The organism is Stenotrophomonas veracruzanensis (assembly GCF_032911525.1).
Taxonomy (GTDB): Bacteria; Pseudomonadota; Gammaproteobacteria; order Xanthomonadales; family Xanthomonadaceae; genus Stenotrophomonas; species Stenotrophomonas africana.
On record NZ_JAWJTI010000028.1, the window covers coordinates 1 to 51755 of the forward strand.

A 51755-nucleotide genomic window follows, 5' to 3' on the forward strand; every position below is an offset into this window, starting at 1 on the left:
GCGCTACGTTCGGGACGTAGAGGTCGCAGGTTCGAATCCTGTCTCCCCGACCACTTCGGTGGTCACCAAGAAGCCTGGAAGACGACAGTCCTCCGGGTTTTTTTGTATCCGGCGCCCGGCACGCCCGCATGACGGGACCTTGCCGGACCGCACACGTACAATGGGCCGCGCTGCCGGCCTGCACGCAGCCCCTCCCCCACCTGCCGCTTCGGCGTAGACCGATGCCGGCGCTGCATGCCATTGCTCCGGCATGCGACACCTGCAAGGACCACCGATGAGTTCCTCCACTTCTGATTCGCCGTCGCTGCTGCACGGACGCGTGCTGGCGTTCGCCGCCATCCTGCTTGCGGCGATCAACCTGCGTACCGCAGTCACCTCGATCACCCCGCTACTCGACGTACTGGGCCAGCAGTTCGGCTTCGGCACCACCATGACCGGCGTGCTGGGCATGCTGCCGACCGCCTCGTTCGCACTGTTCGGCGTGGCCACGCCGGCGCTGGCGCGGCGCCTTGGCCTGGAACGCACCACCCTGCTGGCGATGGTGATGGCGATGGCCGGCCTGCTGCTGCGCTCCAGCGCCGGCAACGTCGGCACGCTGCTGCTCGGTTCGGTGGTGGCACTTGCCGGCATGGGCATCGGCAACGTGGTGGTGCCGCCGCTGGTGAAGCGCTACTTCGCCAACAAGGTCGGCACCATGAGCACGCTGTACATCAGCGTGCTGCAGCTGGGCACGATGCTGCCGGCGCTGCTGGCGGTGCCAATGGCAAACGCCGCTGGCTGGCGCGTGTCGCTGGGTATGTGGGCGCTGCTCGCGCTGGCCGCGGCACTTCCGTGGCTGGTGCTGGCCAGGCGCGCACCGAAGCCGCAGGCCGACGCCACCGACCCGACCGCGCAGCCGCATGGGAAAGTCTGGCGCACGTCGCTGGGCTGGAGCATGACGCTGATGTTCGGCATGACCTCGCTGATGACCTATTCGATGTTCACCTGGCTGCCACGCATCGTGGTCGAGGCCGGTGGCACGCCGGCCTTCGGTGGCGTGATGGTGGCGGTGTTCTCGGCATTGGGGCTGCTGCCTTCACTGGTCATCCCGTCGATGGCGGTTCGCATGCAGAACCCGTTCCCGCTGGTGCTGATCGGCTTCTTCTCGTTCGTGATCGCCTTCACCGGCCTGCTGCTCGCCCCCATGAAGGCGCCGCTGTTGTGGGCCTGCCTGCTCGGCGTCGGTCCGTCCACCTTCCCGCTGGCGCTGACCCTGATCAACCTGCGCACCCGCACCCCCACCGGCTCGGCGGCGCTGTCCGGGTTCATGCAGGGCGTGGGCTACAGCTTCAGCTGCCTGGGCCCGTTCCTGGTCGGCTGGCTGCACACGGTCAGCGACGGCTGGACCCTCCCGTTCAGCTTCCTGTTCGGCTGCGCCACCCTGATGCTGTGCGCCTCGTGGGTGGCCTGCAAGCCGCGGAAACTGGAAGATCTCTGGTAACCGGCCGGGGCCACCAGGCCGCCCCGCCTACCGCTCGTCAGCCACCCTGGGAATTTTGACGCCGGACTGACAATTCCGGGCGGATAGTGCCGGTGAATGCCCATCCTTGCCGCGTGACGGCATCGGGCATGGGGGCGGCATCGCCGCCCAGGCCACCACTCGGTGTGCGGGGGACTCTCGTTTCAGACAAGACATTGCAGGTCGCTGTCCGGGTTGTATCCGTCCTGATGGGACGGGCATGCACGAAGGGAGTGACGCGGGCCACGGCCACGCCAAAAGCTGGCATGTGATGTGCGTCACATTTTTAAGGTTGTCTGGTTTGGAAGCCAAGGGGGTCCCCAATGGTTGTCCACCGTCGGCTGGCGCTCTGCGTCGGCCTTGCCTGTACCGCGCTGGCCTGGGCCAGCAGCGCTGCCCCGCCCGACCGCGAGGCGGCCCTGGCCGAGATCGGTCACTACCGCGACCAGGCGCGTTGGCTGGATGCCCTGGGCGCGATCGAGCGCGCCAGCCAGCAACAACCGGATGACGACCTGCTGTTCAAGCTGCGCGTGCTGACCCTGGGCGACATCGGCAACGCCTGGCGCGCGTGGGAGCTTTACCAGCAGCGCCCGCAGCTGTTCGACGCCGCGCAGAAGCAGCGCTTGGAAGGAGACTATCTGGCCAAGCTGGTGGTCTGGAGCCTGGCCTACAGCAGCAGCGAGGACAGCCGTCTCGAAGAGGCCGAATCGACCCTGGCACGCATGCAGCGCTACCTTGGCGGCGAAGGCACCCCATCCTCGCAGGCACCACTGCGTATCCGCATGGACCGGCTGATCCTGCTCAACCGCCTGGGCCACCATGCGCAGGTGCGCGAGGAAGCCCGCGCACTTCAGGCCGAAGGCCATGCCCTGCCCGACTATGTGCTGCCTGCGGTCGGCGATTCGCTGATGGGCACCCTGCATCCGGAAGAGGCCATTCCGGTGCTGCAGGCGGCAGTGGCCGGCGACCCGACACGCGATGCCTCGCATTCGGAACTGGCCTATGCCTACCTGGAGAGCGAGCAGCAGGAAAAGGCGATCGACCTGCTGCAGGGCTGGCGTGACAAGGCGCCGGCGTGGCGCTGGAGCAACGGCAAATCACCGTACGCGAACTGGTCACGTTACGAGGCCGACCTGAATCTGGCGATGGTGCGCGCCTACAGCGGCGACCTGGGTACCGCGCAGCACGACCTGGAATCGATGGTGGACATCGCGCCGGGCAACGGCGGCCTGCAGAGTGCACTGGGCAGCGTCTACATGATGCGTGGCTGGCCACGCCGGGCGCTGCAGCGCCAGCAGATGGCCCACGCGCTGGACCCGCGTGACATCGAACCTCGGCTGGGAATGGAGGAGGCCTACGTCGCCCTGCAGCGCGACGACCTGGCGCGGCCGCTGCACGACGACCTGATCGCGCGCTACCCGACGCAACCGGCGGTCGAACGCATGGACCAGGCCTGGCGCGCGCATCGCGGTTGGCAGCTGAAGGCATGGACCGACATCGGACGCAGTTCCGGTGGCGGTGGCACCTCGCCGTTGGGAAACAACGATCGCCACTACGGCGTGGAAGTGGAGACACCGATCCTCGACGACCGCTGGCGGTTGTTCGCCCTCGCCGACCGGCGCTCAACCGATTTCCAGGACCAGCGTATCGATCCGCTGTGGCTGGGCGCAGGCGTACGCTACCGCTTCGGCCAACTGGATGCGGAAGCAGCGGTATTGCGCGCCAACGACCACATTGGCGATACCGGCCTGCGCGTCGGCGTTGGCTGGCAGTTCAACGACCACTGGCATGCCGGCGTGGTGGCCGCACGCAATGATCCGGAGGCATCGATGCAGGCACGCTCGGCCGGCATCACCGCCGACAGCGTAAGCGCACAGGTGGACTACCGGCGCAGCGAACGCACGCACTGGATGTTCGGCGCCAGCCGCTTCCGCTATGACGATGGCAACCATCGCGAACTGTTCGGCACCCGCCTCGAACAGCGCCTGCTGACCCGCCCCCGCTGGTTGGTCGATGGCCTGGCCAGTGCCTACACCAGTCGTGGCAGCCGCGACGATGCGCCCTACTTCAACCCGAAGCGCGACCGGATGGTCGAGATCGGCCTGCGCATCGACCAGCAGCTGTGGCGCCATTACGAGCGCCACTTCCGGCACCGGCTGACCGTCTCGCTGGGCGACTACTGGCAGGACGGCTTCGGCAGTGCGTTGGTGCCGTCGGTGTCCTACATGCACGAGTGGCAGCTGGGCCCCGGTCGCGTGTTCGAGTATGGCGTGCGCTGGTCACGGCCGGTGTACGACGGCCATCGCGAGCGCCATATCGGCTTCGAAGCTGCACTGCGCTGGGGAGACTGACATGACCCGCTTCCTGCGACTGATCGTGCTCCTGCTGCTGGCCTGCGTGCCACCGGCGTTCGCGCAGCAGGCCGTGCATCTTGATGCGATCGACAACGGTCTGCTGATCCTCAGCTACCACGACATCCGCGACCAGGTGGCCGCCAAGGGCGATGCCGATACCTATGCGGTGAGCACGCAGAACTTCGCCGCGCACCTGGACTGGCTGGGCGCGCATGGGTACCACCCGGTTTCGCTGTCGCAGCTGATCGAGGCCTCGCAGGGCCGTGCGACGCTGCCTCCGAAACCGGTGCTGCTGACCTTCGACGATGGCCTGCGCAGCGTCTACGACAAAGCCTTTCCGCTGCTGCGGGCCTACCACTACCCGGCCCTGGTAGCGGTGATCACCGACTATGTGGACATGGCTCCGGGCCGCACCATCGACTACGGCTACCGCCCATTCGGCCACGACGACTTCGTCACCTGGGCGCAGTTGAAGCAGATGCATGACAGCGGTCTGATCGAAGTGGCCAGCCATACCGACGACCTGCACCACGGCGTGCTTGCCAATCCACAGGGCAATTCGACGCCCGCCGTGGTCACCCGCATCTACACCCCAGCCACGCGAAGCTACGAGAGCGAGGCGCAATACGAGCAGCGACTTCGCGCCGATCTCTCGCGCAGCGTGCAGCGCATCGAGCAGCACCTGGGCGTGCGCCCGCGCGCCATTGTCTGGCCATACGCGGCCTACAACCGGTTGAGCAACGAGATCGCCGAACAGCTGGGCATGCCGGTCTCATTCGACCTGGAAGGGCGCAGCACCCCGGTGGCCAGTGACCTGCACGGGTTGGCGCGGTTGCTGGTGAGCGACAACCCGACCGTGGAAGGGCTGGCCTACGAACTGCGCCGTGATGTCGCGCTCGACGGCATCCGCGCTCTGCAGATCGACCTCGATGATGTGTACGACCCGGATCCGGCGCAGCAGGCACGCAATCTGGATGCGCTGATCGAGCGGGTCAAGCGCATCGCACCGACGCACGTCTACCTGCAGGCGTTCGCCGATCCGGACGGCAACAACACCGCCGATGCACTGTACTTCCCCAACCGCCACATGCCGATGCGCGCGGACCTGTTCAGCCGCGTCGCCTGGCAGCTGAAATCCCGCGCGGGCGTGAAGGTCTACGCGTGGCTGCCGGTGCTCGGCTTCGAGCTGCCCGACCCGGTGCAGCGAAAGGCGCTGGCGATCCGCAACGGTGATGCCGACGGCATGTACCGCCTGGATTTCACCAACTCGAAGGCCAGGCAGATCATGCTCGACATCTACGAGGATCTGGCGGTCAATTCCTACTTTGAAGGTCTGCTGTTCCATGACGACGGCTACCTGCGCGACACCGAGCTGCCCACTCTGGCGGCCGGTGAAGATGGCAGCGCACGTACCCAGGCACTGATCGCCTTCACCCTGGCCCTGCGCGACAGTGCGCAGCGTTGGCGGCCGAAGCTGGCCACGGTACGCAACCTGTATGCCGAGCCGGTACTCCGCCCGCAGAGTGAGGCCTGGTTCGCGCAGCGCCTGGACCTGTTCAACAAGGCCTACGACCAGACCGCACTGATGGCGATGCCATGGATGGAAGGCAGCAAGCACCCCGAACGCTGGCTCGACCAGTTGCTGGCGGCAGTGCGCGCGCACGATCCCCAACTGCAACACACGCTGTTCGAACTGCAGACCGTCGATTGGCGCAATGGAAAGCCGATTCCCGCCGAGCGCCTGCGTGCGCAGATCCGCCAGCTGCAGGCGCAGGGCGTGCACCACTTCGCCTGGTACCCGGACGACTTCATCGCCGACCAGCCCTCCACCCGCGATGCCCGAGCGGCGATGTCCGCCGGCAACTTCCCGTACCCGGAGAAGTGACATGGACATGCATCCGCTGCTGCAGGTCCTGTTCCAGTTCGCCTTCTACTACCCGATGGTGATGGCGTTCTTCTGGATGTCCGGCGGCCTGTACTACTACTTCCGGCGCGAGCGCCACTCGCGCCCGCGCAACGATCCGCCGTTGATGCTCGATCCCCCCTTCGCAACCGTGCTGGTGCCCTGCCACAACGAAGCGGAGAACCTGGACGATACGCTCACTGCGGTGCTGGCCCAGCGCTATCCCGCCGACTACGAAGTGATCGCCATCGATGATGGCAGCAGCGATGACACCGGCGCGCGACTGGACGCACTGGCAGCGCAGCATCCGCGGCTGCGCGTACTGCACCTGGACCGCAACCTGGGCAAGGCCAATGCACTGCGCATGGGTGCGCTGGCCGCGCGCTCGGAATACCTGGTGTGCATTGATGGCGATGCAATGCTGGAAGAGCATGCGCTGCACTGGATGGTCTGGCACCTGGTCAGCGGCAACCGGGTTGGTGCAGTGACCGGCAACCCGCGCATCCGCAACCGTTCCACCCTGCTCGGACGCCTTCAGGTGGCGGAGTTTTCCTCGATCATCGGCATGATCAAGCGCGCGCAGCGCGTGTACGGGCGCATCTTCACCATCTCCGGGGTGATCGCCGGCTTCCGACGCACCGCCCTGCATCAGGTCGGCTGGTGGTCGGACGACATGGTCACTGAGGACATCGACATCAGCTGGCGCCTGCAGCGCGCGCACTGGGACATCCGCTACGAACCCAATGCGCTGTGCTTCATCCTGATGCCGGAAACGCTGAAGGGCCTGTGGCGGCAGCGGCTGCGCTGGGCACAGGGCGGCGTGGAGGTGATGCTGCGCCACGCCGGCTCGCTGCTGCACTGGAAGGAGCGGCGCATGTGGGGCGTACTGCTGGAGTACGTGCTGAGCGTGATCTGGGCCTACACGATGTTGTTCATCGTGCTGCTGTGGGCACTGGGCAAGTTCATCGAACTGCCACCAGAGCTGCACATCGCCAGCCTGCTTCCGGAGTGGCATGGCGTGATCCTGGCCTTGGTCTGCCTGCTGCAGTTCGCCAGCAGCCTGATCATCGACCGGCGTTACGAAACACAGATTGGACGCAATTACTTCTGGGTCATCTGGTACCCGATGGCGTACTGGCTGATCAGCCTTTCCACCACCTTGGTGGCGCTTCCCAAGACCCTGCTGCGCCGTCGCAGCAAGCGCGCCACCTGGACCAGCCCCGACCGAGGGATCCGATGAACGCACGACACCCGTCCAACCGCTTCGACTCGCGGATGATCCGCAAGCCACACCATCAACCGCGCTTCCAGCGCACTGCCTGGGGATTCGTCACCCTGGCGTTCTGGGGCTTTTACTTCTACCTGTGGGCGCCACTGGTGACCCTGGTGTCGTGGCTGATCGGCGGACAGCTGGCCTGGCAGCAGCTGTACGAACGGCAAAGCCAGTTCGACCCCTATGTGCTGGTGGCGCTGCCACTGATGCTGCTGTGCGCCAGCGTGCTGCTGATCGGCTGGGCCGAGTACAACCGCGCGCGCTTCCGTGGCCACGACCGGCGCCTGCCGCGGCCATTGGCCAGCCTCAATGAAGTGGCCGCTGACCTCGGGGCCAGCACCGGGCTGGCCGAGCGCCTGCTGGGCTGCAAGGCCGCCACGCTGCACATGGACGATCACGCGCGACCGATCGGCATCCGTCGCGAAGTGGTGTGACCCAGCGACCCGGTGGGTGCCGACGTTGGTTGGCGCTTGGGCCTGGTGGGTGCCGACCTTGGTCGGCACCAGGGTCTACCGCGAAGAGCATCCACGCATGGCGTGGATCTACTTGCGCGTCTGCCCTTCACCGCGCACGACAAATCGTTCGACGGTGAGTGCCTCCAGGCCCATTGGGCCGTACGCATGCAGGCGCGTGGTGGAAATGCCGATCTCGCTGCCCAGGCCCAGCTGGCCACCATCGGAGAAACGCGATGAGGCATTGACCATCACTACCGCCGAGCGCAGCGCAGTGACGAAGCGCTCGGCGTGGCCGGCGTCTTCGGTGGCGATCACTTCGGTATGGTCGGAGGTATGGCGGCGGATGTGCGCGATGGCCGCCTCGAGGTCATCAACCACGCGCACGGCCAGCACCAGGTCGAGGAACTCGGCAGCGTAATCCTCATCGGTCGCCGCCGTGCTGCCCGGCAGCAGCGGTTGCGCCTGCGCATCGGCGCGCAGCTGCACGCCACGCTCGCCGAGCGCCTGGGCCACGCGTGGCAGGAACGCTTCGGCCACATCGCGGTGCACCAGCAGGGTCTCCAGCGAATTGCAGGCCGACGGACGACTGCACTTGCCGTCCACCAGCAGATCGATGGCTTTGCCGAGATCGGCGCTGGCATCCACGAACAGGTGGCAGACACCCTTGTAGTGCTTGATCACCGGCACCCGCGCATGCTCGGCAACGAAGCGGATCAGGCCTTCGCCGCCGCGCGGAATCGCCAGATCGATCAGCTCATGCAGCTGCAGCAGTTCCAGCATTGCTTCGCGACGCAGGTCGGTCAGCACGGTCACCGCTGCCGGCGGTACGCCATTGGCCTGCAAGGCACCCGCCAGCGCCTGGGCGATGGCGGTGTTGGAGTGGATCGCCTCGGAGCCACCGCGCAGGATCACGCCATTGCCGGCCTTCAGGCACAGCGCGGCCGCTTCGGCGGTCACGTTCGGGCGCGCCTCGTAGATCATTGCGATCACGCCCAGCGGCACGCGTACCTTCTGCACGCGGATGCCGTTTGGACGCACATCGTCGCGGGTGATCTGGCCGACCGGATCGGGCAGCGCAGCCACCTCACGCACGGCTTCGGCCATCGCGAACAGGCGCGGTGGGTCCAGTGCCAGGCGGTCGAGCATGGCACTGCCAACGCCCTTGTCGCGCGCGGCGGCGAGGTCACGCGCATTACCGGCCAGGATCAGCCCGGCATTCACTTCCAGTGCCTGGGCCATCGCCAGCAGCAACGTGCGGCGGGACGCGCTGTCGAGGCCGGCAACGGTCTGGGCCGCATCACGGCAGGCACGTGCCTGCACTTCGATTTCGCTCATCGGGGAGTCCTTCAAACCGGTCATGGCAGCACCAGATCGTCGCGATGGACGACACTGCCACCGTAGTTGTAGCCCAGCACGGCCTCGATGTCGCGCGAATGGCGGCCGGCGATCCGGCGCACATCATCGGCCGCGTACTGGCTGACGCCGCGCGCCACGCAGACGCGGCCCTGTGGCGCGTTCCAGCACACCTGCACCATGTCGCCACGGCGGAACATGCCCTCCGCGCCGGTGATGCCGCCGGGCAGCAGCGAGGCGCCCTTCTCGCGCATCGCCTGCGCCGCGCCGGCATCGATCACGATCGCACCCTCGACCAGCGGCGCGTGCCGCAGCCAGTGCTTGCGGGCCGCCTCACGGCTGCGCGCGGCGTGGATACGGGTACCGAACAGGCGGTCCTGGGCCAGCGCGCGTACCACGTCACCGCTGCGGCCATTGAACAGATAGGTTTCGATGCCGAGACGACCCGCCTTGGCCGCCGCTTCCAGCTTGGTGCGCATGCCGCCGGTACCGGCGCGCGAGCCGGCGCCGCCGGCCATCGCCAGCACCTCGTCACTCAGTTCCGGCACGTCGTGCAGCGGCCGCGCGTCGGCCACGGTGCGCGGGTCGGCGCTGTACAGGCCATCGATATCGGTGGCGATGAACAGCGCATCGGCATCGACCAGCGCCGCCACCGTCGCCGCCAGGTTGTCGTTGTCACCAAGCTTCAGCTCGTCCACCGACACGGTGTCGTTCTCGTTGACCACCGGCAATGCTCCCAGCCGCAGCAGTTCGTTGAGCGTGGCGCGGGCGTTGAGGTAGCGGCGGCGGTTGCGCAGGTCGTCATGGGTCAGCAGTACTTGCGCCACCGGGCGCTCGAAGAAGCGTTGCCAGAGCCCGATCAGCTGGGCCTGGCCGAGCGCGGCCAGCGCCTGGCGCGCCGCCATCGCCGCACCGGGCTCATCGGCCCGCGGCAGGATCGCGCGCCCCGCCGCAACCGCACCGGACGACACGATCACCACCTCGCGCCCGGCCAGTACATTGGCCGAGACGAACTGGGCCAGGCCCAGCGCGTGGCGCGGCGACAGGCCACCGCCATCAGCCGCCAGCAGGCTGCTGCCGACCTTCAGCACCGCACGCCGCCATGGCGGCAGCGCTTGTTCGGGGAACGGCGAGACGACGTGGGCAGCGTGCTGGATCATCGGTCAGGCTCTCAGCGGGTATTCCATTCGTGCACGGTCAGGTCGGAGGCCTGCATCGTCACCAGCGGATCGGTGGCGATGATGGCCTGCGCCTGCGCCAGGCTGTCCACGTTGCACAGCACATAGGCACCACCGCTGCCATCGGCGAAACCACCGGTCAACTGCAGCTTGCCCTGCGCCTGCAACGCGTCGAGGAATTCGCGGTGCGGCTGCACCGCTGCATCGTTGAAGTCCGGCCGGCGCATGGCCATCACCAGGTAGACGGTGCCCGCCATCAGGACAGCGCCTGCCAGCGCGCGTGCAGCTCGTCCAGGCGCAGATCGGCGGCCGAACCCGGCGACACACGCGCGGCCAGGCTGCCTTCCGGCGTGCGTCCTTGCCCTGCGCTGTCGGCACCGGCTGCAGCGGCTTTGTAGGCCTCACGGAACGGTACACCGGCCACGGCTGCTTCCACCGCGACGTCGGTGGCATACATGCCCGAGTCGATCGCTGCGCGCAGCCGGTCGTCACGCCATTCCAGATTGGCCAGCAGCGCTGGCAGCAGCTCCAGTGCGGCGAGGCCACGGCCGAAACCGTGGAAGATGGCGCCCTTGGACGACTGCAGGTCGCGGTGGTAGCCCGACGGCAACGACAGCAGCTGCTCGATCTCGGTGCGCGCAGCGGCCACGCTGGCGTGGGTGGCACGCATCAGCTCGATCACGTCCGGGTTGCGCTTGTTCGGCATGATCGAACTGCCGGTGGTGTACTGCGCCGGCAGCGCGACGAAACCGAACTCGGCGCTGGTGAACAGCGACAGGTCCCAGGCGATGCGGCGCAGGTCCAGGGTCGCGCCACCCAGTGCTTCCAGTGCGGCCAGCTCGAATTTGCCGCGCGACAGCTGTGCATAGATCGGCGAGATCTGCATGCGCGCGAAACCGAGCGCGGCCGTGGTGTGTTCGCGGTCCAGCGGCAGGTTCACGCCGTAGCCAGCGGCGGTGCCAAGCGGATTGGCGTCAACCAGTGCATGGGTGTCGCGCGCGCGGATGGCGTTGTCGATGAACGCCTCGGCCCAGCCGGCCCACCACATGCCGGCCGAGGACACCACGGCACGCTGGATGTGGGTGTAGCCGGGAACCGGCAGGTCCTTCTCGGCCTGTGCGCGGTCCAGCGCGACCTTGGCCGCCTCGGCGCTGAGCTGCGCCACGCGCTGCAGCTTCTCCTTCAACCACAGGCGGGTGGCGACCAGGATCTGGTCGTTGCGGCTGCGGCCGGTGTGGATCTTGCGGCCGGCATCGCCGAGGCGTTCGGTCAGGCGCGCTTCGATCGCCGAGTGGCCATCCTCATACTGGGTATCGAGCACGAAGCGGCCTTCGCGGAAGTCCTGCGCCAGCACCTCCAGTTCGCGCAGCAGGCCGTCCAGCTCGTCGGCACTGAGGATGCCGATGTGCTGCAGGCCCTGCGCATGCGCGGCGCTGGCGGCGATGTCATGCAGGAAGAACTCGCGGTCGAGGATCACGTCATCGCCAGCGAGGAAGGTCTGGATCTGGGCGTCGACAGCAACGCCGGGCTTCTGCCAAAGAAGGTCTGCCATGGGGGCTCCGGAATACGTGTTCAGTGCGGGATCGACGTCAGTTCGTCGATGCCCAGCGCGAGGTTGAGGTTCTGCATGGCCTGGGTGGCCGCGCCCTTGAGCAGGTTGTCCAGGGTCGCCACCACGACGACCCGCTTGCCGCCCGGGGCCAGGGTGAAGCCACCTACCTGGGCACCGTGGCGGCCGGCGATGCGGCTGACCCACGGCGCTTCATCCACCACTTCGATCAGGGGTTCGCCGGCGTAGGCCTGCTGGAAGCGCTCGACGATCTGTTCGCGGGTCTGCACGCGGTTCAGCCACAGGTTGGCGGTAAGCGTGATGCCACGGAAATGCGGAGCAACATGCGGCATGAATTCGACCGCCACGCCCAGCTGCACCGACACCTCGCGCTCATGCACGTGGTTGGTCAGCGCATACGGCATCAGGTTGTCGGCCAGCAGTTCGACGTTGTTCTTGTCCGACGGCGTGGTACCGGCGCCGGAGTAGCCGGAGACACCGAAGCACTGGGGCGGACCGGCCAGCAGGTCCAGCAGCGGATGCACCGCCAGCTGCATCGCCGTGGCATAGCAGCCCGGGTTGCTGATGTGTTTCTGTCCGTTGTAGCGGCCGCGGGTCAGCTCCGGCAAGCCGTAGTACCAGCTGTTGTCGAAACGGTAGTCGGCGGAGAGGTCGACGATGACGGCGTCCGGTTTCGCGGTTTCAAGCGCGGCCACGAACGGTGCGGCCAGGCCATTGGGCAGGGCCAGGATCACCGCGTCCACGCCCTTGCCCGCCACCGCGTCGGCGTCCAGGTTTTCGTACTGCAGCTCGCCCTGGAATTCCGGGTGGTGGTCGGACAGGCGCTGCCCGGCGCGCTCGCGCGAGGAGACGAAAGCCAGTTTCAGCCGTGGGTGGGCGGCCACCAGCTTGATCAGCTCGGCGCCGGTATGGCCGCGGGCACCGACGATGCCCAGGGTGAAAGTCGAATCGTTCATGCGTGACTGTCCAGGCGGTACTGCAGGTGGCGCTTCACGCCCTGCCATTCCGCATCGATGATGGAGAAGATGACGGTATCGCGCGGCGTGCCATCGGCATGCCGCTTGTGGTTGCGCAGCACGCCATCCTGCTTGGCGCCCAGGCGCGCGATGGCAGTGCGCGAGGTGGCGTTGAACCAGCTGGTTTCCAGCACCACGCTGATGCAGCCCAGCGTTTCGAAGGCGTGCTGCAGCAGCAACAGCTTGGCTTCGGTGTTGGCGCCGGTACGCTGCACGCGCGGCGCATACCAGGTGTAGCCGAGGCTGAGTTTCGGCACACCGGCATCCATGTCATAGAAACGGGTACTGCCGACGATTCCGCCAGCCGCATCACGGATCACGAACGGCAGCACCTTGCCTTCGCTCTGCGCCTGCAGCGCGGCCCGCACATAGGTCTCGGCCTGTTCCGGCGACGGCACCTGGGTGTACCAGAGCTGGTCCAGGCCGCTGCCTTCAAGCGCATCGCGCAGGCCGGGCACGTGTTCCATCTGCAGCGGCTGCAGGGTTACGTGCTGGCCGCGCAGGGTAGGAACCGTGTTCCAGGCATCGAGGTTGCTCATTGCTCAGCCCTGCAGGCTCGGGGTGCGCTGCGCGCAATGATCGACATAGGTCTTGATCCGGTCGATGCCATCGGCACCGAACCAGAATACCTTCCACTGATCCTGCTTGTAGCAGCCATCGGACTCGGCGTAGTAGAAGTGATTGATCGGGTTGCCATGGCGCGAGCGCCAGAACAGCTGCGGCGTTTCTTCCAGCATCACGTTCCAGACCGCACGGCCGAGGCCTTCGCCCTGTGCGTCGTCGAGCACGGCGAACTTGTCGAGGTACACGCCTTCAGCTTCGTCAGTGAGGATGACCGCGGTGCGGTAGTTCTCGCTGACGTAGGCGCGCAGCAGCCTGGTCTTCTGGAAATAGTCCGGCACCAGGGTGCGGCCGAAGCTGGATTCGATCAGGCCCTTCAGGCGCGGCAGGTCCAGTTCGTCCCAGGCGGTGGCGCGCAGCACTTTTTCGCCCTTGCGCACCAGCGTGCCCGAGCCCTTGTGGGTGAACAGTTCCTTGGCCAGGTCGGCCGGACGCGTGATCGACACCGACGATTCCAGCGGCAGGCGATCGAGCAGATCCTTGATCTGTTCGATCTTCACCTTCATGCCGCCGTGGATCCACGGCTGCGCGATCAGGTGGTCGTACTCGGTGGACAGGTTGATCGAATCGATCACGTTGCCCTGCTCGTCCAGCAGGCCGCCGGTACCGGTCAGGAAGATGATCTTGTATGGCTGCAGTTCCTGCACCAGTTCGTTGGCGGCGAAGTCGGCGTTGACGTTGAGGATCTGGCCGCCTGCGGTCTCACCCAGGCTGGTGATGACCGGGATCGAACCGGCGCGCAGGCTGGCTTCGATCGGCGCCAGGTTGACCTTCTTCACCTCACCGACCAGGCCGTAGGTGTCCACGTCCAGGTACTCGGCCTCGAACACACCACCGGTGATGGAGGTGGCACGCGCACCGTTCTGCTGCAGCGCCTCGACCAGGCGCAGGTTGGACTGCTGGAACACCCGGCGCACGATCGCCAGCGCTTCCGGCGAAGTCACGCGCAGGCCGTTGACGGTCTGCTTCTCGATACCGGCGGCCGACAGTTCGGCATCCAGCTGCGGGCCGGCGCCGTGCAGCACGATCGGGGTCAGCCCGACTTCCTGCAGGAACGACAGCGAAGAGGTCAGCGCGTCGAGGTCGTCGCGCAGCACCGCGCCGCCGACCTTGACCACGGCGAAGCGCTTGGCATCCAGCTGCGAAAAGCGCTTGAGGTACTGGCTGATCTCCTTCGCGCTGGCCATGCTGGAGAGCAGGCGCACGATGGTCTGGCGGGTCTGGCGGTGGGGCTGGAGGGCAGGAGACATTTCGGTTTCGTCACAGGCGGCGGTCGCCGCGTTGCAGTTCCACCCGGCAGGGCCGGGCGGCGTTGTGGGGTCGATCAGGCGCCGGCGGCGATGATGCGGTGCACGGCGTCGGTGTAGCGCTGCAGCTGGTCCAGCGTCACGAACTCATCGGCGGTGTGGGCCTGGGCGATGTCGCCCGGGCCGAACACCAGCGTGGTGTAGCCGCCCGCTGAGAACAGCGAGGCCTCGGTCCAGAAGTCCACGGCATTGCCGATCGGCAGTTCCAGCGCATCGGCCACGTCACGTGCCAGCAGGCGGCGGTTCTCGGCTTCGGCGATGTCGCCGGCCGGCAGGCTGGGGCCACGGAAAGTTTCGGTGAATACCGCCGCTTCCGGTTCGGCGAAACCGGCGAAGGTCGCCAGCAGGCCATCGATGTCCATCGATGGCAACGGGCGGAAGCCGAACCGTACTTCGGCAGCCGGTGCGATCATGTTGGCCTTGATCCCACCTTCGACGCGACCGATGTTGAAGCGCAGGCCGGTCAGCCCGCCGAAGCGCGCCGAAGCCAGCGATTCCACGTGGTCCAGCGCACGGTTGCCCCAGCGCATGGCCTGATGCAGCGCACTGGCGGCCGCATCCTGCTTGCCCGAAGCATGCCCGGCGCGGCCGGCGAACTGCATCAGTACCGAGCTGATGCCACGGTGCGCGAGCACCGCCTCGCTCATGGTCGGCTCGGCCACCAGCACCGCTTCGTATGGCAGGCCACGGGCCAGGAACGCGGCGATACAGCGCGGATCGTTGGCTTCTTCGTCGCTGGAGAACAGGAAGGCGGCATCGCCATCGCTGGCGTTGGCCGCCGCCACCAGCGCAGCGGCAGCGCCCTTGATGTCACACACGCCCAGACCGACCACACGGTCGTCCAGGCGGCGCATCACAAGAGGGTCGGCACTCCAGTGCGGCGAGTCCGGCACGGTATCCAGGTGCACGTTGAACAGGTACTTCGGCGTCCCGCGCACGGCGTACAGGCTGACTGCGCCGGCGCCATGGTCGATCACCTCGACGTTGAAGCCGGGCAGGTTCGCGCGCAGGTAATCGAAGATGCCACCGGTGGTGATCGCACGCGGCGGGTTGCGGGTGTCGAAGGACACCAGGGCCTGCAGGTGATCGAGCGTCTGTTCAAGCATGAAACAAAGATCCTGTGGAATTCCGCCGGGCATGGCCCGGCGCTACCGTGATGCGTCTGGTGGAGAGCCCCCTTCTTGTTGAAGGGGGCGCGCCAACGGCGCAGGGTTAAGGTGGAATGCGCGGGAGACGTGCGCGCAATTCAATCGCTCAGCGATTGACTTGCGCGTAAAGCGTCGAGCTCATGCCGAACAGCTTGATGAAGCCTTCGGCCTCCTCCACGCCCCAGTCGGCCGACTGCGCGTAGGTGGCGCCCTTGGTGTTGAGCAGATGCGGCGACTTCACCGCCACTGCATCGACGCGGCCACCACGGGTTTCCAGCACCACTTCGCCGTTGACCTTGGCCTGCGAGGACTTCAGGAAGGCTTCGATGTCGGTCTTCAGCGGGTCGTGGTAGAAGCCTTCGTACACCAGCTCCACCCACTTGCGTGCCACGTCCGGCTTGAAGCGGTTCTGCTGCTTGGTCAGGACCGCATCTTCCAGCGCGCGGTGCGCGGCCAGCAGCGAAACCAGGCCCGGAGCCTCGAAGACGATGCGGCCCTTCAGGCCGATCACGGTATCGCCGGTGTAGACGCCGCGGCCAACGCCGTACGGGGCGAACAGCTTGTTGAGCTGGGCCAGGATCTGGTCACCCGGCAGCACCTTGCCGTTCAGTTCGACGGCTTCGCCTTCGACGAACTTCAGGGTGACGGTCAGCGCCTGTTCCGGCCACTCGCTGCGCGGCGCGCACCAGCCACGGGCACCCTCGCCCGGAGCTTCCCAACGGTCGATCTCGCCGCCGGACATGGTCAGGCCCAGCAGGTTCTCGTTGATGGTGTAGGCCTGCTGCTTGGCGCGCACGCCGAAACCACGCTCTTCCAGGTACTTCTGCTCGTAGGCGCGGGTCTGGGTGTGTTCCTTCTGGATCTCGCGGATCGGCGCGATGATCTGGTAGTCACCCAGCGCCTTCACGGCCAGGTCGAAGCGGACCTGGTCGTTGCCCATGCCGGTGCAGCCGTGGGCGATGATGTTGGTGCCCAGCTCGGCAGCACGCTTCAGCGCGGCATCGACGATCAGGTAGCGGTCCGAGACCAGCAGCGGGTACTGGCCCTGGTAGCCTTCGCCGGCCCATACGAACGGCTTGACGAAACCTTCCCAGATGGCCGGGCCACCGTTGACGGTGACGTGGCTGGTCACGCCCAGCTCGGCGGCACGCTTTTCGATGAAATCGCGCTCTTCATCATCCACGCCGCCGGTATCGGCGAACACGGTGTGCACGTTGTAGCCACGCTCCTGCAGATACGGCACGCAGAAGCTGGTATCCAGGCCGCCGGAGAAGGCGAGAACGACGTCTTTGTTGCTCATGGGGATCAGGTCCACTTGGGGGATGAGAATTCGGTAGAGCCGACCGTTGGTCGGCTGGAATGTTGGATGCGCCGCTGCGGGAGCAGCCGACCACCGGTCGGCTCTACCCCCTTGTTCGATCTAGCGCCCGGCAACCGCCGCCATGATCGCCTTCTGCACATGCAGGCGGTTCTCGGCTTCGTTGATGGCGATGCACTGCGGCGAATCCATCACCGCGTCGGTGGCCTTCACATTGCGGCGCAGCGGCAGGCAGTGGCTGAACACACCGTTGTTGGTCAGCGCCATCTTCCGTTCGTCCACGATGAAGTGCTTGAACTGGTCGCGGATCGGCTTTTCCGGCTCCCAGTTGCCGAAGAACGGCAGCGCGCCCCAGCTCTTGGCGTAGACCACGTCGGCACCGGCATAGGCGCTGTCGATGTCATGGCTGATCTTCAGCGAACCGCCGCTCTCGGCCACGTTCTGCTCGGCCCAGCCCATGTAGCGGTCGTCGAGGATGTAGTCGGCGGTCGGACACAACAGGGTCACGTCCATGCCCATGCGGGTGGCGATGGTCAGCGCCGAGTTGGCCACGGCAGTGTTCAGCGGCTTGGGGTGATAGGTCCAGGTCAGCACATACTTCTTGCCACGCAGGTCCTGGGTGCCGAAGTGCTCCTGCAGGGCCATGATGTGGGCCAGCTCCTGGCACGGGTGGGTGATGGTCTCCATGTTGATGACCGGCACCGGCGAGTACTTGGCGAAGCTGTTGAGGACGATGTCCTGGCGGTCGTAGGCCCAGTCGATGAACTTGGGGAACGCGCGCACGGCGATGATGTCGCAGTAACGGCCCAGCACCTTGGCCACTTCAGCGATGTGCTCTTCGGTGTCGCCGTCCATCACCGTGCCGAGGTTGAACTCGATCGGCCACGCATCCTTGCCCGGCTGCAGCACCACCGCGTGGGCGCCGAGCTGGAACGCGCCCAGTTCGAAGCTGGTGCGGGTGCGCATGGACGGGTTGAAGAACACCAGCGCGATCGACTTGCCCTTGAGCTGGTCGCCGAGCTTGTTGCGCTTGAACAGCGCGGCCTGGGTCAACAGCGCGTCGAGATCGCTGCGGCTCCAGTCCTGGGTGTTCAGGAAGTGCTTGGGGGACATCATCTTTCCTTGCGTGGCGGCGCCGGGTTCGACGCGGTGGAAGGGAAAACAGGAAGCAAAGGTGGAACGAAAAGGTTGCAGTTGCAGCTTTCAGAACGCAGAAACGAAAAAACCCAGCCGGGCGGCTGGGTTTTTTTCGGACGAACAGCAAAAAGCTCCGGTTACCCAGCGAGGATGTGGGGTTCCGGTCGACGCGCACGCGAGGTCATGCCCGACGCCTGTCGGGCTGCGCTGCTGTCGTGCTGGAAGTCGGTGAGCTTCATGGTCAATTATCTTTGCATGCGGCTGGGGCCGGCGCAAGGGGCCGGGGTCGCAGAATCAGGGGTTGCTGGCTGTGCCCTGCTCGGGGCCGACCCAGGGGGTGATCGACACCCGGATCTTCAGCCGGTTGCCGGGGTCTTCCGGCAGCCGCGAGCGGTACTTGGTGCCCTTGTAGACGTAATCCACGTCGTAGGCGATGGGCCTGCGGAATTCACGCCCCACCGGCACGATGCGGCAGTCGCGGGTCAGCATCGGGCCGTTGTTGGCCGGTGCCGGCGCCGGGGCCGGTGACTCGGCGGCGGTGTCCTCGGAGACCTCTTCATCGCTGCGCTTGAACATCGAGCGCACCGAGTCCCAGAAGCGGCTGATCCGGCCCTTGTCCTCGACCGGCTCCTCGCCGGTGACATTGACCGGCGCCAGAGTCCGGGTCGAGACCGGCTCGCAGTGCTCTTCGGTACGGGTCGCGCGGAGGGTCTGGAACACGGGCTCGACGTTCAGCACCTGCGCGTAGTCGAACTTCACGTTCTCCACGATCACCACCCGGTTGCGGGGCTCGGCCTCCTGCGCCTGGGCCACGGCGGCCAGCGCCGACAGGCAGGCCAGGGTCAGCAACGCGGTGGATTTCATTGGCGAAGGGGGCAAGGACACGGCAATAGTGTAGGCAGTGGCGAGCGCAAGGGGCTGAACATTACCCGTCCACGCTGCTCCTGCCCACCCCACCTTGGGCGGACCCGGCGTCCACCGGTGGCAGGCGGTGCCCCCAAAGGGGGCCGACACGTTCTAAAATCACAGGCTTGTCCCCCAGCCACAGCCCCATGACCCTGCGCCTGCACAACAACCTGACTCGCCAGCTCGAACCGTTCACTCCGCTCGACCCGGCCTGTCCGACCCTGTATGTGTGCGGCCCGACGGTCTACAACTACGTGCACATCGGCAACGCCCGTGGCCCGGTGGTGTTCGGGGTGCTGGCCGACCTGCTGCGGCGCCGTTTCGGTGGCCTGCGCTACGCGCGCAACATCACCGACGTGGACGACAAGATCAACACCGCTGCACGTGAGCAGGGGGTGCCGATCAGCACCATCACCGACAGGTTCGCCGCCGCCTACCGTGAAGACATGGCCGCGCTGGGCGTGGTGCCGCCGGACATCGAGCCGGAAGTGACCGCGCACATGCCGCAGATCATCACCATGATCGAACAGCTGATCGCCAATGGTCATGCCTACGCCGCCGAAGGCCATGTGCTGTTCGCGGTGGCCAGCTTCGAGAGCTACGGCAAGCTCTCGCGCCGCGACCCGGATGAAATGCTGGCGGGCGCCCGCGTCGACGTGGCCCCGTACAAGCGCGACCCGGGCGACTTCGTGCTGTGGAAGCCGTCCAGCGACGACCTGCCCGGCTGGGAATCGCCGTGGGGCCGTGGCCGCCCGGGCTGGCATATCGAATGCTCGGCGATGGCCGCCGCCCATCTGGGCGAGACCATCGACATCCACGCCGGCGGCGTCGACCTGCAGTTCCCGCACCACGAAAACGAGATCGCGCAGAGCGAATGCGCCCACGGCGGCAAGATCTTCGCCCGCTTCTGGCTGCACAACGGCATGCTCAACTTCGGCGGCGCCAAGATGAGCAAGTCGCTGGGCAACATCGAGCGCGTGCACGATCTGGTGCGCCAGCATCCGCCGGAAGCGCTGCGCCTGGCCCTGCTGTCGGCCCATTACCGGCAGCCGCTGGACTGGTCCGACGGCCTGATCGAACAATCGGTGCGCACCCTGGACCGCCTGTACGGCACCCTGCGCGAACTGGCATCGGTCGACGCGGTCGTGGCGATCCCGTCCACGGTCGAGGCGACCCTGGACGACGACCTGAACACCCCACAGGCGCTGGCCGAAGTGGCCCGCATCGCCGCCGATGCACGCCGGGCCACCGACCCGGCCGAACAGGCACGCCTGAAGGGCGAGCTTCTTGGTGCGGGCCTGGCGCTGGGCCTGCTGCAGGCCGACCCGGCACAGTGGTTCGGCACTGCGGCCAGCGACGGCGGCGACGATGCCCGCATCCAGGGCCTGATCGACGAGCGTGCCGCCGCCAAGAAGGCCCGCGACTTTGCCCGTTCCGATGCCATCCGCGACCAGTTGGCCGCCGAAGGCATCGTGCTGGAAGACACCCCGCAGGGCGTGCGCTGGTCGCGCAAGCGCGGCTGACCTGCCCTGCCCCGTGGCCGGTCCGCCGGCCACGCCCCACCGTAGAGACCGTTGTGACCGACTCCCCGTTCCCGCTTGAACCCACCGCCGCCGAGGCACAGACCGCCATCGCCGAGGAATTCGGCTTCTTCGGCGACTGGTCCGAGCGCTACCAGTACCTGATCGACCTCGGCCGCAAGCTGCCGGCTTTCCCGGAAGAATGGAAGACCGAAGAGCATCGCCTGCTCGGCTGCCAGTCGATGGTCTGGATCGTGCCGGAAGGCAACGCGCAGTCGCTGCGCTTCCATGCCATCAGTGATTCGGCCATCGTTTCCGGCCTGATCTTCCTGGCCCTGCGTGTGTACTCCGGGCGCTCGGCGCAGGAGATCCTCGCCACCGAACCGAGCTACATCCAGGACATCGGCCTGGCCCGCCACCTCTCCCCCACCCGCAGCAACGGTGTGGCGGCGATGCTGGCCTTCATCAGCGAGACCGCGCAGGCGCAGCTGCAGCGCGATCCGTCGTGAGCGAGCCTGCCACAGCCGAAGACACCGCGCTGGGCCTGCTGTCCCGGCCCGGCTTCGCCAAGCTGCTGGCCTACCGCATCTTCGCGATGCTGTCCTACCAGGTGGTGGCGGTCACCGTCGGTTGGCATATCTACGAAGTCACCCGCAATCCGTTCTCGCTGGGACTGATCGGCCTGGCCGAGGTTCTGCCGTTCTTCTGCGTGGCGCCATTCGCCGGCTATCTGGTCGACCACCTGCCGCGGCGCCGGTTGGGCATGGCGGCCTGCTCCGGACTGATCGCCACCGCGCTGGTGCTGACCAGCGTGGCCAAGGGCTGGCTGCCGTTCGAAGGCGTGTGGCCCATCTATGCGGCCATCGCCCTGACCGGCATGGTCCGCGCCTTCCTGTCGCCGATCTACAACGCGTTGTTCGCCCGCGTGCTGGCCCGCGACCAGTTCGCGCGCGGCGCCGGCCTCGGCGCGGTGGTGTTCCAGGCCGGCATGGTTGCCGGTCCGGCACTGGGCGGCGTGCTGGTCGGCTTCGGTGGCAAGGGCCTGTCCTACGCGGTGGCAACAGCCTTTGCGCTGGTGGCGATGGCCTGCCTGGCTACGTTGAAGGTGGAAGAACCGGTGCACACCGGTCCTGCCGCGCCCATCTTCAAGAGCATCGCCGAAGGCGCGCGCTTCGTGGTCGGCAACCGGATCATGGTCGGGGCGATGGCGCTGGACATGTTCTCGGTTCTGCTGGGCGGCGTGGTGGCAATGCTGCCGGCCTTCCTGCACGAAATCCTGCACCACGGTCCGGAGGGCCTGGGCATCCTGCGCGCGATGCCGGCACTCGGTTCGGTGTGCGTGGGCCTGTGGCTGGCCCGCCACCCGCTGCATCGCAATGCAGGCCGCGTGCTGCTGTTCGCGGTGGGTGGGTTCGGCCTGTGCGTGATCGGCTTCGGCCTGTCGCAGCACTTCTGGCTGTCGGCGCTGATCCTGCTGTTCTATGGGGCCTTCGATGGCGTCTCGGTGGTGATCCGCTCGACCATCCTGCAGTTGGCCACGCCGGAAGAGATGCGCGGACGGGTGTCGTCGATCAACGGCATCTTCATCAGTTCGTCCAACGAGCTGGGCGCGTTCTATGCCGGCACGATGGCCCGCCTGCTCGGCCTGGTACCGGCCGTGGTGCTGGGTGGGTTCGCGGTGCTGAGCGTGGCCGGGATCACCGCGTGGAAGAACCCGACGCTGCGGAAACTGAATCTGCGTGATCTGCAGTGACCCCGCGGAGAGCGCGTTCGGCGGCGCCGGGCGTTTGACTGGCCACGTCACTTTCCCTCGATGAATGGGTTTGTCACTTTCTTTGCGCGCGCAAAGAAAGTAACCAAAGAAACGCGCCGCCATCCGCGAGCCGGTGCTGCGCACCGGTGCCCTGTGCTCCTCAGTGAATCCGGGGACGGCGCCGAACTCGCTGCGCTCAAACAGCGGCGCCTCTTCGCCCCTGATTCCCCTGCGGTGCTCGGCTCGCTACAAGGCGGACCCAACACAGCCGCGAGCGCACGCATGACCGCTCCTGGAAGAGCCAAGCCATGCTGGGCTGCTTTTGCTTTTGCTCTCCCTTGCCCTCCGGCTTCGGCCTGAGCCGAGCGTGGGCTCGGCTCTACATTGGCCGTGCACGCAGGGAAGCGTCGAGAGCCTGCGGGTGGGTCCGGGCAGGACCGTCCGCGGCATGGATGCCGCGGCCGAGCTTACAGGGATGTACTTGCAGCGTGTCCTGCCCGGACCCACCCGCAGGCTCACCCCCGATACCCGGAAGGCGCTGCTCTTCGCAGCCAACCCGAACCCAACAAAAAACCCGGCCGAAGCCGGGTTTTTCGCATGACCAGACAACGATCAGGAATCAGTCGCCCTGCTGCTTCTGCAGGTGCTCCCAACGCTCCTGGGCGTCGATGGTGCGCTCGGCGGTGAGGCGCGCTTCCAGGCGCTCCAGGCCGATTTCTTCGCCAGTGTCGACGCAGTAACCGTAGTCGCCCGCTTCCAGGCGCTTCAGGGTGCTGTCGATCTTGCCGATCAGCTTGCGGTAGCGGTCACGGGTACGCAGTTCCAGCGAGTTCTCGGTCTCGCGGGTCGCGCGTTCGGCTTCGTCGCCGATGTCACGCACTTCCTCGCGAAGATTCTCGATTGTCTGCTTGGACTCTTCGACCAGGTCCGCGCGCCAGTTCTGCAGGCGCTGACGGAAGTATTCCTGCTGCAGCGGGCTCATGTATTCCTCTTCCGAGGACGGCTTGTAGCCAGCCGGCAGGATCGGGCGGCCGGTGGCCTCGTCGGTCTTGTACTCGACCACCTTGTACTTGCTGCGCGGGGCCGGTGCCGCCGAGCGGGCGGCGACGGCCACGGCAACCTTGCCGACAGGGCGCGACACGGTCTTCGGGGCGGAATCGGATTTCACGGCGGTTTTGGCAGGCGATTTCGAAACGGGCACGGGATTCTTGGATTGCGGGGCCTTCGAAGCGGCAGGAGCGGCGGCCGGGGCCGGCTTGGAGGCCGGTTGGGCTGCTGCCACTGCCACGGTCTTGGCCGGGACAGGCTTGGCCGGAGCCGGCTTGGCAGCAGGCTTCGGTGCGGACTTCACTACTGGGGCCGGGGTCGGCTTGACGGCCGGCACGGCAACATTCTTGGCAACCTTCTTTACAGCGGCAGGCGTGGCAACCGGTTTAGCTGCAGCGACCTTCTTTGCCGCAGGCTTGGCGACCGGCTTGGCTGCAGCCTTCTTCACCACCGCCTTCGGCGCTGGCTTGGCTGCTGCCTTCTTCGCTACCGGCTTGGCGGCGGCCTTCTTCACCGGCGCGGCCTTGCTGGCGGCCTTCTTCGCCACCGGCGCCCTCTTGCTGGCAGCGGCAGGCTTGGCCTTGGCGGGCGCAGCAGCCTTCTTCGCCACCGGCTTGGTTGCCTTGACCGGCGCTTTCTTTGCGGTGGCCTTCCTGGCCGCCGGTTGCGAGGACGCTGCCTTGGTCGCCGGCTTGCTGGCCGGCTTCTTGGCAACGGGCTTTGCCGCCAACTTCTTCACAACAGGCTTGGCGGTTTTCTTGGCGGCCGTTGCGGCCTTCTTTGCAGTTTTTTTAGCAGCCACGAAACGCTCTTCCTTGGATTCCCCGGGGCCCGGGAAAGCGGGCCTTTATAGCCTACCCGACCCGCAGCAGCAACCTCGACCCCCTGCTCCATTCAGTCCTGGAGTCAAGGCGCCCTTGGAGGCAGTCCGACGAACACGGACCGCCTTGCGCGGTACGGAACCTGGCCAACACCCGAAGGTGCTGGTACCGGTCGCAGGCCATCGGCGACATGCGACCAACGGCCCATCCTGCACAAATGCGGCCTTCATGCCAACTGGCATAAGATGACTGGGTGATCTCGCGCCTGCTCATCGCCCTGCTGCGCTTCTACAAGCGCTTCATCAGCCCCTTGCTGGGGCCACGCTGCCGTTTCGTGCCGAGCTGTTCTGAATACGCGATGGAAGCGATCGCGCGGCACGGTCCGCTGCGCGGCAGCTGGCTGGCTGCGCGCCGGCTGGGCCGCTGCCATCCGTTCCATCCCGGCGGCTTCGACCCCGTGCCCGAGTCCCCCAACGCCCCCTCTTGCCGCTGCACAGGAAAACACTGACATGTCCTCCACCCTCATCACCAATGCCCGCATGGTCAACGAAGGCCGCACCTTCGACGGCGATCTGCGCATCGAGAACGGCCGCATCGCGCAGATCGGCAATGGGCTGGCGCCGCGCGACGGCGAGCAGGTGGTGGATGCGGCGGGACGCTGGCTGCTGCCCGGCATGATCGATGACCAGGTGCACTTCCGCGAGCCGGGCCTGACCCACAAGGGTGACATCGCCAGCGAATCGGCGGCGGCCGTGGCCGGTGGCCTGACCAGCTTCATGGACATGCCCAACACCAATCCGCCGACGCTGGATTCGACCATTCTGGAAGCCAAGTACGAGCTCGCGCGCGGCCGCGCCTGGGCCAACTACGGCTTCTACCACGGCGCCAGCAATGACAACCTGGACGCGATCCGCGCTCTGGACCCGAAGAAGGCCCCGGGCGTGAAGGTATTCATGGGTGCGTCGACCGGCAACATGCTGGTCGACAACCCGGAAACGCTGGATGCGATCTTCCGCGAATGCCCGACCCCGATCATCACGCACTGCGAAGACACGCCGATGATCGATGCCAACCTGAAGGCCTTCCAGGAAAAGTACGGCGATGCGCTGACCCCGGACATGCACCCGGACATCCGCTCACGCGAGGCCTGCATCAAGTCGACCCGCCTGGCGATGTCGCTGGCGCGCAAGCACGGCACCCGCCTTCATGTGCTGCACATCTCCACCGCCGACGAGCTGGCGCTGTTCGAGAAGGGCCCGCTGATCCGCGCCGACGGCAGCCGCAAGCAGATCACCGCTGAAACCTGCGTGCACTTCCTGCACTTCGCGCGCCCGGACTATGCGACCAAGGGCAACCTGATCAAGTGCAACCCGGCGATCAAGGAAGTATCCGACCGCGAGGCAATCACCGCTGCGCTGGCCGACGACGTGCTGGACGTGCTGGCCACCGACCACGCCCCGCACACCTGGGAAGAGAAGCAGAAGCCCTACGCGCAGGCGCCGTCGGGCCTGCCGCTGGTGCAGTACGCGCTGGTGGCCGCGCTGGAGCGCGTGCACGAAGGCAAGCTGACCCGCGAGCAGGTGGTGCAGAAGTTCGCGCATGCGCCGGCGCAGCTGTTCGACGTCGAGGAGCGCGGCTTCCTGCGCGAAGGCTACTTCGCCGATCTTGTCCTGGTCGAAGACGTGCCGTTCACGGTCAAGCGCGAGGACGTACTGTCCAAGTGCGGCTGGTCGCCGTTTGAAGGCACCACCTTCCGTTCGCGCGTCGCCTCCACCTGGGTGAACGGCCAGCTGGTGTGGGACGGCAGCAAACTGGTGGGCGAGCCCGCCGGCCAGCGCATGACCTACGACCGCTGATGCGCGCGGCTCTATTTACCGGGGCGCTGCTGCTGGCGCCCCCCCTGCTCAGCGTACCGTCGGCTCACGCGCAGGATGCCATCGGCAGCCTGATCGACAGCCGCGTGGTGTTCCCGGCCAGTGCGTCGCAGGGCGCACTGGTGATCGGCAAGGTGCCCGCCGGCAGCCACGTGCAGTACGCCGGCCGCCAGCTGCGCGTCAGCGGCTATGGCAGCGTGGTGTTCGGCATCGGCCGCGACGAGAAGGGCCCGCTGCGTGTGCAGGTGCAACGCCCCGATGGTGGCAGCGAGACAGCGACCATCGCGGTGACGCCGCGCGACTGGCCCACCGAGCGGGTCAACGGCGTGCCGCCGAAGACGGTCAATCCGCCGCCGGCGATTGCCGAGCGGATCAAGCGCGAACAGGCGCAGGTGACTGCCGCGCGCGCCCGCGATGACGACCGTACCGACTTCACCCAGACCTTCATCTGGCCGGTGCAGGGCCGCATCAGCGGCCGCTTCGGCAATGCCCGCGTGTACAACGGCCAGCCCGGTGCCGGTCATTCCGGCATGGACATCGCCGTGCCCACCGGCACCCCGGTGAAGGCTCCGGCCGCCGGCATCGTGACCTTTGCCGGCCCGGACCTGTACCTGACCGGCGGCACGCTGCTGCTCGATCACGGTTTCGGGGTCAGTTCCAATTTCCTGCACCTGTCGCGCATCGACGTGAAGGTTGGCGACCGTGTGGAACAGGGCCAGGTGATCGCCGCGGTCGGCGCCACCGGTCGTGCCACCGGCCCGCACCTGCACTGGGGCATGAACTGGTTCGATACCCGTATCGACCCGTTGCTGGTGCTGGAGCGCAAGTAACGCGCGCAATGCGCCTTGGTGGGTGCCGACCTTGGTCGGCACAACCTCACAGAGCGTGCGGACCAAGGTCCGCACCCACCAGAATCGACCAACCGCGGGCAGCCCACCACACCCCGAGCGCAATGCGCTTTGGTAGGTGCCGACCTTGGTCGGCACAATCCCTCAGAGCGTGCGGACCAAGGTCCGCACCCACCAGAAGCTGTCCGCAGGGCCGATCGATCAACCGCGCGCAGCCCACCACACGCGCAGCAGGGTGCGCACCGGAGTAGCTTCAATCGGCTTGCCTGCGGCCTGCGCCGCCACACGGGCGCGCGCCAGACTGGACCACACACGTCGCGGGCGCGGGCCAGGCACGCGGGTGCCCCACCCCTTCAACAGATGCTGCGCCCAGCGCTGCGCGGCGCTGCTGGCATCACCGTCCAGCAGGCTGCGCGGCACACCGGCCACGCCGGCATCCTGCAGGCGCTGGGCCAGGGTCTGCAGCTGCACCGCACGACCGGCGCCGGTGCGCGGCCTGTCCGCGAACAAGACCGCCTCCACCGCCGCTACGGCCTCGGCGTAGTTGGCCAGCGCACGCTCGGCTCCGGCCGCATCCAGTGCGACGGTGCGCGCTTCAACCAGATCCGGCAGCGCTTCGGCCAACTGTGCCCACGGCGCACGCACCGGCTCCAGCAGACGTCCCAGCGGATGGCGCGAACGATGCGCGGCCCAGCTGCGCAGCTCCTCGCCCCACCACGCCAGCTTGGCGTCGGCCGGCAGCGGATCGCCGCCGGTGTTGAGCATGTCGTCGAACTCCTGCAGCAGCGCGAACCACGCCACGGCAAGCTCGCGTTGCGATTCGGCCACGAACGGGGCGGCCACCGACCATTCCGGCCAACGGCTGCGCCACTTGTCGAGGAAACTGTCCAGCGCGGTACTGCTCACTACGTGATTCCTTACGGCTGGGCCGGGGCTGCCGGCCGGGTCGGCCAGAGACTGGCCAGTTGCAGAAGTTCAGCATTTTCGACCAGCACGTCGGCCTGCCAGGCCAGCGGGTCGTCGCTGTGCAGGCGGTAGCCCCACAGCGCTGCCACCGACGGCATCGCGGCGGCGCGCGCAGCGATGATGTCGCGCTCGTCATCGCCCACGTACACGCAGTCCCCGGCGTCGATGCCGATGGCCTGCGCGGCGTGCAGCAGCGGCAACGGGTGCGGCTTGCGCTCGGCCAGGCTGTCACCGCCGACCAGTACCGCGCAGCGCTGCTGCCAGCCGTGCTGCGGCAGGATCAAGCGCGCCAGGTACTCGGGCTTGTTGGTGACGATGCCCCACACCGTACCCGCCTCATCCAGCGCAGCGAGCATGCCGGCCACGCCATCGAACAGCACCGCGTGCTGGCCGATCAACGCTTCATAGCGCTGCAGGAATTCCGGGATCAGTGCATCGCGCGCAGCGGCATCCAAGTCCGGGAAAGCGGCCCCGACCATCGCGCGCGAGCCCTTGGAGACCACCGGTCGCAGCTGTGTCGGATCGACCGGCGCGCGTCCACGCTCGGCCAGCATCGCATCGCAGGTGGCGACGAAGTCCGGCGCGCTGTCCAGCAGGGTGCCGTCCAGGTCGAACAGCACCGCGCGCGGGAAGCGGGCGGCGGTCATGCCGGCTTGACCGCGTAGGCCAGGTAGTTGATGTCGGTACGGCTGCTCAGGCGGGCGTGGTTGCGCCATGGTTCGTAGGCCATGCCGCTGACATCGACCAGCTGCATGTCGGCCTCGCGCAGCCAGCGCGCCAGCTCGGCCGGCTTGATGAATTCCTGGTAGTGATGGGTGCCCTTGGGCAACAGCCGCGCCACGTACTCGGCACCGACGATCGCCACTGCGAACGCGGCCGCCGTGCGGTTGATGGTCGACAGGAACAGGTGGCCGCCCGGCTTCAGCAGGCGCTTGCAGGCCTCGATGATCGCGCCAGGGTCCGGCACGTGCTCGAGCATCTCCATGCAGGTGACCACATCGAAACTGCCCGGCTGCTCGGCGGCCAGGTCTTCCGCGGCCTGCAGCCGGTAATCGACCTTGGCGCCGCTTTCCAGCGCATGCAGGCGTGCGACCTTGACCAGTTCCGGGGCCAGGTCGATGGCGGTGACGTCGGCGCCGGCCTGGGCCAGCGCTTCACTCAACAGGCCGCCACCGCAACCGATGTCGAGCACGCGTGCGCCGCGCAGCGGCACGCGGTCGGCCACGTACTTCAGGCGCACCGGATTCAGTGCGTGCAGCGGCTTCTGCGGGCCATCAGCGTCCCACCAGCGGTTGGCCAGCGCGGCGAACTTGTCCAGCTCGGCCTGATCGAAATTGGAGGAAGCGTGGGGGGCAGTCATGAGGAGTCCTTGCGGCGCCAGGGATCAGGCGCGGATATGGCGGATGCGCTCGCGCCACTGGCGCGCGTTGGCGATGATGCCCGGCAGGTCCATGCCAACCAGCTCGCGCTGCACCAGCTTCGGCTTGCCGGCAATCCACACGTCGCTGACCTGCTGGCGGCCGGTGGCGTACACCAGCTGCGACAGCACGTTGTGCAGCGGCTGGGTTTCCAGCGCCGACAGGTCAACGCAGACCAGGTCGGCCTGCTTGCCGACTTCGATCGAGCCGATGCGCTCGCCGAAGCCCAACGCGCGGGCACCGCCCAGGGTGGAAGCGCGCAGCGTGGTGGCCGCGTCCAGCGCGGTGGCATCGTCGGCCACGGCCTTGGCCAGGATCGCCGCGGTGCGGTTCTCGCTGAACATGTCCAGGTCGTTGTTGCTGGCGCAGCCGTCGGTGCCGATCGCCAGGTTCACGCCAGCACGCTGCAGGGCGCAGGCCGGGCAGAAACCGGAGGCCAGCTTCAGGTTCGATTCCGGGCAGTGCACCACGCTGACGCCACGTTCGGCGCACAGGTGGATTTCCGCGTCGGTCAGCTGGGTCATGTGCACCGCGATCAGGCGGTCGTTGACCAGGCCGAGCCGATCCAGTCGCGCCAGCGGGCGCTGGCCGTGCAGCTTGATCGAGTCGTTGATCTCCTGCGCAGTCTCGTGGGTGTGCAGGTGCACCTGCATGTCGAGCTGGTCGGACAGCATCCGCACCCGCTCGAAGTTGGCATCGTTGACGGTATACGGCGCATGCGGCGCGAACGCGGTGCCGATCAGCGGATCGGTGCGCCACTGGTCGTGCAGTTCACCGGCCTTGGCGAAGTACTCGTCGTCGGTCTTGGCCCAGGCGGTGGGAAAATCGATGATGACCGCGCCGACCAGCGCGCGGAAACCGTGCTTCTTGTAGACGGCGGCCTGCACGTCGCCGAAGAAGTAGTTCTCGTTGGCACAGGTGGTGCCGCCGCGCAGCATCTCGGCGATGGCCAGGGTGGTGCCGTCGGCAACGAACTCGGGGCCGATCACCGCCGCTTCCACCGGCCAGATGTGCTGCTGCAGCCAGGTCATCAGCGGCAGGTCGTCGGCGACGCCGCGCAGCAGGGTCATCGGGTTGTGCGTGTGCGCGTTGACCAGGCCCGGCATCAGCGCGGCCTCAGGACGGCTGACCACCTGGGTGGCGCGGAACCGCGCGCGCGCCTCGGCACGCGGCAGGATGGCCACGATCTCGCTGCCACGCACGGCAACGGCATGGTCTTCCAGCACCACCGCATGCGGCTCGATCGGAACGACGTAACCGGCTTCGATGAGCAGGTCGCAGGCTTCGGGGAGGTGCGGGCTATCGCTCATGCGGGCTCACTGGGCTGTGGGGGCGGCGAGATACTTCTGGGGAACACGCCCCTGAGCAGGGGCTGCCGCGAAGCGGCGGAGTCTGGAGACCCGTGAAGCGGGGCCCATGATCTGCCGAAGCAGATCATGGAAGCGCCAGCGCGAATGCGATGGCACGTATCCGGCCAGCGGCCGGCACTACAGTAGGTCGGCCTATGGCCGGAACCTTATTTGACGCGTGCGGAGTATTCGCCCGAACGGGTGTCGACGCGGATCACCTCATCCTGGTTGACGAACAGCGGCACGCGGACCACGGCGCCGGTTTCCAGGGTGGCCGGCTTGCCGCCGCCGCCCGAGGTGTCACCGCGGACGCCCGGATCGGTTTCGGTGATCTTCAGTTCAACGAAGTTCGGCGGCTGCACGAAGATCGGCTCGCCGTTCCACAGGGTGACCACGCAGGACTCTTCGCCCTTCAGCCACTTCTCGGCGCCGCCCATGCCGGCCTTGGTGGCCTGGACCTGCTCGAAGGATTCCGGGTCCATGAAGTGCCAGTACTCGCCGTCGCTGTACATGAAGTTCATGTCGGTATCGACGACGTCGGCTGCATCCAGCGAGTCGGTCGACTTCATGGTGACTTCCTGGGTACGGCCGTCCTTGATCAGGCGGTACTTCACGCGGGTGAAGGCCTGGCCCTTGCCCGGCTTGACGTATTCGGTGTCGATGATGACGGCCGGTTGGTTGTTGACCAGGATCTTCATCCCGTTCTTGACGTCGTTCATGCCGTAGCTGGCCATGCGTAAACTCCTGAGTGGCAAAAACGCCGCGGGTGCGGCGAGCCGTTAGAATGGAAAGCCCACCGGATGCCGGTGGGCGACTGTTTTTCTGCCCCCATGATAACCGCAGGCCCCCTCTCCATGCAGCTTTCCGCCTTCCCCCGGCCCCAGTCGCCAGGTGCGCCCACGCGCTGGCAGCAGCTCTGGCGCCAGGCGCTGCGCGACCCGCATGCGCTGCTGGCCCGGCTGCAGCTGGACCCGGCAGCGCTGGGCGTCTCGGAGGCGGCCATGGCCCAGTTCGCGCTGCGCGTGCCGGAAGGCTTCGTGGCCCGCATGCGCCCTGGCGATGCGGCCGACCCGCTGCTGCGCCAAGTGCTGCCAATCGACGCGGAAATGCGGCCGGCGCCCGGGTTCAGCTTCGATGCGGTGGGCGATGCCGCGGCCAGGAAGGCAACCGGCGTCATCCAGAAGTACCGTGGCCGCGCCCTGCTGGTCGCCACCGGCAGCTGCGCGATCAACTGCCGCTACTGCTTCCGCCGCCACTTCGACTATGGCGCGGAGAACGCCGCCAAGGGTGGCTGGCAGGAGGCCGTAGCCGCCATCGCCGCCGACCCGGACATCGACGAGGTGATCCTGTCCGGCGGCGATCCACTGTCTCTGGCCACGCACAAGCTGGTTGAGCTGACCGATGCCCTGCGCGCGATTCCGCACATCCGCCGCCTGCGCATCCACAGCCGCCTGCCGATCGTGCTGCCCGAGCGCGTGGACGAGGAGCTGCTGGCCTGGCTGGGCGGCCTGCCGTGGCCGCTGGCCATCGTGGTCCACGCCAACCACGCCAACGAATTCGACGCCAGCGTGGACGCCGCGATGGCGCGCCTGCGCGGCACCGGCGCCCAACTGCTGAACCAGGCGGTGCTGCTGCGCGGGGTCAACGACAGCGTGCAGGCCCTGCAGGACCTGAGCGAACGCAGTTTCGCTGCCGGCGTGCTGCCCTACTACCTGCACCAGCTGGACCGGGTCGAAGGCGTGGCCCACTTCGAAGTGGACGACATCCAGGCCAAGGCATTGATTGCCGGGTTGACCGCGCGCCTGTCCGGTTACCTGATTCCGAAACTGGTGCGCGAGCTGCCGGGCGACCCGAGCAAGCGCCCGGTGTAATAAAAAAGGGGACGGAGGGAATTAAGTCGCTTATGCATTTGCGACTTAATTCCCTCCGTCCCCTTTTTTGGTGTCAGAGCCCCGACTCGATCATCCGTACCACTTCGGTGGCGGTGACCGGGTGGCTCAGCCAGTAGCCCTGTCCCAGATCGCAGCCGCGCTGGGCCAGCAGCTCGAACTGTGCCTGCTGCTCGATGCCCTCGGCCACTACCGTGATGCCCAGCGCGTGGGCCATGGCGATGATTGCCGTGGTCAGTGCGAGATCGTCGGGATCTCGCTGCATGTCGGCCACGAAACTCTTGTCGATCTTCACGCCGTCCACGGGAACCTGGCGCAGGTGGCTGAGCCCGGAGAAGCCGGTCCCGAAATCATCCAGCCAGACCTTCACGCCGGTGCGGTGCAGCTTGTCCAGCAGCTGCGCGGCAACCATTTCGTCACCGATCACAGCGGTTTCGGTCAGCTCCAGGTGCAGCCGCGACGCCGGCAGCCCGGATTCATGCAGGCACTGCGCAACCAGTGCCGGCAGTTCGCCACCGCGCAGCTGCCGCGGCGACACGTTGACCGACACGAACAGATCATCGCCACCGGCCCCACGTGGCCACTGCGAGGCTTCCATGCAGGCCGCACGAAGCACCTTCGGGCCGATGATCTCGATCAGCCCGCTCTGCTCGGCCACTTCGATGAACACTGACGGCGGAATCGTACCCAGGGTCGGATGCTGCCAGCGCAGCAGCACTTCGACGCCGACCATGCGGCGGTCGCGCATGCGGAAGATCGGCTGGTAGGCCAGGCGCAGCTCGCCGCGCTCCCAGGCCCCGCGCAGTTCCTGCTCCATGTGCACGCGGCGCTCGACCGCATGGTCCATCGCCCGGCTGTAGTAGCGATAACAGTTCTTGCCGGCCATCTTCGCCTGGTACATGGCGATGTCGCCGTTCTTCAGCAGCGTGGTCGCATCGGCGGCATCGTCCGGGAACAGGGTCACGCCGATCGAGGTGCCCAGGAACAGCTCCCTGCCCTGCACCACCAGCGGCTTGCCCAGCTCGCGCACCAGCACCTCGGCCAGCAGCCGCGCGTTCGCGGCCACGTCACCATCACCGACCAGGATCACGAACTCGTCACCGCCGAAGCGGGCCAGCAGGGCCTCATCGCCACCGGCCTCGGTGACTGCACGGCCGATGCGCTGCGCGAACTGCAGCAATGCCTCATCGCCAGCTTCGTGCCCAAGGGTGTCATTGACCCGCTTGAAATCATCGATATCGGCGAACAACAGGCCCAAGCGGTGATTGGCGGCACGGGCAGCCATCAACCGATGATCAAGCGCCTCGCGGAATGCCAGCCGGTTGGTCAGCCCGGTCAGCGCGTCGGTATAGGCCATGCGCCGCACTTCGCGGTCATGGCGGGCGATCGCATCACGCATCCGGGCGAAACCACGTACCAGTTCGCCGACCTCGTCGTCGCGGGTGTTCTCGGCCAAAGGCGTCTGGTAGTCACCGGCCTCGATGCGGCGGGCGGCGACGGCAAGGTCACGGATCGGCGCCACCAGGGTGCGCTGCACGTACAGGATCACCACCACGCCAATCACCACCAGCAGGCCAAGCATCAGCAGCAGCCAGCCCAGGTGGCGGCTGCCCACCTGCTGCAGGCGCTCGCCCAGGGTGGTATTGGCGGCCTGTTCACGCTGCTGCACCTCGTCCAGCGCCATGCCAACGCGGACGCCGCCAATGCGCTGGTTGCCGATCATGATCGGCATCGAGTTGTCGAGCACTTTCGGCGATTCCTGCACCACCAACGCCTGTGCGGCGGCAGCCTTGGGTGCCAGCGGATCGGCCATGGGCTGGCCGAAACCGGATACCTCGATCGAGCCGTCATGCACCAGCCGGCCACGTTCGTCGAACACCAGCACATAGCGCACCACCGGTTGCCGCGCGGCGCCCCGTACCAGTGCGCCGACCTGGTCCAGATCGCGGTAGTACAGGGGATTGGCCAGTGAATCGGACAACTCGCGCGCCATCGCTTCGCCGCGGCTGCGCACGCTGCGGTCGAACAGTTCATGGATGACGCCACCACTGAGGCTGCGCACCTCGCCCTGCATGGCGGTCTGCCGCCCCAACAACACCGCAAGGATCGCGATCACCACGACCATCGCCCCGCCCATCGCGAGCAGGAACCGGGCCTGCATCCCCGAGCCGAGCCACTTCATTCCACTTCCATCCGCACGCGCGTCAATCCTTGTTTCAATTCATCCAACCGCTGCTGCGCATGCGCATCGACGCGGTGGAAACCGGAAGTGCCAAAAAACCGATGCAACGCTCCCTGCGCCTGTGGGTCGCTGGCCGCCTGCAGCAGCACTTCCTGCAGGCGATCGCGCACGCGTGGGTTGAGGTCGGCGCGGACCATCTCCACCGCACGCGGGTAAGGCTCGGTACGCAGCAGTTCGCGGAAGTCGCGCCGGAACGCAGCCGGCACCCGCCGCTCGTCATTCCAGTCCACGCTGCTCACCGCCCCCACATCGACCACGCCCTTGTGCACGAACGTCGCGATGTTCAACTCGCTGCGCGCGAACACATACCCCACGCTGTCCCGCCCCGGCATGTCCCACGTACCCGCCAGGATCTGCGGCGACAACCCTTCCTGCAGCAAGGTCATCACCGGCACCAGATAGGCGCTGGTCGACGCCGTGTTCTGCAGCGCCAGGCGGTGCCCGCGCAGATCCTGCACGCGCTGGATCGGGCTGTCGCTGCGCACGAAGAACACTGTCTGGTACTCGCGCACGCCATTGCGCTCGGTCAGCAGCAGTGGCCGTGCGCCACTCCGCTGGCCCAGCGCCACCGCCGTACCCGAGGTTTCGGTGACCCAGTCGACCCTGCCCCGCCGCAGGTAGCTGGCCATCTGCTGCGGGTCGCGTGCCATCAGGATCCTCCCCTCCTTGATGCCAACGTCGTGCATGCGCGCCACCACGTAGTCCAGCAAGGGCTGCAGCTGCTCGTAGTGGGCCTTGGGATCATCGCTGATCCGGCCCAGCACCAGCACCGGGTCCGGTGCTGCACGCACCGTCCCGGCCAGCAGGACCATGGCCAGGCTCAGCAGTCCCCCCTGCATTGCCTTTCGCAGACCCGACACAGGCTTCATCCCCCCTGGGTATCCAGACAGACTACCCGAAAAAATGAGAACGTCGTCAGCTGTCCTTGCCGCCTGCCTGGGCCAGCCGCGCCATGCGCTGGGTGTCGGCGAGGATGCCGCGCAGCAGTCGCACTTCCTGCTCGCTGGGCTCGCTGCGCAGGAACAGGCGACGCAGCTTGCGCATCGCCGATTCCGGGGCACGGCCCTTGTGGAAATCGATCTCGTCCAGCGTGTCGCCAAGCTGGGCGAAGAAGCTCTCCATCTGCTCGTGGCTGGCCGCCTGCTCGCGGAAGCCCGGCTCGGCGTCGGACGCAGGCTGCGCACCCAACAGCTGCATGCGCGTTTCATAGGCCAGCACCTGCACGGCGGCAGCCAGGTTGAGCGAGCTGAAATCCGGGTCGGACGGGATGTGCACCGCTGCATGGCAGAGCTGCAGTTCCTCGTTGGTCAGGCCGGTGCGCTCGCGGCCGAACACCAGCGCCACCTCGGCACCCTCGCCGGCCTTGGCGACCGCGCGGGCAGCGGCATCGGCGGGCAGGTACTCCTCCAGCTGGACGCGGCGGGCACGGGCGGTGCAGCCCAGCACCAGGCGGCAGTCAGCCACGGCCTCGGCCAGGGTGGCCACCACCGGAGCATCCCCCAGCACGTCTTCGGCACCGGCCGAACGGCGGAAGGCCTCCTCATCCAGTGGCTTTTCGGGGGCGACCAGGACCAGGCGGGCCAGGCCCATGGTCTTCAGGGCACGGGCGGCGGCCCCCATGTTGCCGGGGTGCTGGGTACCGACCAGGACGAATCGGAGACGGGTGGCGGCGGGAAACTGGGACATGAACAGGGAAAAGGTCGAGCTGGACGATGACCAATGGTAAACTGTGCGGCCGGCCACTGCGCCGGACCCGCTCTTTTCCCCCGCCAGTCCATCTCTTCTGCCTTTCCGGGAGCCCACGCCATGCAGAAACCCGCCGTAACCGTCATGGTCAAGGCCGCCCGCCTCGCCGGCAACGTCCTGTTGCGCAACATCAACAAGCTCGAGGCACTGAACGTGGTGCAGAAGGGCCGGATGGACTACGCCAGCGAAGTGGATGCGGACGCGGAAAAGGTCATCGTCAAGGAACTCAAGCGCGCCTACCCGGACTACGGCATCTTCGGTGAAGAAGGTGGCGTGCAGGGCGAGCGCCGCCAGATGTGGGTCATCGACCCGCTGGACGGCACCAGCAACTACCTGCGCGGCGTGCCGCACTACTGCGTGTCGATCGCGCTGGTCGAGAACGGCGAGCCGACCGATGCGGTCATCTTCGATCCGCTGCGCAATGAACTGTTCACCGCCAGCCGTGGCGCGGGTGCCGTGCTGAACGACCGCCGCATCCGCGTGGCCGACCGCAAGGACCTGGAAGGCACCATGATCCACACCGGCTTCGCGCCGCGCGAGCGCAGCCGCGCCAGCGCCCAGCTGAAGGCGGTGGACGCCCTGCTGGTGCACGGCGAGGACATCCGCCGCACCGGCTCGGCGGCACTGGACCTGGCCTACGTGGCCTGCGGCCGCGCCGACGCCTACTTCGAAGCCGGCGTGAAGGCCTGGGACATCGCTGCCGGCCTGCTGCTGGTGCGCGAGGCGGGCGGCAAGGTCTGCGACTTCAAGGGCGCGACCCTGGGCCGCATGGACAACCGTGGCCCGGACACCCATCAGATCGTGGCCGGCAACCTGAAGGTGGCCGAGTCGCTGCAGAAGGTGCTGGTGAACACCGGCTACGCGGCGGAGTTCGACGCGAAGTTCTGAGGTTCCGTGTAAAGCGGTTCGTGGAGACGGCACCTGCGAGGGTGCCGTTTTCGTTTGCGCGCCGACGCATTGGCGCGCCAGGCGATGCCTGGGGTCATTTTCGCCACCGCGGTGGGGTGTCACTTTCTTTGCGCGCAAAGAAAGTAACCAAAGAAACGCTCCGCCGGCCGCGAGCCGAGGTGCTGCGCACGCCGGTGCCCTGCGCTCCTCGGCCCGTCGAGGGACGGTGCGGGAACTCGCTGCGCTCAGACACCCGCACCTCTTCGCCCTCGCCGGACCTGCGGTGCTCGGCTCGCTTGAAGGCGGACTGGAAGGTCAAGATCAAGAGCAAACAGCATCCACGCATGGCGTGAATCTACGGGGTGCAGCTGAAGCATTTGACCTTGGGTCCGCCTTGACCGAGCCGAGCATCGCAGGGGAATCAGGGGCGAAGAGGCGCCGATGTTTGAGCGAAGCGAGTTCGGCGCCGCCCCCTGATTCGCCGAGAAGCGCAGGGAACCGTCGCGTAGCGACGGCTCGCGCCCTGGCGGCGTGTTTCTTTGGTTACTTTCTTTGCACGAGCAAAGAAAGTGACACCCCTCCGCGGGCGCGGAAATGACTCTCGCCGGGTCCTGCCCGGCGCCACCCATGCGCGGGCGCGCAAACAAAAACGCCCGGCGCGAGGCCAGGCGTTCCTGCACTACCGTGAAAGTACGGAGGCTTACGCCACCGTCGACGCCCGCAGCGCAGCGATGCGCTCTTCCAGCGGCGGGTGGCTCATGAACAGCTTCTTCGCGGTCGAACCGGCAATACCGAAGGCTGCGATCTGGGTCGGCAGCGTGCTCTGGCCGTGGTTGAGCTGCAGGCGCTCCAGCGCAGCGATCATCTTCTGGCGGCCGGCCAGCGAGGCACCGCCGGCGTCGGCGCGGAACTCGCGGTGGCGCGAGAACCACATCGAGATCATGGTGGCGAACAGGCCGAACACCATCTCCAGCACGAACACGATGATGTAGTAGGCGAAGCCGCGGCCGCCACCTTCGCGGTTGCCCGACAGCGCGCTGTCGATGATGCCGCCGACCACGCGGGCCAGCACGATCACGAAGGTGTTCAATACGCCCTGCAGCAACGCCATGGTGATCATGTCACCGTTGGCGACGTGGGCGATCTCGTGGCCCAGCACCGCTTCGGCTTCGTCTTCGCTCATGTTGTGCAGCAGGCCGGTGGACACCGCGACGAGCGCGTTGTTGCGGTTGGCGCCGGTGGCGAAGGCATTGATCTCCGGGCCTTCGTACACGGCCACTTCGGGCATGCCGATGCCGGCCGCCTTGGCCTGGTGCTCGACGGTGGCCAGCAGCCAGCGCTCGGTCTGGTTGCGCGGCTCGGTGATCACCACCGCACCGGTGGAGCGCTTGGCCAACCACTTGGACAGCAGCAGCGAGATGAAGGAGCCACCGAAGCCGAAGATCGCGGCCATGACCAGCAGGCCGCTCATCTGGCTTGGATTGACCCCGAGCAACGACATCACGATGCTGGCGAGGATCAGGACCGCGAAGTTGGTCGCCAGGAACAGGGCAATGCGGGTAAACATGGGAAAATCCGGCTCGGAAGGGGTCGATACCGGTCAATTTGCGGTGTGGTCAGCTTGAATTCAAGCGCCAACCTGACCGACGATTCAGCCAGCATGACCTCCCCCCTTCCCTGCGGTCGTTTCGCGCCCTCGCCGACCGGCCTGCTCCATCCCGGATCCCTGCTCGCCGCCTTCGGCAGCTGGCTGCTCGCGCGCCATCACGGCGGCGTGTGGCGGCTGCGCATCGAAGACGTCGACCCACCGCGCACCGTGCCCGGTGCCGCCGAGTCACAACTGCAGGCACTGGCGGCGTTCGGCCTGGCCCACGACGGTCCGATCTTCTGGCAGAGCGCCCGCGGCGAGGCCTACCAGGCCGCGCTCGACGTGCTGCTGGCCAGCGACCAGGCCTTCGTCTGCCATTGCAGCCGCAGCGACCTGGCCGCCAGCGGCAGCATCCACCATCGCTGCGTCGCCCGGCACCCCCGACCGGATCCCGCCGTCCGTTTCCGCGTGCCGCCGGGCAGCCTCGTGCACTTCGACGATGGCCTGCGCGGCCCGCAGCAGCAGGACGTGCATGCCGAGGTCGGCGACTTCGTGCTGCGCCGCGCCGATGGCTGCTGGGCCTACCAGTTGGCGGTGGTGGTCGATGACGCCGCGCAGGGGGTGACCGAAGTGGTGCGCGGTGCCGACCTGCTCGACTCTACCGCGCGGCAGATCCTGCTGCAGCAGGCGTTGGGGCTGGCGGTGCCGCGCTACTGGCACCTGCCGCTGCTGCTCGATGCCCCGGGCCACAAGCTGTCCAAGTCGCTGTCAGCGCTGCCGGTGGATAGTTCGCGCCCGCTGCCCGTGCTGCGCCAGCTCTGGCAGCTGCTCGGCCAGGCACCTGAAGCGCTGGAACCTGCGCACGACCTGGACACGCTGCTGGCCACCGCTCGGCAGGCATTCGACCCAGCGCGGCTGCCGCATGGTGACATCCTGATTGGAGCAAGCCTGTCGCCAGCCGGCGCACTTTCCACGCCGATGTTGCAGAATCCCACTTCCCCCACCTGATACCCGGACAACACTCCATGACATCTCGCGTCGCACTGGTCACCGGCGGAACCGGCGGCATCGGTACCGCCATCTGCCAACGCCTGGCCGACCAGGGCCACCGGGTCGCCACCAACTACCGCGACGAGGCCAAGGCCCGCGCCTGGCAGCAGGCGATGACCGAACGCGGCTACAGCGTGTCGATCTTCCCGGGCGATGTCTCCGATCCGGGCAGCGCCGAAGCGCTGGTGCGCGCCGTCGAGGCCGAGCTGGGCCCGGTTGAGATCCTGGTCAACAACGCCGGCATCACCCGCGACACCACGTTCCATCGCATGCGCGCGGACCAGTGGCACGATGTGATCAACACCAACCTCAATTCGGTGTTCAACGTCACCCGTCCGGTCATCGAGGGCATGCGCCGCCGCGGCTGGGGCCGGGTCATCCAGATCAGCTCGATCAACGGCCTGAAGGGCCAGTACGGCCAGGCAAACTACGCCGCGGCCAAGGCCGGCATGCACGGCTTCACCATCTCTCTGGCCCGCGAGAATGCTGGCTTCGGCATCACCGTCAACACCATCTCGCCCGGCTACGTGGCCACCGACATGGTGATGGCGGTGCCGGAGGACGTACGCGCCAAGATCATCGCCGACATCCCCACCGGACGCCTCGGCAAGCCGGAGGAAATCGCCTACGGCGTCTCGTTCCTGGTCGCCGACGAAGCCTCGTGGATCACCGGTAGCAACCTGGACATCAACGGCGGCCACCACATGGGTTGGTAAGCCGCGCAGCGGGCCCTCGCGGCGGCCGCCGCCGGCCCCTGCCAAGCGTCATGCTGCGCAGCACGCAAACCCTTGTTGCGCAACATGATCGCCGCCGAAAGCCAAGCCTGGCGGGGGCTGAGGCGGTTGCAACGGCTGCTGCACTGCGCCATGCTGCGCGTCTACTGTGACGAGTACCGCTTCATGGCTGCGACCCGCATCATCAAGAAGTATCCGAACCGCCGTCTCTACGACACCGAGATCTCCAGCTACATCACCATCGAGGACGTGCGCCAGCTGATCCTGGACGGTGAAGACTTCGAAGTCCGCGACGCCAAGAGCGGCGACGACCTCACGCGATCGGTCCTGCTGCAGATCATCGCCGACCAGGAACAGGACGGCGAACCGATGCTGTCCACCCAGCTGCTGAGCCAGCTGATCCGCTTCTATGGCGATTCCCTGCAGGGCTTCATGGGCAATTACCTGGAGCGCAGCATGCAGGTCTTCCTCGACCAGCAGCAGCAGTTCCGCCAGCAGATGGGCAACCTGCTGGGCCAGACCCCGTGGGCGATGATGAACCAGCTGACCGAGCGCAACCTGGAGCTGTGGCAGGAATTCCAGCGCAACATGGGCAGTGGCTTCGGCGGCCCGCGCCCGGGCGGCACCGGAACGGGAACCGGCGCAGGTACCGGCAACAAACCGAACGAACCGGGCACCGGCACCGGCGGCAAGACCCGCCGCTGAGCTGCGGCATCTGCTGATACGAAAACGGCGCGCCCCTGGCGCGCCGTTCTGTTTGGCATCGCGCCAACGTCAGGTCAGCGTTTCGCCTTGCACCCCGTGCATACGCGTTCGACCTTGTAACCCTTCGCCTTCAGCTTCTCGACCACGCCATCGTTGCCCAGCAGGTGCAGCGTGCCGACCACCACCAGCGTGCCGCCCTGCCCGGCCTGCAGGTACGGCAGCAGCTTCGGCACCCAGGCGTCATTGCGGCCGGTATTGATGCGCTGGTAAAGCTGCGGATACTGCTGGCGCATTTCCGCCGCCATCCGGGTCCACAGCAGGCGCTCGTCACCCCGGCGCCATGCATCATGCAGCTGGCGTGCCTGCTCGTCGGCCTTGCCGGCCTGGTCCAGCGCTTCGGCCAGCATCTGCCGCTGTTCCTGCAGCGTCATTCCGTCGAGCATGCCGATCTGGGTGTCGATGTCTTCAAGTCCCACGGTCTTGCGGCCGGTCTTCTGCGCACGCTCCATGAAGTGGCGGTCCAGGCCCAGTGCCGGGTCCAGGCCCAGCTTCTGCATCTGCCCGACCGAAATGCTCAGGCCGACAAACCACGGCTTCATGCCCTGCATCTGCGCCAGCGGCAGCTTGTTCTCGGCAGCGAACACCTGCAGCTTCTGCCAGGTCGCAGCATCCAGATCACGCTTGAGTTCGCTGCCATCGGTGCGGACCGCTGCCTGCACCATGCGGCTGGCCAGCTGCGGCGACTGCATGTCTTCCGGCGACAGTTCGAACACGACCCGCTGCGAGGCCTCGAACGCCTGTTCGACATCGGGCGACAACGGGTAGTCCTGCGGCTTCAGCAGGTGGAACGATCCCAGCAGGTACACGCGTGCATCGCCCGGGCCGGTGACTTTCCACAACAGCGGTACGGGCGGCTTGGCCGCCGCTGCGCCAGCGGTGTCGGCTTGCACGGTACGCGCTGCAACCAGCGGTGCCAGCGCACAGGCCGCCAACACAACGGCGGCACGCAACAGGGTTCTGATCGGCATCTCAGCCTTCTCCTTCAGGCAGGTGGTAAGCCTTCTCGCCCGCTTCCACGCGCAGGTCCAGCCGGTTTTCCGGCGGCGCCAACGGGCAGGTCGCGTAGGCAGTGAACGCACACGGCGGGTTGTAGGCATGGTTGAAATCGATGCGCACCGTGCCATCGGCTGCCGGCGCGTCGGTGTCCAGGTAACGCCCGGCCGGATAGCTGCCGCGGCCACTGGTGCGATCGGCAAAGATCAGGAACAGCGGCTGACCCGGCGCACCGATCGCCTCCAGCCGCCAGCTGCGGCCATCGCGCTGGAACTCGACCGCGCCTGCGTTCGGCATTTCGGTGGTCAGGCCGGTGATGTCGACGATGGGCAGGGTCTTGCCCGCCGGATGCGGGATGAAACGTGCCTGCACCTGCCAGTCCGGGCCACCCGGCCAGTATTCCAGGCCGGCGAAATCACGGCGTGCCGGCGCGTCGGCGTGCTTGACCCGCAGCGCATCGCGCGGGCCGCGGCGGATGATGCTGAGCTGCCCCCTGCCACCATCGAAGGCCAGCAGCGTCGGCTGCGGATCCTTGTCGGTGTCGACACGGATGCGGCCGCGTACCGGCTGCCCGTCATGGCTGACGTCAACGCCGGTCTCCGGTGTGAACCACCATTGGCTGCCTTCGCGGCGCAGCAGGCCCAGCTTGTCCGGTCCAACCGCCAGGCGGATCCCGTTGGTCGCGCCGCTGCCGACGAAGTGCGATTTGTTCTGCAGCCAGTGCAGGCCGACCAACGCTGTCCAACCATCCGGCCGGGTCAGGTCCTGGTAGCGCGCTACCCGCCACTGCTGCTGCGTGGCCGCATAGGCCGGATCTTCAGCAACCGTCGGCGCCGGCGGTGTCGCCGGACTGCAGGCGGCCAACACCAAGGCGGCCAGCAGGCCGCCCATTCCCCGATAACGCATCGATGCTCCCCTCAACGTCCGCGCAGGAACCAGCGGTCGATCTCCGCCAGCGAAAAACGGGCCCAGGTCGGCCGGCCGTGGTTGCACTGGCCCGACCGTTCGGTGATTTCCATGTCGCGCAGCAGCGCGTTCATTTCCGGCACGGTCAGCCGTCGGTTGGCGCGCACCGCGCCGTGGCAGGCCATGGTCGACAGCAGCTCATCGCGCGCACTCGCCACACGCCGGCTCTGGCCGTGTTCGCGCAGGTCGGTCAGCACGTCGCGCAGCAGGCCTTCCGGTTCGGCGTGTGCCAGCAGCGCTGGAATGCTGCGCACGTGCAGCGCACCGGGGCCGGCACGGGTCACTTCGAAGCCGAGTGCGGCCAGCGTTTCGGCTTCGCTTTCGGCGGTATCCGCTTCGCGCTCACCCACCGCGAGCGTGATCGGCACCAGCAATGGCTGCGACTGCAGGCCGATGCCATCGTGCGCGTTCTTCAGCCGCTCGTAGCCGATGCGCTCGTGCGCCGCATGCATGTCGACCACGATCAGGCCTTCGGCGTTCTCGGCCAGGATGTAGATGCCATGCAGCTGCGCGATCGCGTAGCCCAGCGGCGGCACGCCGGCGTCAGCACTGGTCACCGGCAGTCCGTTCTCGGTCGGCATCGGCGGCAGTGCAGCACCGCGTTCGGCACCGGCCGGCGCGGCATACAGCGCGGCATAGGCGGCCGGTGCATCGGCCACCTGCAATCCCAGCGGTTGCTGCGGGCGCCAGCCCGAGAATCCACCACCGCCACCACTCGATCCGGCACCCGGTGCGGCACCGCGTACCAGACCGAAACCGGAGGCGCCCGCACTGGAGACCATCGGTGCCGAACCTGCATCCGCCGGATGCGCAGAGCCGGCACCGATGTCCTGCGCCGACACGCCGGCACGGGTATCGGCCAGCGCATCCTTCAACGTGCGATAGACGAAATCATGGACCAGCCGCGAATCGCGGAAGCGCACCTCGTGCTTGGCAGGGTGCACGTTGACGTCGACGCGGGTCGGATCCAGTTCCAGGAACAGCACATAGGCCGGCTGGCGGCCGTGGTACAGCACATCGCCGTAAGCCATCTTCACCGCATGGGCGACACTGCGGTCGCGCACCGAACGGCCGTTGACGTACAGGTACTGCTGGTCGGCGCTGGCGCGCGAATAATGCGGCTGCGCGATCCAGCCGTGCAGGCGCAGGCCGGCACCGCTGTGGTCGACGCGCACGGCCTGGTTGGCGAAATCCTCGCCCAGCGTTTCGGCCAATCGCGCATCGGAATACAGATCGCCCGGCTTGTAGCGGCGCGACGCCTTGCCGTTGTGCGACACGCGCAGTTCGACATCCGGCCGCGCCAGCGCCAGCGAACGCAGCCATTCTTCGATATGGCCCAGCTCGGTGCGCTCGGCGCGCAGGAACTTGCGTCGCGCCGGTACGTTGTAGAACAGCTCGCGCACTTCCACCGTGGTGCCCGGCGCATGCGCGCGCGGCGTCACCTCGCCGATCTTGCCGCCTTCGATCTGCAGCGCCGAACCGTGTTCGTCATGTGCGCGACGCGAGGACAGGGTGAAACGGCTGACCGAAGCGATCGACGGCAATGCTTCGCCACGGAAACCGAGCGTGGCCACCGATTCAAGATCGTCCAGATCGGCGATCTTGCTGGTGGCATGGCGCGATACCGCCAGCGGCAGCTGTTCCGGCGCGATGCCACTGCCGTTGTCGCGGATGCGGATCAGGCGTACACCGCCCTCTTCAAGATCGATATCAACGCGGCTGGCACCGGCATCGATTGCGTTCTCGACCAGCTCCTTGACCACCGACGCAGGACGTTCGACCACTTCGCCGGCGGCGATCTGGTTGATCAGGATCTCCGGCAACGGCCGGATCGGGCGCGGATGGGTAGCAGACGTCATGCGGGGATGATAACGGAGGCTGCGCATGTAGAGTCGACTGTCAGTCGACTGCTCTTCGCCGGGCACCGAAACCCCCACACTGCGCGCGCAGTCGACTGACGGTCGACTCTACAGAAAGCAGTAACCCGCCTTCGGCGGGTTACTTGCTGCCGCCGGCCATGGTGCCGGCTGCGTCGATCTCGGCCTGGGCGCGGGCGGCATACAGCGTCCCCGGCGGCGGCTGGCGGCTGAAGAAGGTATGTACACCGTCCAGCACCGCACCGGCGATCTTGCGCTGGTAGGCCGGGTCGATCAGGCGGCGTTCTTCATCCGGGTTGGAGATGAACGCGGTTTCCACCAGCATCGCCGGCATGTCCGAGGTGCGCAGAACCGCGAAGTTGGCGCGCTCGATGTTCGGCTTGTGGTTGTTCCCGATCCGCTTCAGGCCGCCCAGCACGTGGCCGGCCGCGTCTTCGGATGCCTTCATGTAGCCGCTCTGGGCCAGGTCCAGCAACACGTTGGCCAGCGTGCCTTCGGTCTGCTGCAGGCGCACGCCACCGACCAGGTCAGCCGCGTTTTCCTTGTCCGCCAGCCAGCGGGCGCGCTGCGAAGAAGCACCCTTGGTCGACAGCACGTACACCGACGAACCGGTGGCAGAACGGTTTTCGGCCGCGTCGGCATGGATCGAAATGAAGATGTCGGCCTTGTTCGCACGCGCCTTCTGCGCGCGCATCGGCAGCGGGATGAACACGTCGCTGTCGCGGGTCAGGTAGGCCTTCAGGCCCGGCGTCGCATTGACCTGGCGGGCCAGTTCACGCGCCACGGCCAGAGTCACATCCTTTTCGCGCTTGCCGGTCGGGCCGATCGCACCCGGATCCTGGCCGCCATGGCCCGGATCGATGGCCACCACCAGATGGCGCATGCCGGCCTGCATGCGGATGCGCGACGCATCGCTGGGCATGGCCGGGCGCGGCGGTTCCACCGGCGTCGGTGCCGGTGCGGGCACCGTGGCCGGTGGCGTGGTCACCACCGCTGCGGTGCGCTGCCCAGCAAGGATCGCGGCCGGCGAGGAAGAAGGCGAACTGCTGGCCACGGTACCGGCCGCCGCGACCTGGGCCGGTGCGGTAGACGGCGCCGGGGTGGGCGTGGCCGGCGCGGCGGCAGTGGCACTGGCCTGCTGGCGCACCTGGGCAGTCAGCAGCGCGGTCGCACGCGCGGCATCGGAACGCGACTGCGCACTCTCCGCCGGCGTCGGCACCGGTGCGGGCGTGTTGACCTGTGCCTGCGGCTGCACCGCCGGCGCCACCGCGGGACGGCTGGCGGCCACGGCCGGGCCGTCGCCCGGCCATTCGATCACCAGCTTGGATTCATTGCCCTCGCGTTGCATCTGCGGGCGGAACGGCGCCACCGATTCAGCGAGGTCGAAAACGACACGGAAGGTGCCCGGCACCGGCTGTCCAGTACGCACCGCCGTGACCACGCCCTGTGCAGCCGGCATCTTCAGGTTGCGTATGGCGCTGGAGTCCGGGAAGTCGACCACCAGACGGTTCGGACCGGCCAGAGAAAGCGTCTTGTAGCCGCCACTGCCGACCAGCGAGATCTCGGCACGGGTGCCGGTGGCGCCGGTATTCAGCAGGACCTGGCGGACTTCACCGGCCCACGCACTGACGCTCGCCAGACCCAGTCCGACGGCGGCACAGATAGCGATGAGACGGTTCCCCGGGCGCATGGCTCAGGATTCAATCACCGCGCTGAACGGAATGCAACACCTTTTTCCTTAATAATCCGTAACCTGCCGGTCTTTGTTCTCGTCAGCCGACAGAAATGGCCTGCAAGTCGCCCCCTTGGGGAAGCCGTTTCAGCCATTCATGTCCGACGTCGCTGGCTCCAGTGAGACGGACGCGACGCCCCTGCCCCTCGATCTCCAGCGCCACCACCAGGTCGGTCGGCGGCAGCGCGCCCGCGCCGCGTTCCGGCCATTCCACCAGCCACAGCACCGCGCTGCCCTCGTCCAGGCCCAGGAAATCGAGTTCACCGGCCTGGCCGATCCGGTACAGGTCCAGGTGCCAGGCCTCGCCACCGCTGGCCAGCGGATAGCGCTCGACCAGGGTGTAGGTCGGGCTGCGGATCGCGCCCTGCACGCCCAGTGCGCGCAGCAGTGCGCGTGCGGTGGTGGATTTGCCGGCGCCCAGGTCGCCGCGCAGTTCGACCAGCGCCTGCGGCGGCCGGGTGGCCGCCAGCCATTGCCCGAGCAGTTCGGTGGCATCGCTGTCGGCAAGGAAGAAATCGATCATCGGGAGAGTTCCGGGTTGGCCAGTCGCCGCAACGGCGACAGCAGATCAGTAGGAAGCAGGCCGCGCGCGCCGTCGGCGGCAGCGACATCGCCCGCGAGCGCATGCAGCAGCGCACCGGTTGCAGCAGCGTCGAAGGCTGCCAGGCCCTGCGCGCGCAGGCTGGCGATGATGCCGGTGAGCAGGTCCCCCATGCCACCCACGGCCATGCCGGGGTTGCCTGCGGCAATCAGCCGTGGCCGTTGCCCGGGCGCTGCGACGATGCTGCCGGCGCCCTTCAGCACCACCACGGCGTGGAAACGCTCGGCCAGTGCCTGCGCGCAGGCGTAGCGGTCGGCCTGGATGTCAGCGGTGCTGCAGCCGAGCAGGCGCGCGGCCTCGCCCGGATGCGGCGTAAGGATGGCGTCAGGCAGCGCGCGCGGATCCTGCGCCAGCAGGTTCAGGGCATCGGCATCGACCACCAGTGGCCTGGCGCATGCCAGTACCCGCGCAAACAATGCGCGTGCCCACTCGTCCTGGCCCAGCCCGGGCCCGATCGCCACCACCCTGGCCTTGTCCAGCAGCGCCGGCAGTGCGTCGCCGTCTTCCAGCGCGTGGGTCATCGCCTCGGGCAGGCGTGCCAGCAACGGGCCGACATGGTCGCGGCGGGTGCCGAGGCTCAACAATCCCGCGCCCGCACGCAACGCGGCCTCGGCCGCCATGGCGATGGCGCCGCCGCTGCCATGGTTGCCGCCGACGCACAGCACGTGCCCGGATTCGCCCTTGTGAGTGTTGGCGCGACGTGGCGGCAGCAGTGCCGGCAAGCGAGCCTGGGTCCAGTGCTCTGCGGCGGGTGACACGCCCTGCCATGCGGCCGCAGGCAGCTGCAGCGGTGCCAGGACTTTCTGCCCGCAATGATCCAGCGCATCGCCGGTATACAGCCCACGATGCGGCACGATGAACTGCAGGGTCAAAGCGCCCTTCACGGCCACGCCCGGTACGGCACCGCGGTCGGCATCGACGCCACTGGGCACGTCCAGCGCCAACACCGGTGACGCCTGCGCGTTGAGCGCGACGATCAGCGCCTGCGCCACGCCTTCCGGCGCGCGATCGAAGCCCAGCCCGAACAGGCCATCGACCCATGTATCGGCCTCGGGCAGCGTGCCGTCGAATGCGGCAACAATGCCCCCCGCGCGGGCGAATTCCGATGCTGCACGCTGTGCCAGCACGGTTGACGGCGACTTCCCCGGCAAGGCGATCACCATCACCTCGCGCCCGGCCTGCAGCGCGTGACGGGCCAGCACATGGCCATCGCCGCCGTTGTTGCCCGCGCCGACCACCACGCCGATCCGCTGCGCCTGCGGCCAGTGCTGCAGCAGGCACTGCCAGGCGGCCTGGCCGGCCTGCGCCATCAGGCCCCAACCGCCCTCGGCGGCAAGCGTCGAGGCCTGCTCATCAAGCGCACGTGCGGCAGCGGAATCGAACAGATCGGCAAGGTTGGCCATGCGGGGATTTTATACTGGTGCACATGTCCCCCGTCCCCGCCCCTGTCGATCCGGCCCAGGCCGTACAGCGCATCCGCGAACTGGCCCGTGCGCATGGCTTCCAGCGCTGCGGCATTGCCGGCATCGAGCTGGGCGAGGATGAAGCGCACCTGGCCGACTGGCTGGGCCAGGGCCTGTACGGCACGATGGACTGGATGGCGCGCCACGGCACCCTGCGCGCCCGCCCGGCCGAGCTGCTGCCCGGCACCGTGCGGGTGATCTCGGTGGGCATGGATTACAGCCACAAGGACGACACCGAGGCCTGGGCAACCCTGGCCGACCCGGGCCGCGCCTACGTGGCTCGTTACGCATTGGGCCGCGACTACCACAAGCTGATGCGCAACCGCCTGCAGAAGCTGGCCACGCAGATCAACGATGAAGTGGCACCGCTGGGCTACCGCGTATTCGTCGATTCGGCGCCGGTGCTGGAACGCGCACTGGCCCGCAATGCGGGGCTCGGCTGGATCGGCAAGCACACCTGCCTGATCGACCGCCACGGCGGCTCCTGGTTCTTCATCGGCGAGATCTACATCGATGTCCCGCTGCCGATCGATACGCCGGCCACGGCACACTGCGGTACCTGCACGCGCTGCATCGATGTCTGCCCGACGCAGGCCATCACCGGCCCGCAGCGGCTGGATGCACGACGCTGTATCTCCTACCTGACCATCGAGCACGACGGTGCCATTCCCGAAGACATGCGGCCGTTGATCGGCAACCGCATCTACGGCTGCGACGACTGCCAGCTGGTCTGCCCCTGGAACAAGTTCGCCAAGCGCACCGACGAAGCCGATTTCCGCGCGCGCAACAACCTCGATACCGCGCGGCTGGATCAGCTGTTCGCCTGGGATGAAGCCGAGTTCCTGCGCCGTACCGAAGGCAGCCCGATCCGCCGCAGCGGCCATGAGCGCTGGTTGCGCAACATCGCCGTGGCACTGGGCAATGCACCGACCTCGGCCGAAGCGTTGGCCGCGTTGCAGACCCGCGTCGATGATCCCTCGCCGCTGGTGCGTGAACACGTGCAGTGGGCGCTGGGCCAGCACACGGTGCGCTGACGTGCGATCCTGAGCCCCCGTTCCGCCCGCAGCACGCCGTTCCCATGCAGCCACGCAACAACGACATCTTCACCCCCAGCCAGCTCAACACCCTGGCCCGCGACCTGCTGGAAGGCAGCTTCCCGGCGATCTGGGTCGAGGCCGAGCTGGGCAGCGTGGCGCGCCCTTCTTCCGGGCACCTGTATTTCACCCTGAAGGACGCACGTGCGCAGCTGCGCGCGGCGATGTTCCGGATGAAGGCGCAGTACCTGAAGTTCGTGCCACGCGAAGGCATGCGCGTGCTGGTGCGCGGCAAGGTGACCCTGTACGACGCCCGTGGCGAGTACCAGATGGTGCTGGACCACATGGAAGAAGCGGGCGAAGGCGCGCTGCGCCGAGCGTTCGAAGAGCTGAAGGCACGGCTGGAGGCCGAGGGTCTGTTCGACCCGGCGCGCAAGCGGCCGATGCCGGCGCACGTGCAGCGCCTGGCAGTGATCACCTCGCCCACCGGCGCCGCCGTGCGTGATGTGCTGAGCGTGCTGGCTCGCCGCTTCCCGCTTCTGGAAGTGGATCTGCTGCCGACCCTGGTACAGGGCAGCAGCGCCGCCGCGCAGATCACCCGCCTGCTGCAGGCCGCCGATGCCAGTGGCCGCTATGATGTGATCCTGCTGACCCGCGGTGGCGGTTCGCTGGAAGACCTGTGGGCGTTCAACGATGAAGCGCTGGCCCGCGCGATCGCCGCCAGCCGCACCCCGGTGGTGTCGGCGGTGGGCCATGAAACCGACTTCAGCCTCAGCGATTTTGCCGCCGACCTGCGTGCACCGACGCCGTCGGTGGCCGCCGAGCTGCTGGTGCCGGACCAGCGCGAACTGGCCCTGCGCCTGCGCCGCACGGCCGCACGCATGGTGCAGCTGCAGCGGCACACGATGCAGCAGGCGATGCAGCGTGCCGACCGTGCACTGCTGCGTCTGAACGCGCAGAGCCCACAGGCGCGGCTGGATCTGCTGCGTCGCCGCCAGCTGGACCTGGGCCGGCGCTTGCATGCGGCGTTCAACCAGCAGCAGGAACGCCGTGCCGCGCGTCTGCGTCATGCCGCAGCCGTGTTGCGCGGGCACCATCCCCAGCGCCAGCTGGACACGATGCAGCGCCGCCTGGCTGCCCTGCGCGGGCGCCCGCAGATTGCGATGCAGCGTCTGCTGGAGCGCGATGTGCTGCGCCTGCGCGGGCTGGCGCGTTCACTGGAAGCGGTCAGCCCGCTGGCGACCGTGGCTCGTGGTTACAGCATCCTCACCCGCAGCGACGATGGCACGCTGGTACGCCAGATCGATCAGGTACAGCCGGGTGACGCACTGCAGGCCCGCGTCGGCGACGGCGTGATCGACGTGCAGGTCAAGTAGAGGGGTGTTCGGCAGGGCTGCGCCCTGCACCTGCAGAGGCTTCAAGCAACGGCCGAAGCAACAGCCAAAGCAACAGCCAAAGCGGCTCTGGATTGCTGATGGTTTGGCGGGGCGGTGTGGCTATGCAGGACACGCCGTAAACCCATCCCTGGGGGCTCGATGGCGCCATCCATGGCGC

45 protein-coding genes are annotated in these 51755 nt (G+C 67.3%); 18 read left to right on the forward strand and 27 right to left on the reverse strand.

The genetic code is table 11. The features are described from left to right. The first annotated feature begins 274 nt into the window (after positions 1-274). From R1H25_RS15235 to pgaD, 5 genes are all read left to right on the forward strand, one after another. Complete coding sequence (locus R1H25_RS15235) at positions 275-1480, forward strand: MFS transporter (RefSeq protein WP_317224010.1); 1206 nt, start codon at positions 275-277, stop codon at positions 1478-1480. A 341-nt stretch (positions 1481-1821) separates the two neighbouring features. After that, positions 1822-3849: a poly-beta-1,6 N-acetyl-D-glucosamine export porin PgaA gene (gene pgaA / locus R1H25_RS15240; RefSeq protein ID WP_317224011.1), complete on the forward strand. Its 2028-nt coding sequence runs from the start codon at positions 1822-1824 to the stop codon at positions 3847-3849. Between the two features lies 1 nt (position 3850). Beyond that, positions 3851-5737 carry a poly-beta-1,6-N-acetyl-D-glucosamine N-deacetylase PgaB gene (pgaB, locus tag R1H25_RS15245; protein ID WP_317224012.1) on the forward strand — a complete coding sequence of 629 codons (1887 nt, stop codon included), beginning with the start codon at positions 3851-3853 and terminating at the stop codon, positions 5735-5737. A gap of 1 nt (position 5738) precedes the next feature. Continuing rightward, positions 5739-6995 carry a poly-beta-1,6-N-acetyl-D-glucosamine synthase gene (gene pgaC / locus R1H25_RS15250; protein WP_057500190.1) on the forward strand — a complete coding sequence of 419 codons (1257 nt, stop codon included), beginning with the start codon at positions 5739-5741 and terminating at the stop codon, positions 6993-6995. Beyond that, positions 6992-7462: a poly-beta-1,6-N-acetyl-D-glucosamine biosynthesis protein PgaD gene (gene pgaD / locus R1H25_RS15255; RefSeq protein ID WP_317224013.1), complete on the forward strand. Its 471-nt coding sequence runs from the start codon at positions 6992-6994 to the stop codon at positions 7460-7462. The genes pgaC and pgaD overlap by 4 nt, the downstream gene beginning before the upstream one ends. Positions 7463-7570: 108 nt before the next feature. Here the strand turns inward: pgaD and R1H25_RS15260 are convergent, their stop codons facing one another. From R1H25_RS15260 to R1H25_RS15310, 11 genes are all read right to left on the reverse strand, one after another. Further along, positions 7571-8842 carry a glutamate-5-semialdehyde dehydrogenase gene (locus R1H25_RS15260; protein WP_317224014.1) on the reverse strand — a complete coding sequence of 424 codons (1272 nt, stop codon included), beginning with the start codon at positions 8840-8842 and terminating at the stop codon, positions 7571-7573. Next, positions 8839-9996, reverse strand: coding sequence for a glutamate 5-kinase (proB, locus tag R1H25_RS15265; RefSeq protein WP_317224015.1), 1158 nt, complete (start codon positions 9994-9996; stop codon positions 8839-8841). Before proB ends, R1H25_RS15260 begins: the two co-directional genes overlap by 4 nt. A gap of 11 nt (positions 9997-10007) precedes the next feature. After that, complete coding sequence (locus tag R1H25_RS15270; protein ID WP_049447890.1) at positions 10008-10271, reverse strand: YciI family protein; 264 nt, start codon at positions 10269-10271, stop codon at positions 10008-10010. Next, on the reverse strand, positions 10271-11566 hold the full coding sequence (gene argH / locus R1H25_RS15275) for an argininosuccinate lyase (protein WP_317224016.1): 1296 nt from the start codon (positions 11564-11566) through the stop codon (positions 10271-10273). The genes R1H25_RS15270 and argH overlap by 1 nt, the downstream gene beginning before the upstream one ends. Positions 11567-11586: 20 nt before the next feature. Beyond that, positions 11587-12540 carry an N-acetyl-gamma-glutamyl-phosphate reductase gene (gene argC / locus R1H25_RS15280; RefSeq protein ID WP_317224017.1) on the reverse strand — a complete coding sequence of 318 codons (954 nt, stop codon included), beginning with the start codon at positions 12538-12540 and terminating at the stop codon, positions 11587-11589. Next, the gene (locus tag R1H25_RS15285) at positions 12537-13139 is read right to left on the reverse strand and encodes a GNAT family N-acetyltransferase (RefSeq protein WP_049418141.1); all 603 of its coding nucleotides are present in this window, start codon (positions 13137-13139) and stop codon (positions 12537-12539) included. The genes argC and R1H25_RS15285 overlap by 4 nt, the downstream gene beginning before the upstream one ends. A 3-nt stretch (positions 13140-13142) precedes the next feature. Beyond that, positions 13143-14471: an acetylglutamate kinase gene (locus R1H25_RS15290; protein WP_049447893.1), complete on the reverse strand. Its 1329-nt coding sequence runs from the start codon at positions 14469-14471 to the stop codon at positions 13143-13145. 74 nt (positions 14472-14545) lie between these two features. Beyond that, positions 14546-15634, reverse strand: coding sequence for an acetylornithine deacetylase (locus R1H25_RS15295; protein ID WP_317224018.1), 1089 nt, complete (start codon positions 15632-15634; stop codon positions 14546-14548). A gap of 148 nt (positions 15635-15782) precedes the next feature. Then, on the reverse strand, positions 15783-16976 hold the full coding sequence (locus R1H25_RS15300; protein ID WP_317224019.1) for an argininosuccinate synthase: 1194 nt from the start codon (positions 16974-16976) through the stop codon (positions 15783-15785). A gap of 120 nt (positions 16977-17096) precedes the next feature. Next, the gene (locus R1H25_RS15305) at positions 17097-18107 is read right to left on the reverse strand and encodes an N-acetylornithine carbamoyltransferase (protein ID WP_014037861.1); all 1011 of its coding nucleotides are present in this window, start codon (positions 18105-18107) and stop codon (positions 17097-17099) included. Positions 18108-18425: 318 nt separating this feature from the next. Continuing rightward, entirely contained in the window at positions 18426-18995 is a 570-nt protein-coding gene (locus tag R1H25_RS15310) for a hypothetical protein (protein WP_049447897.1), read from the reverse strand. A 188-nt stretch (positions 18996-19183) separates the two neighbouring features. On the opposite strand from R1H25_RS15310, the gene cysS reads away from it, so the two are divergent. The 3 genes from cysS to R1H25_RS15325 are packed head-to-tail and all read left to right on the forward strand — an operon-like array spanning position 19184 to position 22310. Then, on the forward strand, positions 19184-20560 hold the full coding sequence (gene cysS, locus R1H25_RS15315; protein ID WP_057500183.1) for a cysteine--tRNA ligase: 1377 nt from the start codon (positions 19184-19186) through the stop codon (positions 20558-20560). Positions 20561-20613: 53 nt separating this feature from the next. Beyond that, positions 20614-21066 (forward strand): SufE family protein, encoded by a 453-nt coding sequence (locus R1H25_RS15320; protein WP_317224020.1) that lies wholly within the window; start codon positions 20614-20616, stop codon positions 21064-21066. Next, on the forward strand, positions 21063-22310 hold the full coding sequence (locus tag R1H25_RS15325) for an MFS transporter (protein ID WP_109813560.1): 1248 nt from the start codon (positions 21063-21065) through the stop codon (positions 22308-22310). The genes R1H25_RS15320 and R1H25_RS15325 overlap by 4 nt, the downstream gene beginning before the upstream one ends. A gap of 619 nt (positions 22311-22929) precedes the next feature. Here R1H25_RS15325 and dksA read toward each other — a convergent pair. Continuing rightward, a complete protein-coding gene (gene dksA / locus R1H25_RS15330; RefSeq protein ID WP_317224021.1) occupies positions 22930-24159 on the reverse strand; it encodes an RNA polymerase-binding protein DksA in 1230 nt (409 codons plus the stop codon). A gap of 272 nt (positions 24160-24431) precedes the next feature. Between dksA and yidD the strand changes: the two genes are divergently transcribed. From yidD to R1H25_RS15345, 3 genes are read left to right on the forward strand one after another with little or no spacing between them, the layout of a single operon-like run. Beyond that, entirely contained in the window at positions 24432-24686 is a 255-nt protein-coding gene (gene yidD, locus R1H25_RS15335; RefSeq protein ID WP_317224022.1) for a membrane protein insertion efficiency factor YidD, read from the forward strand. 1 nt (position 24687) lies between these two features. Next, a complete protein-coding gene (locus R1H25_RS15340) occupies positions 24688-26034 on the forward strand; it encodes a dihydroorotase (RefSeq protein WP_010486624.1) in 1347 nt (448 codons plus the stop codon). Beyond that, positions 26034-26882 carry a M23 family metallopeptidase gene (locus R1H25_RS15345; RefSeq protein ID WP_317224023.1) on the forward strand — a complete coding sequence of 283 codons (849 nt, stop codon included), beginning with the start codon at positions 26034-26036 and terminating at the stop codon, positions 26880-26882. The genes R1H25_RS15340 and R1H25_RS15345 overlap by 1 nt, the downstream gene beginning before the upstream one ends. A 219-nt stretch (positions 26883-27101) precedes the next feature. On the opposite strand, the gene R1H25_RS15350 is transcribed toward R1H25_RS15345, so the two are convergent. From R1H25_RS15350 to efp, 5 genes are all read right to left on the reverse strand, one after another. Further along, positions 27102-27806, reverse strand: coding sequence for a squalene/phytoene synthase family protein (locus tag R1H25_RS15350; protein ID WP_317224024.1), 705 nt, complete (start codon positions 27804-27806; stop codon positions 27102-27104). An 11-nt stretch (positions 27807-27817) separates the two neighbouring features. Continuing rightward, entirely contained in the window at positions 27818-28513 is a 696-nt protein-coding gene (locus R1H25_RS15355; RefSeq protein ID WP_317224025.1) for a phosphoglycolate phosphatase, read from the reverse strand. Next, on the reverse strand, positions 28510-29226 hold the full coding sequence (gene ubiG, locus R1H25_RS15360) for a bifunctional 2-polyprenyl-6-hydroxyphenol methylase/3-demethylubiquinol 3-O-methyltransferase UbiG (protein WP_317224026.1): 717 nt from the start codon (positions 29224-29226) through the stop codon (positions 28510-28512). Before ubiG ends, R1H25_RS15355 begins: the two co-directional genes overlap by 4 nt. A 24-nt stretch (positions 29227-29250) precedes the next feature. After that, on the reverse strand, positions 29251-30594 hold the full coding sequence (locus tag R1H25_RS15365) for a TRZ/ATZ family hydrolase (protein ID WP_005410380.1): 1344 nt from the start codon (positions 30592-30594) through the stop codon (positions 29251-29253). A gap of 206 nt (positions 30595-30800) precedes the next feature. Continuing rightward, positions 30801-31367, reverse strand: a complete 567-nt coding sequence (gene efp, locus R1H25_RS15370) for an elongation factor P (RefSeq protein ID WP_005410381.1) — start codon at positions 31365-31367, stop codon at positions 30801-30803. A gap of 96 nt (positions 31368-31463) precedes the next feature. On the opposite strand from efp, the gene epmB reads away from it, so the two are divergent. Then, positions 31464-32504, forward strand: a complete 1041-nt coding sequence (gene epmB / locus R1H25_RS15375; protein ID WP_317224027.1) for an EF-P beta-lysylation protein EpmB — start codon at positions 31464-31466, stop codon at positions 32502-32504. 73 nt (positions 32505-32577) lie between these two features. Here epmB and R1H25_RS15380 read toward each other — a convergent pair whose 3' ends face one another. From R1H25_RS15380 to R1H25_RS15390, 3 genes are read right to left on the reverse strand one after another with little or no spacing between them, the layout of a single operon-like run. Beyond that, positions 32578-34704 (reverse strand): EAL domain-containing protein, encoded by a 2127-nt coding sequence (locus R1H25_RS15380; RefSeq protein WP_317224028.1) that lies wholly within the window; start codon positions 34702-34704, stop codon positions 32578-32580. Further along, positions 34701-35633 carry a phosphate/phosphite/phosphonate ABC transporter substrate-binding protein gene (locus tag R1H25_RS15385; RefSeq protein WP_317224029.1) on the reverse strand — a complete coding sequence of 311 codons (933 nt, stop codon included), beginning with the start codon at positions 35631-35633 and terminating at the stop codon, positions 34701-34703. The genes R1H25_RS15380 and R1H25_RS15385 overlap by 4 nt, the downstream gene beginning before the upstream one ends. 46 nt (positions 35634-35679) lie before the next feature. After that, on the reverse strand, positions 35680-36450 hold the full coding sequence (locus R1H25_RS15390) for an RNA methyltransferase (protein ID WP_317224030.1): 771 nt from the start codon (positions 36448-36450) through the stop codon (positions 35680-35682). A gap of 120 nt (positions 36451-36570) precedes the next feature. Between R1H25_RS15390 and R1H25_RS15395 the strand changes: the two genes are divergently transcribed. Then, a complete protein-coding gene (locus R1H25_RS15395) occupies positions 36571-37398 on the forward strand; it encodes an inositol monophosphatase family protein (RefSeq protein WP_049435104.1) in 828 nt (275 codons plus the stop codon). Positions 37399-38098: 700 nt separating this feature from the next. On the opposite strand, the gene htpX is transcribed toward R1H25_RS15395, so the two are convergent. After that, positions 38099-38965: a protease HtpX gene (gene htpX, locus R1H25_RS15400; RefSeq protein ID WP_317224031.1), complete on the reverse strand. Its 867-nt coding sequence runs from the start codon at positions 38963-38965 to the stop codon at positions 38099-38101. A 93-nt stretch (positions 38966-39058) separates the two neighbouring features. Here htpX and gluQRS point away from each other — a divergent pair, with 93 nt between their 5' ends. From gluQRS to phaR, 3 genes are all read left to right on the forward strand, one after another. Beyond that, positions 39059-39994 carry a tRNA glutamyl-Q(34) synthetase GluQRS gene (gene gluQRS, locus R1H25_RS15405; protein WP_317224032.1) on the forward strand — a complete coding sequence of 312 codons (936 nt, stop codon included), beginning with the start codon at positions 39059-39061 and terminating at the stop codon, positions 39992-39994. Between the two features lie 17 nt (positions 39995-40011). Further along, entirely contained in the window at positions 40012-40752 is a 741-nt protein-coding gene (phbB, locus tag R1H25_RS15410) for an acetoacetyl-CoA reductase (protein ID WP_049447742.1), read from the forward strand. A 183-nt stretch (positions 40753-40935) separates the two neighbouring features. Next, complete coding sequence (gene phaR, locus R1H25_RS15415; RefSeq protein WP_049447744.1) at positions 40936-41475, forward strand: polyhydroxyalkanoate synthesis repressor PhaR; 540 nt, start codon at positions 40936-40938, stop codon at positions 41473-41475. A 74-nt stretch (positions 41476-41549) separates the two neighbouring features. Here the strand turns inward: phaR and R1H25_RS15420 are convergent, their stop codons facing one another. The 6 genes from R1H25_RS15420 to R1H25_RS15445 all read right to left on the reverse strand — a co-directional run bounded on the left by R1H25_RS15420 (position 41550) and on the right by R1H25_RS15445 (position 49107). Next, positions 41550-42503: a TraB/GumN family protein gene (locus R1H25_RS15420; RefSeq protein ID WP_317224033.1), complete on the reverse strand. Its 954-nt coding sequence runs from the start codon at positions 42501-42503 to the stop codon at positions 41550-41552. A 1-nt stretch (position 42504) separates the two neighbouring features. Beyond that, on the reverse strand, positions 42505-43434 hold the full coding sequence (locus R1H25_RS15425; protein WP_049447740.1) for a DUF1684 domain-containing protein: 930 nt from the start codon (positions 43432-43434) through the stop codon (positions 42505-42507). Positions 43435-43445: 11 nt separating this feature from the next. Next, on the reverse strand, positions 43446-45353 hold the full coding sequence (mutL, locus tag R1H25_RS15430; RefSeq protein ID WP_049447739.1) for a DNA mismatch repair endonuclease MutL: 1908 nt from the start codon (positions 45351-45353) through the stop codon (positions 43446-43448). A gap of 139 nt (positions 45354-45492) precedes the next feature. Beyond that, a complete protein-coding gene (locus tag R1H25_RS15435) occupies positions 45493-47061 on the reverse strand; it encodes an N-acetylmuramoyl-L-alanine amidase (RefSeq protein ID WP_049447738.1) in 1569 nt (522 codons plus the stop codon). Positions 47062-47143: 82 nt separating this feature from the next. Further along, positions 47144-47626 (reverse strand): tRNA (adenosine(37)-N6)-threonylcarbamoyltransferase complex ATPase subunit type 1 TsaE, encoded by a 483-nt coding sequence (gene tsaE / locus R1H25_RS15440; protein ID WP_012511659.1) that lies wholly within the window; start codon positions 47624-47626, stop codon positions 47144-47146. Beyond that, complete coding sequence (locus R1H25_RS15445) at positions 47623-49107, reverse strand: NAD(P)H-hydrate dehydratase (RefSeq protein WP_317224034.1); 1485 nt, start codon at positions 49105-49107, stop codon at positions 47623-47625. Before R1H25_RS15445 ends, tsaE begins: the two co-directional genes overlap by 4 nt. Before the next feature lie 23 nt (positions 49108-49130). Between R1H25_RS15445 and queG the strand changes: the two genes are divergently transcribed. Then, entirely contained in the window at positions 49131-50201 is a 1071-nt protein-coding gene (gene queG / locus R1H25_RS15450) for a tRNA epoxyqueuosine(34) reductase QueG (protein WP_088480202.1), read from the forward strand. A 44-nt stretch (positions 50202-50245) separates the two neighbouring features. Next, on the forward strand, positions 50246-51577 hold the full coding sequence (gene xseA, locus R1H25_RS15455) for an exodeoxyribonuclease VII large subunit (protein ID WP_049447735.1): 1332 nt from the start codon (positions 50246-50248) through the stop codon (positions 51575-51577). The last annotated feature ends 178 nt before the right edge of the window (positions 51578-51755 follow it).

Bases quoted from the DNA above. Each gene is read 5' to 3' on its own strand.
- queG (WP_088480202.1), top strand. From the start codon at position 49,131: ATGTCCCCCGTCCCCGCCCCTGTCGATCCGGCCCAGGCCGTACAGCGC.
- ubiG (WP_317224026.1), bottom strand. From the start codon at position 29,226: ATGACTGCCCCCCACGCTTCCTCCAATTTCGATCAGGCCGAGCTGGAC.
- tsaE (WP_012511659.1), bottom strand. From the start codon at position 47,626: ATGATCGATTTCTTCCTTGCCGACAGCGATGCCACCGAACTGCTCGGG.
- cysS (WP_057500183.1), top strand. From the start codon at position 19,184: ATGACCCTGCGCCTGCACAACAACCTGACTCGCCAGCTCGAACCGTTC.
- R1H25_RS15420 (WP_317224033.1), bottom strand. From the start codon at position 42,503: ATGCCGATCAGAACCCTGTTGCGTGCCGCCGTTGTGTTGGCGGCCTGT.
- pgaA (WP_317224011.1), top strand. From the start codon at position 1,822: ATGGTTGTCCACCGTCGGCTGGCGCTCTGCGTCGGCCTTGCCTGTACC.
- R1H25_RS15300 (WP_317224019.1), bottom strand. From the start codon at position 16,976: ATGAGCAACAAAGACGTCGTTCTCGCCTTCTCCGGCGGCCTGGATACC.
- xseA (WP_049447735.1), top strand. From the start codon at position 50,246: ATGCAGCCACGCAACAACGACATCTTCACCCCCAGCCAGCTCAACACC.
- phaR (WP_049447744.1), top strand. From the start codon at position 40,936: ATGGCTGCGACCCGCATCATCAAGAAGTATCCGAACCGCCGTCTCTAC.
- R1H25_RS15365 (WP_005410380.1), bottom strand. From the start codon at position 30,594: ATGAGCGATAGCCCGCACCTCCCCGAAGCCTGCGACCTGCTCATCGAA.
- R1H25_RS15340 (WP_010486624.1), top strand. From the start codon at position 24,688: ATGTCCTCCACCCTCATCACCAATGCCCGCATGGTCAACGAAGGCCGC.
- R1H25_RS15305 (WP_014037861.1), bottom strand. From the start codon at position 18,107: ATGTCCCCCAAGCACTTCCTGAACACCCAGGACTGGAGCCGCAGCGAT.
- R1H25_RS15260 (WP_317224014.1), bottom strand. From the start codon at position 8,842: ATGACCGGTTTGAAGGACTCCCCGATGAGCGAAATCGAAGTGCAGGCA.
- R1H25_RS15235 (WP_317224010.1), top strand. From the start codon at position 275: ATGAGTTCCTCCACTTCTGATTCGCCGTCGCTGCTGCACGGACGCGTG.
- R1H25_RS15385 (WP_317224029.1), bottom strand. From the start codon at position 35,633: ATGAAGCCTGTGTCGGGTCTGCGAAAGGCAATGCAGGGGGGACTGCTG.
- R1H25_RS15290 (WP_049447893.1), bottom strand. From the start codon at position 14,471: ATGTCTCCTGCCCTCCAGCCCCACCGCCAGACCCGCCAGACCATCGTG.
- R1H25_RS15270 (WP_049447890.1), bottom strand. From the start codon at position 10,271: ATGGCGGGCACCGTCTACCTGGTGATGGCCATGCGCCGGCCGGACTTC.
- R1H25_RS15425 (WP_049447740.1), bottom strand. From the start codon at position 43,434: ATGCGTTATCGGGGAATGGGCGGCCTGCTGGCCGCCTTGGTGTTGGCC.
- R1H25_RS15310 (WP_049447897.1), bottom strand. From the start codon at position 18,995: ATGAAATCCACCGCGTTGCTGACCCTGGCCTGCCTGTCGGCGCTGGCC.
- phbB (WP_049447742.1), top strand. From the start codon at position 40,012: ATGACATCTCGCGTCGCACTGGTCACCGGCGGAACCGGCGGCATCGGT.
- R1H25_RS15380 (WP_317224028.1), bottom strand. From the start codon at position 34,704: ATGAAGTGGCTCGGCTCGGGGATGCAGGCCCGGTTCCTGCTCGCGATG.
- R1H25_RS15295 (WP_317224018.1), bottom strand. From the start codon at position 15,634: ATGCTTGAACAGACGCTCGATCACCTGCAGGCCCTGGTGTCCTTCGAC.
- epmB (WP_317224027.1), top strand. From the start codon at position 31,464: ATGATAACCGCAGGCCCCCTCTCCATGCAGCTTTCCGCCTTCCCCCGG.
- R1H25_RS15395 (WP_049435104.1), top strand. From the start codon at position 36,571: ATGCAGAAACCCGCCGTAACCGTCATGGTCAAGGCCGCCCGCCTCGCC.
- pgaB (WP_317224012.1), top strand. From the start codon at position 3,851: ATGACCCGCTTCCTGCGACTGATCGTGCTCCTGCTGCTGGCCTGCGTG.
- pgaC (WP_057500190.1), top strand. From the start codon at position 5,739: ATGGACATGCATCCGCTGCTGCAGGTCCTGTTCCAGTTCGCCTTCTAC.
- R1H25_RS15390 (WP_317224030.1), bottom strand. From the start codon at position 36,450: ATGTCCCAGTTTCCCGCCGCCACCCGTCTCCGATTCGTCCTGGTCGGT.
- proB (WP_317224015.1), bottom strand. From the start codon at position 9,996: ATGATCCAGCACGCTGCCCACGTCGTCTCGCCGTTCCCCGAACAAGCG.
- R1H25_RS15285 (WP_049418141.1), bottom strand. From the start codon at position 13,139: ATGAGCAACCTCGATGCCTGGAACACGGTTCCTACCCTGCGCGGCCAG.
- argH (WP_317224016.1), bottom strand. From the start codon at position 11,566: ATGGCAGACCTTCTTTGGCAGAAGCCCGGCGTTGCTGTCGACGCCCAG.
- htpX (WP_317224031.1), bottom strand. From the start codon at position 38,965: ATGTTTACCCGCATTGCCCTGTTCCTGGCGACCAACTTCGCGGTCCTG.
- efp (WP_005410381.1), bottom strand. From the start codon at position 31,367: ATGGCCAGCTACGGCATGAACGACGTCAAGAACGGGATGAAGATCCTG.
- mutL (WP_049447739.1), bottom strand. From the start codon at position 45,353: ATGACGTCTGCTACCCATCCGCGCCCGATCCGGCCGTTGCCGGAGATC.
- R1H25_RS15355 (WP_317224025.1), bottom strand. From the start codon at position 28,513: ATGACCGCCGCCCGCTTCCCGCGCGCGGTGCTGTTCGACCTGGACGGC.
- gluQRS (WP_317224032.1), top strand. From the start codon at position 39,059: ATGACCTCCCCCCTTCCCTGCGGTCGTTTCGCGCCCTCGCCGACCGGC.
- R1H25_RS15345 (WP_317224023.1), top strand. From the start codon at position 26,034: ATGCGCGCGGCTCTATTTACCGGGGCGCTGCTGCTGGCGCCCCCCCTG.
- argC (WP_317224017.1), bottom strand. From the start codon at position 12,540: ATGAACGATTCGACTTTCACCCTGGGCATCGTCGGTGCCCGCGGCCAT.
- R1H25_RS15445 (WP_317224034.1), bottom strand. From the start codon at position 49,107: ATGGCCAACCTTGCCGATCTGTTCGATTCCGCTGCCGCACGTGCGCTT.
- pgaD (WP_317224013.1), top strand. From the start codon at position 6,992: ATGAACGCACGACACCCGTCCAACCGCTTCGACTCGCGGATGATCCGC.
- R1H25_RS15435 (WP_049447738.1), bottom strand. From the start codon at position 47,061: ATGCGCCCGGGGAACCGTCTCATCGCTATCTGTGCCGCCGTCGGACTG.